The organism is Paenibacillus rigui, from assembly GCF_002234615.1.
Lineage (GTDB): Bacteria > Bacillota > Bacilli > Paenibacillales > NBRC-103111 > Paenibacillus_S > Paenibacillus_S rigui.
Genome location: NZ_NMQW01000037.1, coordinates 57,672 through 115,342, shown reverse-complemented (window position 1 = coordinate 115,342; position 57,671 = coordinate 57,672). Strand labels below are relative to the sequence as shown.

Here is a 57,671-nt window from a genome sequence, read left to right as displayed (position 1 = left end):
CCCGTAAACTTCAGATATACATTATGCGATCCTGTGACACTGCTTCCGTTGACTGCACAAGATTGCGTAGCCCAATTCTGAAAGCCGCCGGTTGCCGTTACCGCACAAGTTCCTATCAGAGTCCCAGTGAGGCTATCCAGTCTAATCTCGATGCTTCCTCCCGCTCCTGACGCAATTCTAGCATCCAATTTTGTAGGTCCCGTTGCTCCAAAGTTCACATTGTTAAATGCAAGATAGTCACCATTTTCAATAAATCCGACGTTTTGGCCGCCCTCAGAGCTTGCTTCTTTTTGTATACCCGACATGCTGGAATAGCTTTCGGCTTCGATCGTCGCATAGGCATTGAAATATCCATAAGTTGTTTTTAACCAATCTGCGGCACTCAAAGTAATTTTGGACACGCCTGCGTATTGGTTTACTGTAGATACGACACTGGATAAAGGAAAGGTTTGATATGCATAAGGCAATTGCTCGTTGTACCCATATGTGAATGTAAAGGGGGGCGAAGTTGGCGGGTTCGATTTACTCATATTTTCTACCCCAACGATATGCGAGGACCACGCCCAATTCCCAATCGTTGATTTATCATACCAAGTATAACCCTGGGTAAACAAATTATTGCCGTTATTATCCCAGCTGCTGCCTGTATAGGTTCCGTTTTTATTTGTTACCGTTGAATTTACAATCAAGCTGTGGTTCATCGCATTTTGAAACAAAACATTGAACGGTGCATTCATATTCGATATATCATCACCTTGTCGCTCTGTACCGATGATCGGCTCATTAACAGCATTATATACGTTAGTATCTGCCGCGATAGATGCTCCATTTCTAGCATCCATCCCCCGTTGCAATTTATCTCCGCCATATTTGTTGATCGAGGTAACACTGCTAGTCGCATTCTGGTGAGTAGAACCATCAAAATAATTGTTAAATAAATGCCCTACGCCTTGACGAATCATTGGCAAACGCGATCCTGTATTTGTATAATGATTATACGCCATAGTTAATTTTATACGTTGATTTCCATCTTTAACCTCGATTCCATTCGAACCAACATAGTTCGTATAATCCTTATCACCGGAGCCCACCAAATGAGTTTTAGCGTGGTATGCTGCATAGGCCATAATTTGATTTTTGGTAGCGCCTTCATTTCTCATTTTGTAATAAATGCTGGTTGACGGGTCCAATGTGCCTGCTGCATATTTTTGCTCCATAAAATCGATTGAATTGTAAATAGAGCTCGTCGCAGCAGGATTTAGATTAGCGGCTAATCCGAATTCATTCCAAGAAAGTGTAACATTGGAGGCGCCATTTTCCAGATCAATCATTCCATCTGCGCCCATTGAAAACTTACAGTGGTCAATCCATACGTTGTTTGCTCCGTTTACCTTAATAAAGGTCCAGCCTACCTCTTTATGCTGTCCCGAGTCATCCCATTGCCACATTTCATCAAAATTGAGATTTCTTATAACGATATCATTTGCCGAAGCCTGCAATTTTAATTCAGCATGTTTAATGGTCTTGCCTGAAGTCGAAAAAATGGTCAAGCCATCAATATTGGACATGCTTAATTTAGAGACTCCGGAAGCGATTAACAGAGGATTCGTAAATCCATTCGATGGATCCGGATACTTGGTAATAAAGCTATAAGTTGAAGCTTCTGTTGAATTTAGAGCTAGCTCCGTCCAACCTAAATTTATATCATTTGTAACTTCAATAACTTTTACTGTTCCATTACTCGCATCCTTGATGGCCTGTAAAAACTCTCTTCCATTGCCGACTGTACGATAATAAGAGGTTCCAACATAACTGCTTCGATCTTTCACTCCTATAGATGCATACCCAGGAACCGACAAAAAGCTGTTATCATAGCTTTTCTCTACCTTGGTTGTGTTAGGTATCGCATTAACCACCGCTGCCTCTGCTTTGCCGCCTGCATCAATGAAAGTTGAAGTCACCAGCAGACTTCCTATTGCTAAACTGCTTAACACTTTTTTGATCAAAATCTAATCCCTCCTCAAGTATGAATCAGTATAAAAGCGCTTTCAATTATTACCAACTGGTAATAATTAATAGAATTATAACATAGGGCATGGGATGATTTTGGACAAAACACATTGAGTAGTAGCCAAAAATTGCACTGGGTGGGATATTCATGTTACCTTTCTACGAGATACAAACGAAAGAATTGAGGTTATTTCGTCTATCGAAACAACTGATGTTTCCTGCGCATATGCACAGAAATATCGAAATACTTTATGTTTTTTCAGGAGTCCAATATGTCGAGATTGATGAAATTACGTATGAAATCCATGAAGGCGAAGCGGCAATCATCTTCCCGGATATTGTACATTGTTATATTAAAAAAGAAGAAGATCCTGCAGAGTCTATCGTAATTCTATGTAACCCGCGCTTGTTTGGAGGGATTTTTCCGGATTTTGAAAACTTCCAGCCCTTGTCTCCTACTATATCTAAAGCAAACATCCATGAAGAGGCTGTATATGCATTAAGGCATATCAAGAAGAAGGATGAATTTGCCGTAAAGCTTGGCTGGACCTATGTTATTATGTCTCATCTACTGCGCCAATTGGAGCTGAAGCAGCGGCAGCGAATTCCTGTTCAGGATATGAGTAAAAAAATGATGGAGTATTTAGCCAACAATTTTACAGAGCCCATTACACTCGATTCTCTTGCTGCTGAATTTTGTATGAGCAAATACTACATATCTCATATATTTTCGGACAAAATAAAAATAAATCTCAGGAACTATCTCGGAATGCTCCGTGCCGAACACGCTGCCAAGCTGATTCGTACAACCGATGCCTCATTATCCACAATAAGCAGCCATGCCGGCTTTGACAGCCAACGTACTTTCAATCGTGTTTTTCATGCCAAATATGGGATGTCCCCGAGAGAATTCAGAAATAATATGCGCAAATACTTCAAATAATAAAAAAGGATCCGCAATTCTGCGAACCCTGACGTGTGCCATATCTATGGCGATATAAAATTTTAGGATACCGATACCGTTTGACGTACCTGCTCTGACTGTGAGCTTTCATTTAGTCCTAGCGTCCGCGCTGTTAAAGCATCAATTTCCCGAATAAGCTCTGGCTTCTTCAATAATGACACTCCATAAGAAGGAATCATTTCTTTTATTTTCGGTTCCCAAGCTTTGACATGTTGCGGGAAACATTTACTGATGACCTCAAGCATGACGGAAACGGCGGTAGAAGCACCCGGAGAAGCGCCGAGTAATGCAGCTATCGAACCATCCGCGGCACTAATCACTTCCGTACCAAATTGGAGCGTTCCTTTACCGGCAGCAGTATCTTTAATAACCTGCACCCTTTGGCCCGCTACCACTAAGTCCCAGTCCTCGCTTTTAGCGTTCGGAACAAATTCACGTAATGCTTCCATACGCTGTTCTTTCGATAACATAACTTCCTTGATCAAGTATTTGGTCAATGGCACGTTTTTTACGCCTGCCGCTAGCATGGTTACAAGATTATCCGTTTTTACTGAAGTAATTAAATCAAACATGGATCCGGTTTTTAAAAACTTTGGCGAGAAGCCAGCAAACGGTCCAAAGAACAATGATTTTTTCTTGTCGATAAATCTAGTATCAAGATGTGGCACAGACATTGGAGGTGCGCCAACCGGTGCTTTACCGTATACTTTTGCATGGTGCTGCGATACAATTTCCGGTTTTTGACACACCATAAATATGCCGCTTACCGGAAACCCTCCAATTCCTCTTCCTTCAGGAATACCGGATTTTTGCAGCAAATGCAAGCTTCCTCCCCCACCGCCGATAAAGACGAATTTTGCAGTGTGGTGTTCCACCGTACCACTATCGACATTCCGTACTTTCAATTCCCATAAGCCATCGCTAGTACGTTTAATGTCATCTACATTATGTTTATATTTAATATCTACGTTTTTGCTCTTTAAGTGGGTAAACAATGTACGCGTTAAAGCGCCAAAGTTAACATCCGTTCCAGATTCGATTCTTGTTGCGGCGATAGGTTCATTCAATTCGCGGTCTTTCATAATAAGTGGAATCCATTCCATCAATTTTTGCGGGTCATCGGAAAATTCCATCCCTTGAAACAACGGATTGTTGGACATTGCATCAAAGCGTCTTTTCAAAAACGATACATTTTGTTCCCCTTGAACTAAACTCATGTGAGGCAATGGCACGATAAAGTCCCGCGGATTACGTATCAGATTGCTGTTGACTAAATAAGACCAAAACTGTTTTGAAACTTGATACTCTTCGTTAATCTTTATCGCTTTGCTAATATCTATAGATCCGTCCTGTTTTTCGACGGTGTAGTTAAGCTCGCACAGCGAGGAATGCCCTGTTCCCGCATTATTCCATTCATTAGAACTTTCTTCTCCTGCGGTTGCAAGTCTCTCAAACACTGTAATTTCCCAGTCTGGTACTAATTCTTTCAGCAGTGACCCCAAAGTCGCACTCATGATTCCGGCACCAATTAAGATAACGTCTGTTCTAGTTTGTCTGTTGCTCATTTTAACCGTCCTTATATCCTAAGATTTACAGAAAGGATGTAAGCGCTCCGGCTTAGGTATATTACAGCAAGCCAGGGCGGACCTAGTCACACATCTTTTCTGGTTCAATTTTAACCTTAGTATAGTGTATCATTATTTAATATAGATTAAAATATTTATTTACTATTATATGGGAGTATATGCGATTAAAACGGTGGTAAAAAGTGAGAAGTCAGTGAACGTCATCCTTGAAGTTCCTTAGTTGTACTGTACTGGCTTATTTTGGTTATGGAAATGTCGTCTTTCGTTTAAAAATAAAGAACGACCCTTCCGCATTTACAATGCGATCAGGGCCGTTAATGTCTTGATTTCAATTCCCGCGGCGGCTAATGCGAAGAGGAATTGATCTTTATTATTTCATCCTCTATATCATTCATTAATCCTATTAATTTGATTTGTTCATCCATTTGCACCAAGGTATCGGAAGCCTCTTGCAGCTGCATTACAAGCTCGTTGTAAACATCGAATTGAAGCTTATACTCCGTTAATTCAATATTATCTAATTGTTTTTCCAATGATAAGGGAATCGATGCTGTTAAAGCTGTAACAGGGATACGATGATCTTCAATATAGGAGGATGATGCGGGTACTACTGAACCTCTTGCTTTGTCTTGTACGTTAGGCGCTACATTTGGTCCTGAAGGTTGAGCTTTATCAGTTACTTTTTGCGTTACCGGCGAAACAGAAGTTTTCGTCTTCTCCTCTGCCTTGTGTGCAGCAGCCTGAACCGCGACCTTAGTCTTCTCTTCTTCCTTATGCGTTACGGTCTGTATCGGGGCTTTGGATTTCTCCTCTGCCTTATGCGTTACAGCCTGTACAGGCGCTTTGGATTTCTCTTCTACGTCTGCTACAGTGTGTACCGGGGCTTTGACCTTCTCTTCTGCCTTCCGCGTTACGGTCTGTATTGGGGCTTTGACTTTCTCCTCTACCTTGTGTGCTGCGGTCTGTATCGGGGTTTTCGTCTTCTCTTCTGCCTTATGTGTTACAGTCTGTACTGGGGGTTTGGCCTTCTCCTTTGTCTTTACAGCCTGTAACGGGGTTTTAGCATTCTCTTTTACCTTAGGTTGTGTTATGGGATGTACTGTTTGTTTTGCTTTTTCTTCTGCCTTATGTTTAACGTAGTGTACCGAATTTTTGGCGTTATCCTCTACTTTATGAATTCCAGTAAGCTGCGGTTTTTCGACCTTATGGTCAACGATATGAAGATGATTTTTTATTGAGGTCGGTTCCGTTTTTTTGACAACATTATTTTTGTAGGTTTCTTCAAATGGATGAAGCTCTTGAGCAGCTTCAATGTTAATAGCTTCCTTTAATTTATGGGGATGATCCCAATTTGGACGATCCTTCTTTTCAAAAGACATTTCGTTGCTTTTAGGGAAGTTTTTCCAGGCAGCAATACCTATGCCAATGATAATCAGTATTAAGACCAGAGCTGTAATCAGCATACCCATCGTTCCCTTTCATCTTCTGACATTTTCCAGAACCATTTACTGGTAAATAAGGGTTACGTTTAAAACGTAACCCGCAAAATAGAATGAAAGAAATATTTAATGAGTTTGATTTATACCCATATTGCTTTGGTTAGAGCTTTGTTGGTTGATTTGATTTGCGGATTGCTGGGATTGTTGAATTAGCTGCTGCATTTGGCTAAGCATTTGAAAGGATTGAACAGTTTGATTCGCTTGGTTCAGGGTTTGGCTGGCTTGTTGAATCGATTGTTGAAGCTGCTGAATAGCTTGTTTTTGCTGATTTTGAACTTGTTGGTTAAATTGGTTCATTTGATTCACAAGCTGGCCCAGCTGTTGCTGGTTTTGAGTAGAACCAGTGGAAGCGGTGCTTTGCGTTGGATTTTGAACTTGAGTTAAAATTTTTTGGATTTGGTTCAGCTGATTTTCCAACGGTGTTAACTCACTCGCTACTTCGGCTTTTACCTTATCTGCGATTTGTTCTTGAGTTACAGCCTCTTTTTTAGTATTCATTATAAGTCACGCCTCCTTGGAATATGTGTTGTTCGATGAACACAAAGCCTATTGTGGCTTTCCCACCAACGATCTATCCCCTTTTTCGTTATGTTTATAAATGGCAAATCAAGAAACGAACATCGGCCTATCAAAACTAGGATTCCACCCACCCGATCATACATATGCATCGACAAGACGAAGAGCTGCAGCCCCTATAAAAGGACACCTGCCGAAACGATCCAGCAGTCCACCTGTGAAAGGCCAAAAAATAATAACTGCACATAGCATGCGATATACTCAATCAATAATTCAATCGAAAGACCATAAACGAAGAACAGCTTCCTAGGATAGCTGTTCTTCGTTTTTTCACTTAATGAATTTAGTAGATTTATGCTTATTTTACTAGAAAGCACTGTCAAATTTTTAATATATTCATAGTTTATAGTATCACGAACCTGGAGGTGAAAAATAATGCCAACACAATTTCTGGATCAGCGAATTTCAGTGATCTCCCAAGGTGCAACCGTACCGATTCTTGCAACACCTGTATTAATTGGAGATATTGGCTTACAAACAGTTGGAGTCTTAGCTCAAAATGTAGGCAATGTTCGAGTCGAGCTCAATGCAATGATAATTCTTACAGGTTTAACTGCAGGAACCTACCGAGTTCAAATTGCTAGAGAAGGCACTCCACTTTTCACTGCAGATTATGCAGGAACGAATCTGGCAAATGTTAATCCGCCTTCTTATACGGTTACAGATTTCCCACCAGCTGCAAATGTTTTAACCGGTCAGATTCGTTATACTCTAACAATTCAACTGACTGGAGGAACAGGCGGCACCGTTCAAGGTTCATTCTTCGGCGGATCTGTTGTTGCCGGATAATAGGATTCAAGAAAGCAGACAATATGTACAACATCCGTTACAGTAAATTGAAGACAGAATCAAGGAAGGAGACCGTTTAGGCGGTCTCCTTCGATTTTATTCCTTTGATGAAAAGCTAATCAACTCTACACTGCTGCTGAATATTTGCCGCGGATAATTTGGGTTGCCTCTACCATGTTGCGCAAGGAGGTAATCGTCTCATCAAGCCCGCGGGTCTTAAGTCCGCAATCCGGATTAATCCAGAACAGCTTCGCATCCAATACACGCAGCGCACGCTCAATCATACGGGTCATTTCATCGACTCCAGGAATACGAGGACTGTGAATGTCGTATACGCCTAGTCCAATACCCAGTTCATAGGTGTTTAATTCAAAGCTGTGAATGAGCTCGCCATGGCTTCGGGAAGTCTCAATGGAAATAACATCGGCATCCATCGCTTTGATCGAATCAATCATATCATGGAATTCACAATAGCACATATGCGTATGAATTTGCGTGGTTGCCTGTACGGTGCAAGTGGCGATACGAAAAGCTTTGACCGCACATGCAAGATATTCGGCCTGCCCGATTTCTTTGAGCGGCAACCCTTCGCGGACCGCAGGCTCGTCGACCTGAATCATGCCGATCCCTGCCTGCTCCAGCGCCTCCACTTCTTGTCTGAGCGCATAAGCTAATTGATAGGCAATATGCTTCCGCGGGATATCTTCACGGACGAAGGACCAGTTCATAATGGTGATCGGTCCGGTCAGCATTCCTTTCACCGGCCGATTCGTTTGCGACTGGGCATATTTCGTTTCTTCGACCGTCATTTCACCCATGAACGCTACATCTCCGAAAATGACCGGAGGTTTGACGCAGCGGGAACCGTACGATTGCACCCATCCGTTTTGGGTAAATGCAAAGCCTGCAAGCTTCTCGCCAAAAAATTCAACCATATCGGTACGTTCAAACTCTCCATGCACAAGCACATCCAAGCCGATATCTTCCTGGATCTTGATCCAGATATCCATTTGCTTCCGGATAAATTCCGTATACTGCTCGTGAGTCCATTCTCCTTTTCTCCACAGTTGACGTGCTTTGCGAACCTCTGCAGATTGCGGGAAGCTGCCGATCGTTGTTGTCGGGAACAATGGCAGCTGCCATTTGGCTTGCTGAGCTGAATAACGCTCGGCAAAAGGCTGCGATCGTTCCGGTTCTTTTTCACGGAGCTCTTCAACGGCCTTCTGGATGCTTATCCGGTTGCGCTCCCCAGATTGCTGCAGGTCATGAATTACCCGCTCGCTTTGGGCCAGCTCGTCTTGAATCACAGCTTGGTTTAAAGACAATCCTTTGGTTAAAATGATAATCTCATCGAGCTTCTGATCTGCGAATGCGAGTGCATGCTTCAATTCAGCTGTAAGCTTCGTCTCGTGTTCTGTCGTTACGGGTACGTGAAGCAGGCTGCAAGAAGATTGAACCATAATTCTTTCCGAAGTAACGAGCTCAGCCAGTTCTTCCAATACATCTAGTTTGCTCTGAAGCGATGCTCGCCAAATGCCACGGCCATCAATAACGCCTGCCCCCAAAATTTTGTCCGAAGGAAAACCAAGCGTCCGGATGGCTTGAAGATTGCCGGAATATCCGTGCACGAAATCCAGGCCAATCCCTTTAACCGGCAGCGCAATAACATCATTATAATACTCAACTGATTCAAAATAGGTTTGCAGCATGATGTTCAAGGTCGGTGCCGCCGCGGCCAATGTTTCGTAGATTCTCTTCAGATTGTGGATGTCCGCTTCACTTAATTGAGTTACCAGAATCGGCTCATCAATCTGAACCCATTGAACGCCTTCTTGTTCAAGCTCTTGTACAATTTGTGCATACAGCGGAAGCAGACGGTTCAGCCAGGCCTCCGCCTCCGACTTATTGAACCCTTTGGACAGCTTCAGGAAGGTTAGAGGACCTACCAACACAGGCTTTCCTTCGATCCCGAGTTTTTCCTTCGCTTCACGATATGCCTTAAGAGGTTTGTTTTCGGTGAGCACCGGGACTGCACCGTTCAATTCAGGAACGATATAATGATAATTGGTGTTAAACCACTTGGTCATCTCGCTGGCCGCTGCATCCTTCGTTCCTCGCGCAACTCCGTAATATACGGACAATGGCACAATACCGCCCTTATAAGCAAATCTCTGCGGGATGATGCCGAACATGGCGGATGTATCGAGAATATGGTCATAATAACTGAAATCATTGACAGGAATATAGTCAATTCCTTTCTGCTGCTGTTTGCGTAAATGATTCAGGCGGATTTCTTGCAATTGACTTTCAAGCTGAGCTTCATCAAGCTTTCCTGCCCAGTACGCTTCCAATACCTTTTTCCATTCTCTATCCACACCAATACGCGGATATCCCAATACACTGCTTTTTGCCATCATGTTAACTCCTCTACTTTTTGTTACACAAAAGTTAACATAGAATCACTTATTACATGTACTTCGATATAATTATATCCAGTCATAGTTTGTAGCTATAACTGCTTGGGCATCGTGTAATTAAAGCGGAGAATAGGCCTCAAGCGCTGGCTGCAAAAAAAGGTGACGATTCCCATAATATTTCCGAGAGATCGTCACCATTTGGTTTAAAATGATATAACTTTAAAAATTGCTTATGTTTCAATTGCTTTTTTCAGGGCTTCAACATAAGCTGCCCCCAGCTTGGTTAACACCGTATTTTTCAGAGAAATCCACCCGACATGAATCGATTCCTCACACTCCAAAGGCACAGGAATGATTTCGTTGCCATTCAAATCTGCGCTTAATACACCTGTTGAAATCGTATACCCGTTCAACCCGATTAACAGATTAAACAATGTAGCCCGGTCATTCACACGAATACTTTTATGATGAGACAATGTACTTAATATTTCTTCCGAAAAATGAAATGAATTATATTCCCCCTGATCAAACGATAAGTAAGGATACTGCTGCAGCTGCTCGATGGTCACACTGGAATGATTAGCCAAAGGGTTGTTGATACTAATAAAAATATGCGGCTTCGCTGTAAATAAACTGGTAAATTGTAGATTTGCCGCCTTGAGCATTTTGTTGATCACTTTTTCATTAAACTCATTCAAATATAAAATGCCTATTTCGCTTCGCATGTTTTTGACGTCTTCAATAATTTCGTATGTCTTCGTCTCACGTAAAGCCATCTCATATTCATCCTGTCCATACTCTTGTACCAGACTGACAAAGGCATTCACCGCAAAGGCATAATGCTGCGTGGATACTGAAAAATGCTGCGGTGAAGGCTTGGCGTTAAGGTACCGGCTTTCCAGCAGTTCCGCCTGCTCAACAACTTGTCGTGCATAGCTAAGAAACTCTACACCCGCTTTGGAAAGTGTTATGCCTTTATTTGACCTATCGAATATCGAAAGCTGCATTTTTTCTTCCAAATCTCTGATTGCATTGGAAAGACTAGGTTGAGTAATAAACAGCTTTTTGGCCGCTTCATTGATAGAACCACAATTAGCGACCTCGATGACATACTTTAATTGCTGTAAAGTCATGTCAACCCCTCCTTTGTCCTAACACTTCCCTATCTTCCTGAACCTGTAATTTGAACATAGATCATGCCTAATGATACACAAAATGGATTGATTTGCAATTGTCGCAAAACAATAAACGGATCAAGCTTGTGTCACCTGATGGCAACCAAGCTTGATCCGTTAAGTAAAGTTGATGTGTGCTCCCCAACGTCAATGATCAATGCAGGAGCTCAGCCTTATTCTTTCGTTCCCATCCATTGATAATGAAAGCTTCCCTTCTGATCCAGACGCTCGAAAGTATGGGCTCCAAAATAATCCCTTTGGGCTTGCAGCAAATTGGCCGGAAGACGTGCTGAGCGATAGCTGTCATAATATGCCAATGCCGAAGAAAAAGCAGGAACCGGAATTCCTCTGGTCACAGCAATGGATATGACTTGTCTCCAGGCTGTCTGGTAGTCTTCAACGATCTTCTTGAAATATTCGTCCAAGAACAAATTTTTCAAATCCGGGTCACGATCGTAGGCATCTTTAATATTTTGTAAAAAACGCGCACGGATAATGCAGCCCCCGCGGAAAATCATGGAAATACCGCCGTAATTCAAATTCCACTTGTACTCGTCTGAAGCGGCTCTCATTTGGGCAAAGCCTTGCGCGTAGGAGGCTATTTTACTTGCAAACAAAGCTTGACGAACCGCTTCGATAAAGTGCTGCGGATCCCCGTCATAGCTGGAAACTGCAGGACCGTTAAGACGCTTGCTTGCCGCAATGCGTTCTTCTTTCATGGCGGATATAAACCGCGCAAACACGGATTCCGTAATGATGGACAACGGAACGCCTAGATCCAAAGCACTCTGACTCGTCCATTTTCCCGTTCCTTTTTGTCCAGCCGAATCCAGAATGACATCGACCATCGGTTTCCCCGTATCCGGGTCTATTTTCGAGAAGATGTCCGCTGTAATTTCAATCAAATAGCTGTCCAGCTCACCATGATTCCATTCCGTGAAAATCTCATGTAATTGACCCGTGCTTAAATTCAGTACCTCCTTCAACAAGTGGTACGCTTCTCCGATGAGCTGCATATCGCCGTATTCGATTCCATTATGAACCATTTTGACGTAATGACCTGCACCGTCTTCTCCAATGTAGGTCGAGCAAGGATCGCCATTCACCTTAGCGGAGATCGCTGTCAAGATAGGCTCCACGAGCTCATATGCATCCCTTTGTCCGCCCGGCATAATCGCAGGCCCGTGTAACGCGCCCTCTTCCCCGCCCGACACGCCGGCGCCGATAAAACGGAAGCCTTTGGCTTGCAGTTCTTTATTTCTTCTTTGCGTATCAGGGAAATAAGCATTTCCACCGTCTATGAGAATATCCCCTTGGCTCAGGTAAGGCACAAGCTGATTAATGGTATCGTCGGTCGGCTGCCCGGCTTTAACCATAATTAATATTTTGCGAGGTGTTTCCAAGGACTGAACAAATTCCTCGACAGTGAACGTACCTACGAAATTTTTACCTTGTGCTTCAGCCAAAAGCTCATTCGTTTTTTCAGATGAACGATTGTAGATTGACACGGAGAAGCCTTTACTCTCCATATTCAATGCAAGGTTTTTACCCATCACGGCTAATCCCACTACGCCTATTTGCTGCTTCTGCATGCTAATACCTCCAAACAATACATGATGCTATTTCAAAAACGATCAAAGTAAAAAAATGGACTTATTGTTGTACCGACTTCTTCCAATCCGCGGCGAATTTCTCCATCCCTTGATCGGTCAATGGATGCTTCGCCAATTGTTCAATTACCTGAAACGGCACAGTAGCAATATGTGCTCCTGCCATCGCTACACGTGTCACGTGATCCGGATGACGTACGGATGCGGCGATAATTTGTGCATCCAGGTTATGAATACGGAACAATTCGGCAATTTTCGTCACAAGCAGAACGCCGTCTTCGGAAATATCGTCCAGGCGTCCAAGGAATGGTGATACATAAGTTGCCCCTGCACGTGCCGCAAGCAAGGCCTGGTTCACGGTAAAGATCAACGTCACGTTCGTTTTAACGCCTTTTTTCGTCAAATAACGGCATGCTTCAAGACCATCCAAAGTCATTGGGAGCTTAATCGTAATATTCTTATCCCAACCGTTAATCTTGATCAGCTCATCGGCCTGCGCAATCATCTCTTCTGCAGTTAAGGCATCAGGAGTTACCTCAGCCGATACGGATTCAACTTCAGGGACAGCCTGCAAAATTTCAGCAATCCGGTCTTCGAACTTGACGCCTTCTTTGGCAACAAGGGAAGGATTGGTCGTAACCCCAGACAAAATGCCGACTTTGTACGCTTTCTTAATATCCACAAGGTTCGCAGTATCGATAAAAAATTTCATTGTTCATTCCTCCAATTTTTATTTGCTCATTAGTTTTTTCGTTAATTGAACTACATTGTTGACGGAAAATCCGAAATATTCCATAACCTCATTGCCCGGACCTGAAGCACCGAACGTATCGATGGACAACACTATGCCGTCTGGACCGGTGTACCGATCCCAGCCTAACGAAATACCGGCTTCAATGGCTAAACGCTTCGTGACTGATCTCGGTAAAATGGTTTCTTTGTACGCCTCGGATTGGCCGTCGAACAGCTCGCGGCTCGGCATAGCAACGACACGTACGGAGATGCTGTCCTTCTCCAGTTCCTCTTTGGCCCCAACGGCAAGAGATACCTCAGAGCCGGTCGCGATCAGAATAACATCCGGTTGCTGATTTGTTTCTGTCAGGATATAAGCCCCCTTGCTAACCCCTTCAACCTGTCCCTTGGTTTCCTCGAATACAGGCAGGTTTTGGCGGCTAAGCACAAGTGCCACAGGCCCCTGCTTTTGCTGCAAGGCATACGCCCAAGCGTTTGCCGTTTCGTTCGCGTCGGTTGGACGGATGACGGTCAGTCCCGGGATGGTGCGAAGCGCAGCAAGATGCTCTACCGGCTCATGAGTCGGTCCGTCTTCCCCGACGGCAATAGAGTCGTGTGTGAACACATAGATCACAGGCAGCTTTTGCAATGCGGCTAGACGAATGGCCGGACGCAAGTAGTCGCTGAATACGAAGAAGGTGCTGACGAACGGCTTCACGCCGCCATGCAGTGCCATACCGTTTCCGGCCGCACCCATCGCATGCTCACGGACACCAAAGTATACGTTGCGTCCCGAATAGGAACCAACTGCGAACACGTCATCGCCGCCGATGTTCGTCATCGTCGAATGGGACAAGTCTGCGCTGCCTCCGAAGATGGAAGGTACTGTTTGAATGAAATGATTAATCGCCTGACCGCTGGCTACACGGGTAGACACCGACTTGGATGGATCAAAGGTAAGGATATCGGCGGCCTCAATCGTCACGGAGCCGTCAACCACTTGAGCCAGCTCCTTGCCAAGCTCAGGATGTTGGGCAGCATAAGCAGCCATTAATTGGTTCCATTCCTCTTCCTTGGCCTTGCCCTTCTGTTTAAGCTGTTCAAAGTGTGCTTTCACTGCTTCCGGCACGGTAAACTCGTCCTCGTAATTCCAGCCGTAAGCTTCTTTCGTCGCCTTCGCTTCTTCCTTCCCGAGCGGATTACCATGTGCCTTGTTCGTTCCCGCCACCTTGCTTCCATAGCCGATAATCGTCCGTATTTCGATCAGGGTCGGCTGCTCGGTATTATGCTTTGCCGCTTCGATCGCTTTCACGATTTGCGAAATGTCGTTACCGTCCTCCACCCGCAAATATTCCCAATGGGCCGATTCCGCCCTCTTTTGTATGTTTTCCCCAAACGAAAGATTCAAGCTGCCATCCAAAGAAATATCGTTGGAATCATACAAAACGATAAGCTTACCCAGCTTCATATGGCCGGCCATCGACATGGCCTCATAAGAGATGCCTTCCATTAAGCAGCCGTCACCCACAAGCGCATACGTGTAATGGTCGACAACCGGGAAATCGTTCCGATTAAATTTGGAAGCCAGATGCGCTTCCGCCATCGCCATGCCGACAGCCATCGCAATTCCTTGACCTAATGGCCCTGTCGTTGCCTCTACCCCATCCGTGTGGCCAAATTCAGGGTGTCCCGGGGTTAAGCTGTTCAGCTTGCGGAACTGTTTCAAATCCTCAATCGACACTCGATATCCGGACAAATGCAGCAGGCTGTACAGCAGTGCGGACCCGTGGCCTGCAGAAAGGACAAAACGGTCGCGATTGAACCATTTGGCGTTGCCTGGATTATGGTTTAACAGCTTGCCCCACAAGGCATAGGCCATCGGTGCGGCCCCCATAGGCAGGCCGGGATGGCCTGAATTCGCGCTGTTGATTGCGTCAATGGACAACGTCCGAATGGTGTCAATCGCTAATTGATCAATGGTTTGAGTGATAGGCATATTGTTCTCCTTTTAATTGTATTTCCGAACTGCATTCCGAATCGAACCACCAATGATAACCGTCCTTTGCCAATAGCGCGTCGGACTCGGCGGGGCCGTAGGTGCCGGCCGGATAAGGATGCAGCGGAACAAGCTGATCGCCAAATGCTTGCAGAATGGGTTCAACCCATTGCCACGATAACTCAACCTCGTCCCAATGAGCAAAGAACGTAGGTTTACCCAGCAAAGCGTCATACAGCAAATTTTCATAAGCCTCAGGCAAATCCTGATGATTTGAATGAAAATCGATATGAATCGGTTTAAACGCTCCCTGATGCTGCGGATCTCTAGTATTTAGCTGCAATGTTATGCCCTCATGAGGGCTCATTTCAAATACGAGAAGATTCGGCATCGGCTTCTCCTCTTGAGCGGAGGCTTGCTGCTTTAACGGTTCTTTGAACTCAACCACGATACGAGTCGATTTTTCCTTTAATCTTTTTCCTGTTCGGATATAGAAAGGAACCCCTCTCCAAAAAGGCGCATCGATCTGCAGTTTTGCAGCAATAAATGTATCATTCAACGACGCTTCAGAGATATTCGGTTCGGAAGTATAACCCGGCACCGACTTTCCCTGGATGGTCCCTGCTGCGTACTGGCCGCGAATCACATGGCTTGCTATATCCTGTTTATGCAATGGCACAAGATCTTCCATGACCTTCTTCTTCTTGAGCCGCACCTCTTCAGGAGTACTGTTCTTTGGAAGGTGAATGGCTACCATCATCAGCAATTGCAGCATATGGTTTTGGAACATGTCCCTTACGGCGCCTGCCCGATCATAATAACCGGCTCTCTCTTCAACACCGACGGTTTCGTTGGCCGTGATCTGCACGTTGGCAATATAGCGGTTCGTCCATAAAGCATCCAATACCGGATTATTTTGCTGCAATGCCCCTAGCTTTTGCACCATAGGCTTCCCGAGATAGTGATCGATTCGAAAAATCTCTTGCTCCGAAAAAGCTTCGCTCAGCTGCCGATTCAATTCCCTGGCAGATTGCAAATCGTGGCCAAATGGCTTCTCGATCAAAAGCCGCTTCCAGCCAGCCGCCGAACCAAGACCGCTTTCTTTGATATTCGTAGCAATGGCTGCAAAAAATTCGGGACCAACGGATAAATAAAACATCCGGTTCGGTGTGAGGTTCAGTTCTCTCTCTCTCTGCTCAATCCGCTGCAGAAGCTTTGTATAATCCTCTTTGCGACCAATATCCAGCGCTTGATAACGGAATGCATGGACGAAGCTTTTCAGTGATACGGGGTCATTCGCTTTCCTTCTGGAGAACTGGGTCACGGATTGCTCAACACCGGCTTGAAATACTTCATCAGACAGTTCTCTTCTTCCAAGACCAATCACATGAAAACATTTGGGCAGCTTTTGCTCAAGGAACAAATTGTACAGGGCCGGGTAAATCTTCCTTTTGGCCAAGTCCCCTGTCGCACCAAACAAAACAAAAGTTACAGTCTCCATCTCTCTCTCCATCTCTCTCTCCTTCCGGTCTGGCTTCTTTTTCTTGGTTCAACTATAATACAAATCAAAGCTATACAAGTAATTAATATATTTTAGAGGAGATATAGACCGTGTCTATAGTCAATCATGAATTATACAAAGTGTTTTATTGGGCAGCCAAAACTGGAAGCCTATCCCAGGCGGCTAAAGCCTTGTATCTGACCCAGCCAAGCGTCAGTCACGCCATTAAGCAGCTGGAAGAAAGCTTGGGCATTACTTTGTTTTACCGGAATTCCAAAGGCGTTGCCTTGACACAAGAAGGCGCCGTTCTGTACTCCTATATTGAAAAGTCCCACATCTTAATTTCAATTGCCGAGAAGAAAATGACAGAACTTAAGAATTTGGATAGCGGTGAGCTGAAAATCGGTGGAAGCGAATCGCTGTTTAAGCATTATTTACTCCCCTTCCTGGAAGAATTTCATCAGCAGTATCCCGGTATAGGACTTTCCTTGATTCATGGAACGACGCCAGAGATTATTTCTTACTTAAAAGAAGGCCGTGTGGATCTGGGTGTAGTTCGGATGCCAATTACAGATCCGCAGCTTGAAGTGAGAGAGGGAATACAATTGCAGGATTGCTTTGTAGCGGGGGCGCATTACGCAGATCTTAAAAATAAGGTGATTACGCTCGAAATGCTGCTTGAGTATCCTATTATTTTGTTCTCACGCAACAGCCGGGCACGCATGGGCATCACTGAATTGTTTCACGGCTACGGTTACGAGTTGAAGCCTGAGATTGAGGTTGGAAGCGTCGGTCTTCTGATAGAATGCGCGCAAAAAGGACTCGGTATTTCTTACGTGACCAGGGAATTCGTCTCCAAAGAGCTGGAAGACGGGTCTCTTTTCGAAATCCAATTGGATGTGCAGCTTCCGCCTTCCCAAGTCGGAATCATGATCATGCGCAACATGCCTCTTTCCCGTGCAGCGAATCAGTTTATTGAGCGGATCAAATAGAATGAACCTTTCAATATGCATAAATACATTAGAAACTTATATAAATTAGTGATATAATTTGGCTATGAAGCCTATAAATCATTCTACTGACCTCAATGTCGCTGATTTCGCCCTAGCTCTCGAGCACCTGACAAGGATACTCATCCGGCTGCCGTCCATTGAAAAATTAAGCTTTACTACGCTGTCTGTCCTGCACACATTGACACGTAAAAGCCCCATGAGGCTGACTGAGCTGACAGCCCATGAGCAAATTACCCAGTCGGCCATCACTCAGCTGGTTACCCGACTTGAACGGGACGGACTTGTCGAGCGCCGGCCAGACCCGAATGATGGCCGAGTGGTTCTAGTGCATATTACCGCCCTTGGCACCCATGTTATCGACTCGCGCCGACTGGATCGCATAGCGAAGCTCTCGAATTTCATTGACGGACTTACCCTGGAGGAAAAGGAGGCAATCGCAGCCGCATTGCCTGCATTAAAGCATCTGGCCGAACTGGGAAATGATTCTTAGTCTCAAGTTCATGCCTGGCATGATCAGGTTGTTTGTTCAATCCATTTTGAGGGAGGTACACTAATGACAACAGCCCCTTTCGCTCTTGAACCATGCCCCATTCACGTAACGGATGAGGCACTTGCCGATCTTCAATCTCGTCTGAAATCTACACGATGGCCTGTCGATGCAGGGAATGATGATTGGTTTTACGGTGTTAGCCGGAAGTACCTTGAAGAACTTGTCGGTTACTGGATTCATGAGTTTGACTGGCGCAAAGCCGAGAAAGCAATCAACGCTTACGAACATTATAAAGTCAATGTGGACGGAGTTTCAGTGCACTTTATGCGTAAACCGGGTACGGGGCCCAATCCTATCCCCTTGATCTTGTCCCATGGTTGGCCTTGGACATTCTGGCATTGGTCCAAGGTCATTGATCCACTCGCAGATCCTGGCGCATTCGGGGGCGATCCCGCTGAAGCCTTTGACGTCATCGTTCCTTCACTTCCCGGCTTCGGGTTCTCGGCTCCGCTACCTAACAACCCGGACATGAACTTTTGGAAAATTGCCGATCTCTGGCATACACTTATGACGGATATTCTCGGTTATACTAAATATGCAGCAGGGGGATGCGATGTAGGCGCTCTCGTGACAGGTCAATTGGGACACAAATATCATGACGAGCTCTATGCTATACATATCGGGTCTGCTCAAAAACTGAGCTTTTTTAACGGGGATCGCGCTTGGGATTTCGCAGGAGGCCGCCCCATTCCCGACAACATCCCCGAGCCTATCCGAGCGGAGATTGTTAAATTTGATCGTCGCTTTGCATCGCATCTTGCTGTTCACGTTCTTGATCCCGGCACACTGGCCTACGGATTGAGCGACTCGCCGGCAGGCATGCTCGCATGGATTTTGGAACGATGGGTCAAGTGGAGCGACAATCACGGGAACGTCGAGAATGTTTTTTCGAAGGACGACATCCTTACGCATGCAACAATCTTCTGGGTAAACAATGCCATCGAAACCTCGATGCGCGGCTACGCAAACGCCAACCGTTACCCATGGACACCCTCACACCATCGTTCGCCAGTCATTGAGGCACCGACCGGTATTACCTTCGTAGGTTATGAAAATCCACCGGGGATCCCGACGGAAAATCGCGTACACCATTTTCTCGATAGCGATCGTGCCCCATGGTATAACCATGTAAACATCTCGGTCCATGAACATGGCGGACACTTCATCCCCTGGGAAATTCCGGACAAGTGGGTTGAGGATTTACGACGAACTTTCCGTGGACGCCGATGAATAGCAAGCAGTAGTTCTTTACAATTGAACCTTATTCTCGACATTAATTGAAACTTATGTACAAAATCATTAGCTTGAATAGGCGCTAATGATTTTTTTGTTCGATTTTGTTTTGTTCAGGGATTAACGACTCTTGACCAGCAAATCAATCGCTTCCTGGACCATTTTGCCCGTATCTCTGCCAGCTTCTTTTTCTTCTAAAATACAATGTTCTAAATTTACAGCGACAATATAGGCAATAGCCTTATCCGCCGCACTTCTTACGGCAGATAATTGGCTTACCACATCCTTGCAATCCTGCCCTTCTTCCATCATTCTTAGAACGCCTCGAATTTGACCTTCTACCCGCTTTAATCTTTTCTTCACATCATCATCGTACTGCATTGTAGGATCTTCCTTTCTGTATGATTATCCGGGGATTCCGCCCCCTGAAATTTTTTGTGGTTAGCTGATTCGTGAAGCTTCTGATATGCTTGCATACCATTCTCCAGATAGGATAGTTGTTTAAAACCATTTTTCTTCATCACTCTAGCCGCTTTCTTGCTCTTATGCTTCGAATCCGCTACGATAATGATTTCATCTTCCAAATGAAATTCGCGTTTTTTCACATAAGGTAATCTTCCTAGAGAGATATGAAAGGCTCCTTCGATGTGTCCCGCATAAAAGTCAACCTGATCTCGGACATCGAGTATTTTAAAGTCAGCTGATTTATCCTTTAAATGATTAGCCAACGATGTAACATCTATAGTCTTCAGCCCTTTGACGGGTCTGATCCATTGAATGAAATATACGATGATGAACAAGATGATAGAGTATTTAAACAAGTCATCTCCCCCTAGGTAATGAATGAAAAGCTACCACAGAATGACGTGGTAGCCTCTTTCAAGCGTAATTATCCTTTTTTTACAATAAAGGTGAATATCCCGTTGTCTTCCTTCGACTCAATAAGTTCATGATTGGTTTGGTTAACCCATGCCTGAAAATCTTTCATCGAGCCTTTATCTGTAGTTTGCAGCTCCATAATTTGTCCCGGTTCCAGAGAATCTATCCCTTTCTTCGCTTTAACAATCGGCATTGGACAAGCAAGTCCTTTTGCATCCACAACTAAATTCGCCATTTCATAATCTCTCCCTTATTTATTCGTGATGATGAACAGCACACCGATTCGGTCCGATTTCCAGTTCTATGGCCCGATCAGGTTCGACATGCAATTCACCGCGGTTAATAGCAATAATTTCTTCGAAATTTGGCGGTTTCTCTGTCGAGGCCGCTCCTGCAACTTGTTCCGTAAAAGCTTCCCGGTTTGAATTACGCATAATTTCATTATTATTTCGAATATCGCCGAGGGTTGCCCCTACAATCCCGTTATCGTTTATTTCTTTAATATCTGCATAGTGCGCCGGTAGAACCAGTACTTCATCTGACAATTGATTTACTTTGTTAAAAACCGTATCATACAAATCCTGTGCCCATTCTTTTGCTTTACCGCCCAGATCAGGCCGTCCCAAGCCACCGACGAAGATCGTATCACCGGACATCAAGAACTGGTTATTCAACAGGAACGAAGTGGAGCCTGGAGTATGACCTGGTGTCGGCAGCGCAAGCACCTCTACCTCAACTTGACCAAACCGTATCGATTTATGTTCCTCAAGCGGCTCATACGCCAGATCTGTTCCCTTTACTTCGCCGGAAGAAATATAGTATGTTGCCCCCGTTTGTTTTGCCAGTGCAGGTCCGCCGGAAATGTGGTCAGCATGCAAATGGGAATCTACAATATGTTCAATGGTAAAATTGTATTGCTGAGCCAGCTCAGTATAAAATTCAATGTTTTGGTTTGCATCTACTATCATGCCTTTGCCTTCTGAAATAACGGCATAGGATAGACACCCTTTGGACAATCGATTGATTTGAATCAGTTTCATTTTTTCATCAAATGCAACGACGGTAGGATGATAAAATTGACTCCAAGCGAGCATTCCGCCTTCAAGCACAGAGGTTTTGTAGCCTTTGTCAGCTAACGTTTCCGCAACGAACTGAGCGGAGCCGCCTTTGGAACAAATCACGACCATCTCTTCGTCCTTTGGCAAGGCTGTTAATAGCGTCTCGTCCTCCTCCAAAAAATTGAAGTAAGGAATATTCATGGATTTAACCTTCTTACCTTCAATCTTCCAATTGTCGAATTCCTCCTGATTGCGGACATCAAGAATTCGTACACTATTACCGGAATTCATATGGTCGTGCAATTGTTCTGCAGAAATCAAGGGAACATCAGCCATGGTTTGTCCTCCACTTTGTATGATTAGAAATTCAAGCTCACTTGAGCATCAAAAGCAAAGTCCAGGAATGTCGCGGCGCCTCCGAGCTCGATTCCTTCGATAAAATGTTCTTTTTCAAGCCCCATAACATCAATCGTCATTTGACAACCGATGAGACGTACTCCCGATTCTTTGGCAATTTCAATCAGTTCTTTAATCGAGGGAACATTGGCTTTTTGAAAGCCTTCCGCCAGTCCTTCATTGCCTGGCTTGAGCTTCAATAGGTGTTCGGATTCCTTATGAATGATGGATAAGCCTTCGAAAGTAAAGAAGATGGCTACCTCTGCATCCAATGCCGCTGCCGCTGTAGCAATGTTCAAAACCTTATACGCCGTCTCCAAGCCACCGCTTGATGCAATAAGTGCTACTTTTTTATTTGCCATGTTACTCGTCTCCTTTGTATGTTTAATCTTGCTCTTGAGTGTGTGTCCACTCCGACATGCCAGGGATTATATTTTTAACGTTTTGAAATCCTTTGTCTGTTAAGAGTTGGCAAGCGAGATCACTTCGGTTGCCTGAGCGGCAAACTACATAATATGGTTTACTCGGATCAAGTTGGCTCCATTTTTCTTCCAGCTCACCTAGCGGTATCGAGATGGATCCCGGGATTCGTCCGAAAGCATATTCCGCAGGTTCGCGAACATCAATGATGTGAAGTGCTTCTCCAGAAGAAATTTTGGCGTGTACTTCATCATTCGAAACCGTATGCGGGTGTACTTTTTCCGATTTTGTATCGGCTGCTTCGGCTTTACGAATAAAGTGGTGGAACACGCCGTTTTCCTCTTTTAATCCTAAATACTGATGCCCTGTTCGGCTGGACCAGCCCTTAAGATCAGCAACAGAACCTTTATCCGTTGCCCGGACTTCCAGTACTTCACCGGCGTTCATCTCGTCAATCGCCTTTTTTGTTCGAACTACGGGCAGCGGACAAGCAAGCCCTTCACATTCCAATGTACGATTTACTTGTAGTGTTGTCATGGACATAGCCTCCATTTATATATAGGATGCTTACTTGCGGTAAGCGATATCCTCAAAAGAGCGGATCCTAGCATAATATTGAGATCCAGATTTTTTAGACGATCACTATGATCAGCGCAGCATGAACCGGGGAAGCCAATCGCAAATATGGTTAATTCCATGCCATATCCATAAGGCTCCAGCATTTCTAAAATATTATCTGTTATGATGCTCAAAAGCCTAATGTTTATATACCCACCAGGGTATATAAAAGGCCAAAAAAAATTGCCAATTGCTTGTTTAAACTCATCTCTCATCTCTCATTTATCAAATGAAAGCAGGCCATTTGGTTTTTCCGAAATGTATCAACCCCTTCATTTACGTATACCTGTATGGGTATGTATATACTATAATCAAGTTTTGAATTTTCGTCAACCCCTCCTCTTCCAAACATAAGAGCCTAAGTATGAATTTACAAGCTTGGGTTACACTATGGACGATTAAAACCAAGGGTTGGGTGGTTGGGCTGGGCTAGTCCGCGCCATGTCCAATCCCGAATGATTCAGCATGTATTAACTTTCGACTCTCGGCTTGGTTGGATCACAGTTCGGGTTGGGTACCATACCTAACCCGGCCAGTTTGGTAAGATAGTAACACTCCTCCCGCATCATATGGTCCGGGATCAACGGACTGATCCGGTCGAGCACTTCGACTGACAATTCCAAATCCTCAATCTCTTGCAAGAAGGCTACAAAAAGCTTCATTTCGATATCAATGTCCTTATGGAACTTTCGAAAAGCCGGAAAATCACTCAGCTGCGTTCTCATATATCCGGCCATTTCGATACTTTTTATATAAAACTGCTGGAAGTGAACCTCGAACATTTGGCTTTTCTCCATCAAACGTTTCTCCACCATATCTAAATCGCTTGCAATAGAAGCCGCGTGACCGGATGCATCGGAAAGCCATAGCAAGTCATGGTGAATAGCATCAAAATGAGGAACAGGCCTCCCTGCTGCCAGTTCATTCACTATGCGTAAATATTCTTCAAGCTCATTTACCATATGATTAATAAAGGTAGGCGTCAGCCCGATAGATACATTTCTCGTCAGCATTTGCTTTAGCAGATCTAACTTGAAGCTGCGCAGTTGAATCGTTAGGGACAGCGCCTGCTGATTTAGAGACATAAGCTCTTCGTCCGTTAAGCTTTTACGAGCCAGCTCTAATAAGCTATCGAACGATTGAATAAATTGATGGGCTATCTGAATAGCTCTATCTTCCTTGGGTGAAAGCGTACTCCAGATGAACCGACTGTGATCTCCCAATATTTGCAGCCAGAAGCGGTGCTCGAATTGTGCGCCCTGATTCAAACAAATACCTCCTTATGTAAATCGTCAATTGAAGAAAAGATATGTGAGTGCAAATGGATTTATAACTATTCCCTTCTCCCTTGAGGAATAGGGACTCCCGGTTATAACATTCTTGTATAAAATATTATATTTTTTACCCAGTTTTAAACATACTGCGATATTCTCCTTTCATAGAATAAAAATCATTTTATGGGAGTGTGTATCATCCAATGTACAGTTTGTTCGTTTTCATCCACATTGTGGCAGCCATCATGGGGCTGGGGGCTACTTTCGGTTTTCCCATCATCGCCAAAAGCGCGAAAACCGTTTCACAAGCGAAGCATACACTGGAGCTGCTGAAGAAGCTGGAAATCCTCCCCAAGATCGGGAGTGTTACGCTTCTCGTCACAGGAATTGTTTTGGGCATCATGAACCCTTCCTTGTTCGGTACAGGGTGGTACTTGATTTCGATCGTGCTGTATCTTGCGGCTCAAGTCATTGTGATCGGCTTATTGCCGAGAAAAATGGCAGAGCAGGCGGATATTCTGAGGAAATATAACGGGGATGAGCTTCTTCCCGCGCCATATATAGCCATTGGAAAGCAGGCCGGGAAGCTGGAAGGAATAACGCATGCGCTTGCCTTTTTACTGATTTTATTTATGTATTTCAAGCCTTTTTGAACAGAAAGCGGAGCAAGTATTATTTTCGCAATGAAAAAGAAGGGTACCTAATATCGGTGCCCCTCCCTTTTTGTATCATAAGCCCCTGCCCATACTTAATTTTCTCAGCATCTGCCTCAGATTACTTCCCCTCCGCACTTCGAATACCGGCTTACGTTAGAACCCATTCAATCAAAGCCTGTTTGTTCAGCTTACCGTTCAAATTCAGTGGAAAATCAGTGATCTCAATAAATTGGCTTGGCATAATAGCCGGGAGGATGTAAAGCAATAAATGTTCTCTAAGCAAGACGGCTGAGACAGGCTCATTAACAGTATAGTAAGCAACTAATTTATTAATGCCATTAACCTTTATTTCGAGAACCTGCGCCTCTTTAATCGAGCTATGGGTCTTTAAGTGCTTGCGAATGGTCTCCGGATGTACTAAAATACTGTTGATTTTGAGCTGGCTATCGGTTCTTCCCGCATACTCGACTCGCCCGTCCTGAAGCCATCTGCCGATATCTCCCGTACGATACAAGAGCTGACCGGGCTCGTACGGATGTGCCACGAACTTCTCTTGGGTCAAGTCATCACGGTTCAAGTATCCCCTTGATACTCCATCGCCTGCAATGCAGATTTCTCCCCATACGCCTATAGGACATAGCTCCAACCGACGATTTAGCACATAAATCCTCGTATTGGCTATCGGCTTCCCCAAGGTAACCTGGTCCTGCTCCACATCCGTGGCCATTACCACGACAGTCGTCTCGGTAGGTCCATAGTGATTATACAATTTGTAGCCCTTGGCAATAACCCGATCCTTGAGCTCCCTTTCCAAAACATCCCCGCCAGTAATAACGACCCGAACACTCTCAAGCTTATCCTCATCGGTCAGCAGCGAAAGCAAGGTAGGAACCAGCGGCACGATATGCACCTGATGTTTACGAATAAAATCGTGAAAAGCCCGCTTATGGAGCAGCAGCTCGCTTCTAATAAGGATTGAAGTACCGCCATTCAATAACGCTCCAAAAATAGATTCCACCGAAGCGTCAAAGGTCAGATTAGCGGATTGAAGGATACGCGGATGATCAGCAATCTGGTATTTCGCATCCAGCCAGCAGCAGAAGTTAATGACCTCCTGATGACGCACCATTACTCCTTTGGGTGTTCCTGTCGACCCAGAGGTATAGATGACGTACGCAAGATCGGTGGAATGGCCTTCCCATTCCGTATGTAAGTCCGGTTGATCATAGGACATCGGATCGTAGGGGTCTATGAGTTCAACGCCTGCAGATCTGGACAAGCTTTTGGAAATGGCAATCTGCGCTCCACTATCCTCCAGAATCAGCTGATTATGTGCCTGTGGAGCACGAAGGTCGATAGGCAAGTAAGCCCCGCCCGATTTCAAAATCGCCAATAAGCCGATAATCATCTCGATCGTCCGGTCGGCTGTTATCGCAACGATGCAGCCCGGTCGAACCCCCCGACTTCTCAGCTTGACGGCCAATCGTGATGATCTCCGATCCAGCTCTGCATAGCTGATGCTCTCTTTATTGCAGACAACCGCCAATGAATTTGGGTTTGCAGCTGCTTGCCGCATAAAGAGACCATGGATTGTCAGTCCCTTTGGGTAGTCCGCTTGAGTTTGATTGAATTCAATAAGCAGCTGCGACCGTTCTTCGGGCGATAAAATATCCACATCTTTAATCCGCACGCGTTCATCGCGAAGCATAGCTTCATAAGCTTTTAATAAATGACCTTTCAAACGACCCAGTGAAATTTCGCCATGTAAATGCGAATTCAGCTGCCTATCGGCAAATACGATCGCTTCAAGCTCTTTTGCCCACACCGAGTCATGGGATGTAACCGATACAGGTAAAGTTAAGGAGGCGGATACTCTTCCGCTAACGTCGGTATATTCTGCAAGCAATCTGTAAAGCTTTGCCTTCAGATCCTTGATTGTATCTTCTATGGACACCTTTATTTCCAGAACCATATCTGCATCCGCATGAAGAGCAGCATGATTGCAGGTCCAGACAGGCAGCGGATACCTAGACTGAAAGGACAGCTGAAGCTGATCCGGTTCATGATATTTCATTAGCACAATGGCCCATGCCAATTGGATGCCGCTTAGGATCATGACCGCGTTCTCCCTCCATCGGAAGCTAATTCAAGGTTCCCCACAATTTGAGCTGCCGCCTCTGTTAAGACACGATCTCCTTCAGCATGCTTATGAAGCCGCTGCTCAAGACGATCCCATACCGTTTCCACTGGAACCAGCATCCCCTTTAATGCTAAATTTACGGTAGCTCGCCAGCCGTCTATATAATTCGTCACCGACTGGCGTGTCATGGTCATGTCTTCCATACCGCTTACCGGAAGTGGAGCATGATCCATTATCCGAAGGAGTCCATTCAGCCGATGCTGCATATGTCGGGTTCCCTTCAGAATTTCACACTTACGGTTGGGAGATAAATCCGTGTTTAACAACTGATTTGCGAAGCGGCCGAGGTGAAATGAATCAGACTGCAGCATCCGAGCTATGTATTGGACTGCCTGCTCATCGGATATTCGTTCACACTCCGGCTCCAAGGCTTGATAGGGCAGCTTCATGGCCTCATGCGCCTGACGCAAAGCGTCCCCAGCCATTACCCCATTGAAAGCAGGATGATCATCGAAAATCTGGTAGCTGCCGTCCGGCATGAGCTTCTGCACCCAAATATAATGCCCTGCGTGCTCAACACCGTAGAACACCTTCGCATGCGGCATATAATACAAATCACAAGGCAGCAGCACCCGCAGGCCGCTTTGCAGGGCCTCATCGATCCAGCCGCTGTTGAACTGGCGCCGGATCCCATACAGCTCGAACAGTCTCTGTTCCGTCTCCAGCACCCGCTTCAAGTTAAAATCCACTTCTGTTGCAGTCCATTCAGGGATAAAAGCCCACCTGTCAATCATAGCGGTATAAGACTGAATCTGCGGATAAATAGCCAATAGCTTATCAATGTAGCAATCCACCCATTGCTGTTTCAAGGATCTCCATTGCCTCCTTCCTGCCCATAGCCACATACCTGCTTACGAATAGGTTAAATCCGCTCCTAATTTGGAACAAATCCGATCTGACATATGGCGCAGAGTAGCGAAATTTTCGAATAAAAGCTCTTCATCATCAAAAATAATCCCAAATTCCTTTTCGAACTCGATGACTAAATTCATAGAATTAAAAGAATCCATGCCTAGACTCGCCAATTCCTGATCTAAGGTCAAGGCCTCCTCTGTTTGTAATATTTCCTTCACTTTGCTTCTAACGAAATTAGTAATGGAGTCCTTCGTTAAATGGGTTTGGCTCATACATCGTCCCTCACTTTATCGTTCTGTTTACAAGCTTACAGGAAGCTAACAAAGCTAAAGTCAATCCCTCCAAATAGCTTCCCCTCCAGCAGATCCGTACGATACCGGTTTAGAGTCCACCTTTGCATTGTGGTCCTGTCCGCTGCCTCCCAGCTGCGGAGGTACGCCGTATACAGGAGTAAATGGCGAAGCAGCATCCAATCCGGCACAGGGTGCAGCATACCCTTGGGGGTGGGCTGACTGACAGCGTAGCCCTCCATAAAATGATGCATAAACAACTGTGCAAACGACGCTTTATCTTTGGATGAACGGTCTCCGCTGACTGCATAATACAAAGCAACTGCAATGTCATTGACGAAATGATGGTACAACATTCCGGCGAAATCAAATACAATCAGTCTGCCGTTATGGACATGAAAGTTCCGAAAATGCAAATCATTATGGATTAATCCAAACTGATGGGGCTGCTCAGGCAATTGCTTGAGCCTTTGTAAACACCCGCTCAATGCTTCACTAAGCTTCGGTTCCTCCGCAAGCACAGATAACGCCGTACGGAATAATTCCTCCTCATCCCAACGGTGTCGCTTCCACTGCGGTTTGGACGGTTCATACTGGGATGCGATGCGATGAAGCTTGCCTGTCAGCCGCCCCCATTGTTCAAACAGCTCCGGCCCCCAAGCCTGGGGGTTGCTCATCTCGCCTTCCGCCCATTCAAATGCGTAGACCCAATACCCGGCGCCCGAAGGATCGTCAACGGACTCTACATAGCAGCCATGATGGGAAGCGACCGCTCTCGCCACAGGCACTCCATGAGCCGCTGCAAAATGAACGAAATCAATTTCCCCCAAAAGCTCGGCCTCCGTTTTAACCTGACGGGAAACGATTTTTAATACATACCTCCTGCCATTACGAGCCCAGGCATACACGCTGCTCTCGAAGCTTTCCAACGGAGTAAATAACGTGTGGGCTTCTGCAAACCTGCTGCCGGCTTCACGCACCCATTTATCGTCGATCTGCGGCATATCAATTCACTCTCCGCAGCTCATCGAGCAGCCCTTCCAGAAATTGCTTTTCATACGTTTTAAGCTCTTCAATACAGTGGATGGCTCTTGCAATATTGCTTGCGTCCTGAGCAATGCGCTGCTTGACGCATAGCTGATGGACAATCATTGTTTTTCTTAATAGGGTCTCTGCCATAGAGATGTATCTGGTATCCGTCAAGCAGTTGGTTTTGAACAAATAGACTACTCTTTCGATCATCATTTTTTTATGGTTCATTAGCGTTTGTAATGCCTTCATATGAATAATCGGTTTGCCTTGCTCGCGCTCCAGCTCCAGAAATAAAATGAGCAAGTCATAGGCTCTGAGTCCGAACCAGTAATCGATTCGCTTGGGATTCACCTCGGTTAACGGCTTGGAGAGCAGGTGTTCTTCCAGTGATCTCGTAATCAAGCTTATATCAAACTCAACAGCCGGTACGTTCAAAGCGTGATATGGAAATTGTATAATTTCCAATGTTTGACTGACGCGCTGAGGTACAGGACCTGCATGATTCAGCGCCTCCTGAAAGAGGTCGAAGCTGAGAGATTGGTCAACGTTAAATACCGGTGGCTTTGCAAAAAATCCGGCAATCTTGAATACACGCTGATCCCGGTCATACCCGTGCACCAGAATATGATGCGTAAGGTGGAATTTTTCATAGGAGTTCATTCCCGGTATGTAGTATTCGTCCAGCGCTATTGCTAAATATTGTCCTTTATTCAAGCAATCGATGAAAAACTCGATACAGTCAGGAAACCAGGAGTGAAGCTGATCTGTGTGCAATTTGGAAACAAAGGAATAAGGCAGGCTGTTGAATAGAGAAGATGTTGTCAGGTGAATGAAATTCCCTTTATCAAACTGTGGCACTCCAAAAATATGAATGTAGTTAGATACAATCCACGGCAGCGATTTCTCCCGTTGGGTTAACAGGATCGCTTGGGAAAATGCGTGAAAGGAATGAACATCAATAATGGGTACCTCCAGCGGGAGGCTCACAACGCGGCTGTCCGTTAACATCGCAATCCCCTTTCAATGATTCGAGCTATCGACGAATGCCTCCAGCCATTCCCCTTGCGCACGCAGCATAGAGAAGTATCGGTCCTGGAGCGCTTCCAATTTATGCGGTTGAACGCATAATCCGATCTTGTACAGCTGGTATAAGCTCTTCTTCCAGTTATTGCGGTTCTCGGTAAGCCTCCTCGCCAGTTCGTCCCAATTCCTGATCCGGTCTTGGTGTCTCCCAATAAACATCTCAAAGTAATCCAATTGATGCATCATGCCTCCGACACGTAGGCAGTAGTACATATTTTTACAAGTTTCCGTAAACTCGGAAGGACTCACGTCCATTAATCTCCGCCAATCCTCCACATAAGCTCGGTAAGCCTCCAGTCCTTGAAATCGGCCTGAGGGCAGATTGTGATGCCCAAGAAACCTTCTGATGTTGTCTACGGCCCTTTCAAACCGCTGGGCTTCCGTTGGGGGCGGGCTTAGTGACGGATCCGCTTCAACCCATGCATAGCCCCATACGCCTGCCAGTACGTGCTCTAATGATAGCGGGCCGCTGTAGGATAAGGTTTGCCCGGATACATCCAGAAATGAGGTATCTGCAACGAAGGCCGTTTTACCAGCTTCATCGATTCCATATAAAAGCAAAATATGATTTCGTTCGGCTCCATCACGGAACACGGCATGATAATCCAGATAAGGACTCCGCATGAACACTAATACAGCGCGGTTTTCCAGCAAAATCTCACGAAATACATCCAACACGTTAGGACTGATCTCAAACGTATATTGGGCGCGAAGCCCATAGGAAGCTGCAAACTGCTCAATAATCGTCTCCTGTGACGCCAGCCACATCGTACTCAAATCTCCGTTATATTCCAAATTCAAGCCGTCACTTTCAAAATAAATATCCGCTTCCGCAGCCCTGGCATCCAGTTCTGGACGCTCGCTTACGAGCAAATGGCGCAATCCTGAAAATAAACAATGATGCCCGGTCTGTATGTTCAAGCTGTTAACGACTTTCAACATCATGGATGCACCTCGCTTACAATGTCATCACGCCAAGGAATCGATTGGATCGGCATGACGATGCGGCTACCAATCCTCTCCAATTCGTGGGAGCTTATTAGCCCCGACACAATAAAATAGTCTACCCCGAGCCTCTGAAATGTGTAGAGGGACTGGCGAACCTCCTCATAGGAGCCGACAATAGAGAATCCGTTGGAAGTATTGAGCTGGGATAGTCCTGCCCATAGTGTTGAGTCCTGCCGTTCCTCCTGTTTAGAGTAATAGCTCTGATACTTGGAAATGCCTTCCGAGTCACAATTATTGCGAAAAAGCCGGTTCATTCGTTTCTGAAACGGACTCGCGCTTTCGAGAAAATGATGCGCGGCTTGCCATGCTTCCTCACTTGTTTCCCGCGCAATAATATCGATCATGATGCCGCATTTCGGTTTGGGACGATTGTCGGGCAGCAAGTGGTGGAAGGTTGCAAAATGCTGCTCAATAACCTCAAACTCATGCCCGAATACGAAATAGCCATCTGCGAATTGTGCAGCGATCTGCATGGCTTCCTCCGAGCTTCCGGCCATAAACAGCTTTCCTTGCGATGGCTCCAGCCTTGGGATCAGCTCTGCATTTTGCACATCAAAGCAATCCCCGTGATAATGAGTAATGCCTCCCTGCTGCAAGTGCCGGAACAACTCAATGAATTCCTTTGTGCGCCTATAACGGGAAGCGTGATCTCCGACCCGGGTCATTTTGCCAAGCTCCACTTGTGAGCTCCCGGTCACTATGTTCAGATCAATACGTCCATTGGACAGCAGATTAAGTGTATTAAATGCTTTAGCTGTTGTTGTCGGCAGACAATAGCTGGTGTTCTGCGCCACGAGAATGCGAATGGCTTCCGTCTGGTGCGTTAACGAAGTAGCCATAATCCAGGGATCCATATAAGCATTGGCATTTATGAGCAGCACAGCATGAAATCCGCTTGCTTCCGCAAGCTTCGTCTGCTCTACAATAAAAGCTGAATCCCCTTCAGGCAGCATCCAGCAAAATTCCATGCTTCTCACCCGCCGATTCGGTTGATTTGTTGATATTTCCGGACTAAATCTGCAATACGTCGAAGCGTGGATACATTTTCCGTCAATAGATCGTCATCATCAATCTCGATCCCAAAGCCACTTTCAAGCTCAACCACCAATTCCACAACAAGGATGGAATTCAGATTGTACTCAATCAAATCCTCATCGGGACCAAGCGATGCCAACACTTCATGCTCTTGCTTAAGCACACGCTGCAATATATCGAGCAGCTCATTTTCCATGGTTTTCAAATGTCAGCACCTCATTTATAGAAACCAGCACATACGCACAAGACCGGTGAATGCGTACCTGCAGCACGCGGCGTTCCGAACTCACCGGATTGGATCTGTAGGCTGATTTATACCGGATTTGTCAACTCAAAACATGACGCCCGTCGATAATCGTTTTGCCTGCATATAGGCTTTGCTTCTCTTTGAATTCCTTCCATGAGGTAACTATTGTACTGACCTGGCTTCGTTCGATAACCTCCTCAACAGAGCCCGCATACTCAATGGGTAATCCGTAGGTGCCGCGGAAATTGTCCATCGCCAATGGATCATAGGCCAGAATCCGATGAAATCCGCGGTCCAGCAGCAGCCCAATAATGTCCTTCGACACGGCCCCCCTGACATCATCGCTATCCGGCTTAAATGATAGTCCCAGGATGCCAACCATTTCATCGGGCTGGGCACTCGCTGTAATCCGCTCTACGATATGATTTTTAATATCCTCATTCACCTGCAGCACCGCTTTGAGCAGCATGGACTCATGTCCATAGTTCCCCGCATGGGAATATAACGATTGGGTATCCTTTGGCAGACAGTAACCTCCAAAGCCGCAGCCCGGAAATACATAGTCCGTCATTTTGGCGGGATGTCCCTGCCATCTCCTGTCTTCGTGAAGCAAGCGGAACACCTGCGGGATGTCGATTTGCCCAATCCGGTCGGCAATCATTGACAGTTCATTGGCGAAGCTGATCAAGGTGGCCAGCAGTGCATTCGATGCATATTTGACAAACTCGGCTGTATGAGCCGCAACGCGGTGGACCGGCACATCAAATGCAGCATACAGCTCGCTTAAACGCTGTGCTCCAATCGGATCGATCTCACCGATAATCACACGGTCCGGCTGAACAAAATCAGACCAAGCCGAGCCCTCCCGCAGAAACTCCGGGTTATTCGCTAAACCAATATTTTTACCGGTAATATAGCCTCTGGCTTGAAGCAGCGGCTGAATTCGATCTGTTGTGGTTGCAGCAGGAACCGTCGATTTGATCACCAATACAGGATAAGATTTTCGCTCGGGCAGCTGCTCCATCGCATCCAGGCATGTCTGAACCGCATTCTGCAGATCGCTTAAATCGGTTTCGCCGCTTGATGAGCACGGGGTACCCACGCAGAAAAAGATCGTTTCGGCTTGAGCAATAGCCTCCGCCATCGTATGACATACGATAAACCGGCTTCCTTCGTACCGTTCCAGATGCTCCTGAAGATGAGGCTCGTGAAAAGGAATTTGCTTGTGCGTATACATTTCCCGCTTGCGTTCATCCGCATCATAGGCGTAGATGGTGCAGCCGAGCCGATGCGCAAGCCCCAGTCCCGTTGTCAGTCCGACAAACCCTAGGCCAATCACCGCAATCATGAAGGGACTCCTTCTCTTTCCTGTGCCAGAAAGGACAAATATCGTCTCACTCCGTGCTCAACATCTATTTCCGGCTGAAAATGGAGCAGCTTCCTTGCTTTGGTGATGTCAGGACATCTCCGGGACGGATTACCGGTTAAATAATCCTTTTCCGTTGAGGGCTCATAACGGATTGTGCCTGAATACCCCCACAATGCTGCCGCCTGATCACGGTAAATCGCTGCGAGCTGCCGCACCGTAATTTCCGGACGATCCATCCCAATATTGAAGCAGTCGAATTCATCATGGAGCAATACTTTTATATACCCGGCGATCGCATCGGCAATATAACAGAACGTACGGGTGGGTGTCCCGTCGGAATGGATAATCAAATCCTCTTGCTGCATTATGGCTTGTGCAAAATCTGCTGGCAGCCGCTTATCCCCCATCGCCATACCCGGACCAAAGTTATTGAATGGTCTGACAATCCGAATCGGCATTTGACACGTCTGGTGATACACGTAACACAAGGTTTCACCCATTCGTTTGGATTCGTCATAACAGGCGCGTGGTCCCAGTGTACTTACGTTGCCCAAATAAGTTTCCGCAGTCGGAATGCATTCCGGTACGGGATCGCCGTACACCTCGCTGCTGGAGAAAAATAACAGCCCATCCATCGGCCGGTGACGGTAAAATTCGAGCAAATTTTTCAAGCCGAGGACATTCGCATCCATCGTTTCAATAGGAAACTTCCGATAATAGGAAGGTGAAGCAATAGACGCCATATGAATCACATAATCCGCTTGCAGTGCCTCAGGTATCGTTTCCAGCCGATCCTTGGCTATATCAAACGTATGAATTTGGATGTCTGTTTCGTTAAGGGATAACTTTTCGAGCCAGGAAGGTTTGCCGGTACGAAATGTATCAAGCAGCACAAGCGACTTATAGCAAATTCCATGCTGCTTCAAGTAGACGAAGTAATGGGTCAAGTAAAATCCGATAAAGCCTCCGCAACCGGTTATCACAATGGTTTTATTGGCGAATCGGCCGGCTTGCTCCGTTTTGCCGAATATGTACGCCAAATCCTCCAGAAAAATATCATTTCGGTTCATCAAAGGCATCGCTCCTCTTTATGCATAGTTAAGTGCAAACCTTCCGGGCCGCCCAAGGCGCGCTGCCGGAGGACCATAAGCTTTCCAAATGCTGTTTATCCCGCATCGTGTCCATGCACTCCCAGAAGCCGGTATGGCGGTAAGCCATCAACTGCCCATCCTCGGCCAAGCGAGTCAGTACATCGTTCTCCAGCACTTCCTCATCCTTGCTTAAATATGCAAGCACACCGGGCTCGAAAACGAAAAATCCGCCGTTAATCCAGCTTTCCGTGTCCAGCTTTTCCTTGAACCGTACAACCTGATCCCCCACTAAATCGACGGTTCCAAACCGGGCCCGCGGCCTAACCAAGGTTAAGGTGGCCAGCTTCCCATGGGCATGATGAAAATCCAAGAGGCGCCGCAGGTTTACGTCACTTACCCCATCGCCATACGTCACCATGAAGGTTTCCTTGTTCAGCTGATCCCTTAAACGGTGCAGCCGCCCGCCCGTCATACTGTTCAGACCCGTATCCACAAGATGTACGATCCAATCCCTGTCAGGTCGCTGCTTTACTTCAATAGCCGAATTGGATAGATGAATCGAAAAGTCATTTTGCAAATAAACATAGTTTAAAAAATACTGCTTAATCACCTCCGCCTTGTAACCAAGCGCGATAATAAATTCATTGAAGCCGTGATCGGCATACCCGTTCATAATGTGGCACAGAATGGGCATCCCGCCGACCTCCACCATCGGCTTGGGCTTAAGAGCCGTTTCCTCGCCCAATCGGGTACCGAGGCCTCCTGCTAATAATACAATCTTGGTCACATTGGGCTCCCCCTGTCCCTTCGGATTCGTGAACGTTCAACTGCTGGCGCTGGTGTAGCTGCGAATGGCCACATTCCAGAGCTTGCGGGATATAAACAAAAAGAGTATCGGGGCTACGATAAACCAAATGACATAGGAAGCGTCCAGCTTATCCATCGCATACAAGGGTGAGAAGTTCGTTATGATAAACACCGGAAACAAGAACATCCCCGCTTGCTGTACGGAACGGCCGTAAATGTTCATCGGCACATGGTTCATATCCCAAATAGCCGTCGATACCTGATTGACCGCGGTTGTGTTGACAGTCCAGAACGAAATCAAGGATGGAATCAGGAAAATGGCGTATTTCAACACAATCCCGACGAATATAAAGGCGATAAATCCGAATACCTTAACCGGTGTAACTGGAATCCCCATTCTTGTCCACCCGATCACAATCATCGCGACGCCGGCCACGACATTGGTAAAGGAGTAGCCGAAGTCGATTCTGCGCAAAGTGGCAATGAATTGCAGCGAGACCGGCTTGGTGATCAGCATATCCAATGTACCGTCACGAATATGATTGCTAAGCATCATGAAATTGGAATAAAAGAACAGGCAGTAGAACCCTGTCATCATCGTAAAGGAGCCGACATACATAAGCAGTGCGTCCGGTGTATACCCGTTAATGACGACACCTACCCGAAACGCCACTAATACATAGATTAATTTAATACATAAGTAAGCCAGCTCAATGGTATTGGCGAATAGAAAGTTAATCCGATATTCCATCTGGGAAATGAAGCAATTTTTGACGAAGATCAGGTAGATATAGGCGTATTTTTTCAACGTTTTCATAAGAAATCTACCCTCCTACCGCCACATACTTTTTCATTCCTGTGTTCCACATCATTCCGGATAGTATGGCGAACACGCCGATCCATATGATCTGCATAACCAGTCCTTGGCCTATTTGTTCCACTGAAAGCTTGCCGCTTAGCAATTGGATCGGGAAATAGACAACATAATTAAACGGAAGCAGCAGCAATATTTTTTGCATGCCGGAGCTATACACATCCAGCGGGAATAAGCCTCCGCTTGCAATCGTGGCTAACAAACCAAACGTGCGAAACGCTCCATTGGATTCGATAAACCAGAATGCGATTGCACTTAGACTGTAGTAAATAAAGAAATTGAGCAGCAGTGCCAAAGGCACAACACAAAGGAATAGCAGCACCTGCCCGCCTGCCACCGTAAACCCCAGCCACAGGTGCAATACCCAGACGACAACCATCGAAAGCGTTAAAATAGCCAGCATTTCGATTGATTTTTCCCCAAGAAAACAGCAGATCCGATACGCAAAATAACCAATCGGCTTAATCAAATATTTGTTCAAGCCGCCATCCTTAATATCACGGGCAATTTCAAATTGAAAGCTGGTACCAATCAGCTTGTTCATCAGAATCGCAAGAATGGAATAGGCGATCAATTGATTGTAAGAATAACCGAACACTTCCGAACGATTCGAGCTTGCAAATACGGCCTTCCAGAAAAAAAACTGAATCAGGATCGGAAATATACAATTGAACAGGCTCAGGAAGAAATTCGTCCGATACTCCAGCACCTTTTGAACACCGAGAGAGAAGCTCTTAACATATTTGCTCGGCATGGGAATGCGGCTCACCCCCTTTTTGATACAGCATGGCAATGCCCTCTTCAATCGGAATATCTTCAATTGTAAAGTCAACAACGGGCAGATGATCGAGCACCCAGCGGGATAATCGCTTCACATCATGCTTTTCGAATTCGATGGTGACAAGCAGATCCTTGACTTCCTTCACATTTCCAACCTGCTGAAGCGTAGAAGCATCAACGGGATGCGAGAGGGTCAGCTTCATCATTTTTTTGTCCCCGAGGATGTCATTTACTTCGTTCAGGCTGCCGTCAAAAATGACCTTGCCATGGTTAATAATGATGGTCCGTTTGCACAAATCCTCGATATCGTTCATGTAATGACTGGTCAGCAATATCGTTGTTTTTCGGTCCTGATTGTAATGCTTGAAAAATTCCCTGATCTTGCGCTGGGACAAAATATCGAGTCCAATCGTGGGCTCATCGAGAAACAATACCTTAGGCTTGTGGATTAGTGCTGCGATCAGCTCCATCTTCATCCGTTCCCCCAAGGAAAGCCTCCGCACCTGCACCTTTAACAAATGCTTCACATCCAGCAGCTCCGAAAGCTCGCCTAAAGTATTGTTGTATTGCTTGTCGTCGACTTCATATATACATTTGTTTAGATAAAGCGATTCGTTCGCGGGCAAATCCCACCACAGCTGGTTTTTCTGACCCATTACAATGGAAAACTGCCGCTTAAATTCATTTTTCCGCTCCCAAGGCGTATAGCCAAGCACGGTAGCACTGCCGCCCCCTGGATACAAAATACCCGAAAGCATCTTTAAGGTGGTCGTCTTGCCGGCTCCATTTGGTCCGAGAAAACCAACGACCTCGCCTTCCTCAATACCAAACGAGATATTGGAAACCGCATCCTTGGTCAATGTTTCCCTGCGAAACAAGTTTTTGAACGAGCTTTTTAATCCCAACTCCTTATTGTAATAGCTGAATGATTTGGACAGCCCGTTCACTTCGATAATCATGATCCTATCTCCTTTGACTTAAATAAATATGCCCATGGGGTTGACTCATTGCTCAAGCAGCGTAGAAAGCTTCGCAGCATTCACAGCAGACGTTCGAATGGATTCCAGCCATCCGGCTCTTTGGAGCGCTTCTACAAGAAGACGGCTCGATCTGACGCGCACTTCCTCTCGATGGCAGCCATGTACAGAGCTGTCTTGCAGGCAAATCACGGTATCCCGAAATGCCCTCAATTGGTTTTCATAATAATGCTGGGGCTCGAAGCTCAGTATCTGAAGAAGCCGGCCCTGCTTATCCTCTACCTTTATCGAAATTTTGTAACGGCCCAGATTCGCGCGAAAAAAGTCGTTGATCGTCAATATAGCCTGCTCTGTTTCCAGGACATGCCTTGACCGATAAGGCTTCTCGAATGAGGTGCAGAAGCTGGCAGTCACTCTACGGATGTTCTCTGGCCCACGATTCTTACTATCGCGAAGGCTATGGGACGCTGGAAAGCTGTATGTCACGGAAGCGTCAAATGTCCAATCACAGCCATAAGGTCCCTGAAAGTAAGAATTTCCCTGGGCGCACTCGATATTTTCAGTCTCCAAGCCCAACAGATTTTGAATAAATTGGAGCCAATAGCAGCCCAGATCATAAAATGCGCCTCCGCCCTTCTCGGGGAAGCATCGGTAATTCGTTGAAACCGCGTCCTGGCCGGCTCCCTTGAAGGGGACATAAATTTCCGTGCTCAGCCCGCTCAGCCGCCCATACGTTTCTTCTCCGATGAGCGTACGCAGCGCCTGCTGCCAAGGATGATGCTGTACCATCAGCCCTTCGAGAACGTGAATCTCTCTTCCCTGTATGGCTTGCCGAATCCGGAGCGCTTCAGCTCTATTCAGGCAGATGGGCTTTTCTACGAGCACATGCTTCCCGGCTTCGATGGCCCGAATAACCCACTCGGCGTGCAGCTCGTTGCTTAAAGCGATGTAGACAGCATCAATATCCGGACTGCTTACGACATCCTGCAGATTGTCAAATATTTGTGCGATCCCATACCGCTTGGCTGCCTGTTCCGCCCTCGCCCGTGTCCTGTTCGCTATGGCAGCAACTTCGATGCCGTCCACAGCGGCAAGCGGCTGAAAGATGGCTCTATGAACAATTTCCGCGCAGCCCAAAATACCTAACCGAATTGCAGCCATTCTGCCCCTCTCCCTTTATTTAATGTCATTAATAAATAATATTGTTAAATATGCTTTAACGAGGAAACTCCGTGCAAATACAACACATTGCATTTAGAGCAGGCCGGTGTCAGTCCGCCACTGTTAATCGTTTCGCGGATCTGATCATACGCTTCCGAGTTCCATATGTCCGTTAAGCTTTGCTCATGCAAATTGCCAACGGAAAATTCGGAGAAAAACTTGCATGCCGAGATATTGCCATTCGGCGTTACATCAATTCTCGTAGCCAACGCCAGACAGTCCGTCGCGCAGCGGCTTGTCATAGCCTCTCCTGTCACAAATGGTTCAATCTCGTCGAACTCCAGCCCAGGCTGATAACGAAGCCGGGTTGACCAGACGCGCCCGTTCATTTTGTTCAGCTGCTCCATTAATGGGGCCAGATGCTGAGGGTCGATTTTATACTTGAAGGCATGCCAGCTGTTGCGCTGATGCTCCTCCAGGGGACGAAGCCAATGAAAGTTTTCTTTGAAGTATTCATCCATCTTCACCGAGGTTTCATTTGAGATATACCAAGGAAAGGTCAATAGCACAAGGTCAATCCCTTTGGCTTCAAAGCTTTCCATCAGGTCATATAAATAATAAATATTGGCATTATTAATGACGCTGTGCACCGATATTCGACCCTTGAATACCCCTTTGCCCCTCATCTCCAGCAGCAAATCTATCGTTTCCATCGTTTTCCTGAAGGAGCCCTTACCCCGGATCAAATCATGATCCGCCTCGAAGCCCTCCAACGCAATCAACAGCTCCAGATTCTCTGAAATCTCATTGAGCGAATCGATAAATTTTTCGGTGAGCAGCCCATTGGTACAGATCGTTGTCTCCCGAGGATCTGCTTTAAGTAAGTCTAGAATGTCGGCAAACCGGTGATGAAACATCGGCTCTCCGCCCCACAGATACAATCTTGATTTCAAAGCTCTGGTATCATCGAGCAGCTGCTTAATGATGTTAATATCAATGTCCAGATTTTGTTCCGCTGAATCCATATGGTGGTGATAGCCGGATTCGTTCCATTGATAGCAATGCTTGCAGCGTAAATTGCAGCGGTTCGTCAGCTTAATGGCCACAAACTCAGGCAGCACCGTTTTATATTTCGCATTATGAGCACGCTCTCGCAGGGGAACCGCAATATTACGGATCGTGCGCTTGAGTATTTCAAAAGACTTTTGATCCATTTGAATCTTTGTTTTTGGCTGCATCGTCCATCGCCCTCCAATGAGTGTATTACTGGCTCGGCTTTTCGTTATAGTACAGGCAGCAGCCCGGACAAATGGAAAACAGCTGCTTTTTCAAATAATCGCGGTATTCCTTGTACTTCGGACCATTCCAAATGTCCAAAAGTCCCTGCTCGTTGACATTGCCAAGTGTCAAATCATAGAAGTTGTGACAGGAGGTTACGCCGCCTCTGGCGTTAATTTCCATGCTGATCCAAGGGAATACGCAGCGTTTTTTCATATTCGTAACCTGCTCCCACTTGGCGTTAAAATAATAGCGGATGTTCTCCTCACTGATTACCTTGGGATAGGCATTGAAATATCGCCCGCTATCTTTGCAAAACTTCTCGATCAGCTTGAGCTGTCGGGCCAAATTACCCGCATCTATGCTGCTGAAATGCTCGGGACTGCTAATAAAGCCTCGTGCAATAGGAGCAGACTGAACATGGAACTCCTCCTTCAGCACCGCAGCATAATGCTCGTAGCGTTCTTGAGTTACATATTGCTGAAGCTCCACACTGATGCAGTCAATCATTGACATATCGAGACTTTCGAAATAAAATCGCTCCAAATGTTGATGGTTAATCGGGGTGATAGCTGTACTGATTCCGATCTTCGGATACATGGAGCCTTTGCTTTCGCGTACCTCGTACAGCTTGCGAATGCCCTTCATCGCTTTCTGAAACACACCCTCTCCCCGTTGTGCATCGTTGATTTCCTCCGGGCCGTCGAGTGATATCCAGATGCGCTCCGGCGCATGCTCAACCAGCATCTCCGCATGACGCTCCAAAAGTGTGCCGTTGGTTGGAAAATGGACTCGGCTTTTATGGTATTTTATGGACTCCAGCACCTCATCAATCCAGGGGTAAATCAGCGGTTCGCCACCGTACAATTCATAGTAGGGTCTTGCAGGACTGCAATCCTCAATTATTTTTTTGACGACCGCCAGATCCAGCTTTTTCAATTCCGGCTTTTCCTTGTAAGCGCCGTTGTCACCCCATTCAAAGCACATTTTGCACCTTAGATTGCAGGATTCGAGCAGCTGGAGAAATATCCATTTGGGAATGCCGCTGTCCAGACCGATCGTCTGCCGCGCTGATTCAGTGTTTGTCAGCATGCACGGACCTCCCTTGCTTGAGTAATGGGTGGTTTTCGATAAATACCTCCGTATAGCTGGGGGTGATAGATCTTTGCCGCAATAAATTAAGATGTAGCTCATGCAAAACCTGCTCGGAGAAGCCCGTTTCCTTCCAATCTTCGTAGTAGATACCGAAGCCTTTTAAAACCCACAGCTCTCCATTTCGTTTCTCATGCGTACCGAACGGCTCCAGTATAATGACCGGAGTCCCCGACGACAGGGAATCCATTAATGTCCCGGCCCCGGGCTTGCTAACTATCGCTTTCGCTTGACGAATGACATCGTAAAGGCCGTGGTGTGACTCCTTGTTTGTGTACTCCGGCGCCTCTGATGGTTGGATCTCGGCAAATAACGGCAGATCATGCTCTCCGCTCGGACCTTTGCGCCATGCCGTCCACGCCGGATCATTCATAAAATAACGGGCTCCTGGCTTGGGCTGCAAAGTTTCCTCCCATTCGTAGGCCACAATATCGAGCTGGAAGCCCTGCTCATAAAGCTCAGGAATTTTACCCTGATACGTGCCCATGCCCCACCCGCCTCCATGAATCACATAGCGGTGATGCCGGTCCTTTAGAGGAATTACAGCCTCCTCTCCAACAGGGATGAAGCAGGAGATCTCGCTGCTCAATGAATGATAGAGCCAGACATCGTTGTAGGGCATATTGTAGTTCGGATTAAATTTTTTCAAGCCTTTCCATGAAGGGGATAAATCCGAATCTACATAGAGTAAATCCACCTTCACCTCGGGATGGCCCTCGTTATTTTCTGGATGATGGCCTTCCTTCAGCTTTGCACGGTACAGGTCCAGGATATATACCCAATGTCCGGAAAGCGCAATAAAATGATGCCTCCCCTCCTGGGCCCACGCTTCCAAGAGAAGATCCACTTGATCAAAATCAATACTGTCACGAATATCTTTCGGAATTTTTGTTGCAACCAAGGCCAATGAAAAGTTGTCATGGTACGCTTTTTTGCTGTCCAATATTTTATCCTGCTTCTCCTGCTGTACGAAGCTTTCGAATACGAATACTTCAGTCGGAATCTGCTTTTGCCTCAATTGATAGCTGATAATCAGGCCAGGATTGTAGAAGCCAAGACCAAATCCGGAGCATAGTATAGTTATTGGCGCTTCATTCAAAATCTCATCCCCTAACTGGATACCGTTATACCGAGCGATGACAGGAGCTGCCGAAGTCGACTGCAAAGCATCTCCCCTTCGACCAAGTCATGTGCGACAATCGATACGTACAACCTTGCTTTATACTTTCCGTTGGCTTGTTGGTTCACTGTAAACGTATTTGCACTCAAAGGAATAATGCCATGCGGAGCCCCATTGCTATACAAAAGCTCCTCCTGCTCCATCGCATACAGCACATCACCAAACATGACTGGACCTGGACAAACCATTGATATATAAGTCAAATATCCGTTAAGCGAGCGTGACGCAAGGAAAAGGTCGAGCTGATGCTTAATCAGACTCATCGATTTTCGTGCATTAATTTCGACAATCGGTACTGTCGTTCCATCCTTCAGCCTCATCGAATCGACGCAAACATGCCCGAAGTAACCGCTTTCAAATAAATGGCGGGCGACGTCTTGCATGAGATCAAAATACCGTTCCCGCTCCAGCTGAAGGATGAATGCGGGTGCTGCCGCAACTGACCCCTGATAAGCGAAATCGGAATTGATGACCTGTTGAACTGCAATAAAGCGATAGGAACCATCCGATTGAATCTCGAATTGACAGGAGAAGTCCATTTCCTTATTCAACAAGGGCTCTACAATAAACAAGGTTTGCTTATCCGTCTTTTGCTGCTTGGCTATATAGCTGCTAATTCTATTCAGCGTACTTTCCGTCGTAATCAACAGGTTCCCTTTGCCTGACACCCCGAAGGTATCCTTGATCAAAAATGCCCCTGCTCCTAACAGCTCCCTACCTGTGTGCTCCAGCTCTTCCCGACTCCTAATAACGTGGCTTGCATTGGGAATGCCAAGCTTGTCTTTTAGCTCGGTGGAATACAGCTTGGAATTAACATGCTGAACCACATGGAGGGCAGGTGCATGAGAAATCCAACGCTGTTGTGCAGCCAACGCACTCATGCCATCTAAAATGGCAAAAGGATCTAATACCGCTCCTTGCGGTACAAGCCGATTTACCTGAAGCGTTGGAAATACCGGCAGCATTCTTTGGAAAATATTTAGCTCCGCGGCATCGGAAGCAAGTAAAGCTGCAGTATCTATATCCTCTTCATTACATGTAAATTGAAAGCCGATTTCGTTCAAATATTCACGGTGTGCCCGATCCATCGCATACCGGGTCAGCAGCACATCCTGCTCTCTGCAAAATACAAACAGCAGTTCATCCATTGCGTCTACCACATTGCGTGTCTGCGGATCTGGAAGAGCCGGAAGCTTCGCCAGACTATCGTCCCGCCAGCCGGTTTCGGCATCAAAGGTTCCACAGTGAATGCGGGGCTTGTTCTCCTGTCTTGTCATGCGCTTTGGGATTCAATAAAGTGGCAAAATGTATCGATGGAGGTCAAGTGGACCATATCAAATTCATCAAAATCGATTTCAATGTTAAACTCGTCCTCCACGCGCAAGATGAAGTTAATCAGCTGCAGAGAATCTAAACCTCCATCGTTCAGCACATCGGAGCTGCCTTGCAGCTGCTGCAGCAAGTCTGGATCCTCTTTAATTTCACTTATAAATCCGATAATCTTTTCTTGAAGCATTCACTTCACTCCTTATTTGATTAGTTATTGACAACGGCCGAATCGATGTTTTTGACAATGACGGCCAGAATGTCCGTTTGGGCATACTTCAGGTTATAATTGGTCATATGCGGCTGTCTCGTGTCTGTAACCGAAATCAGCTTCAAGGAGGCGGGAAGTGATTTCATGATGTGCTTGATCATTGCCGATTTGGTAAACCTCCAGATCACTCCGTCAATCGAGGAATTCACCATGTATCCTTCTGTCATGGATTTGCCGGATTTCGCTTCCTCCAGAATAACAGGGTCCGCAATCCATATTTCTCCGTTATCCCGCAGCAACCGGGCACATTCAGCGAAAGCTTTCTTATGATAGCGGATATGATGAAAGCAGCGTGCAAATATAATCACATCGAAGCTCTTGTCCTCCATCGGAACCTCATAAATACCACTGAGCAGGTACGAATCGTATCTGCCTTTCTTCACTCCATAATCCAGATAGTACGGATTGATATCCAGGTTAACCATATTCTTGGACTGTTCCCTGCCCATATGCTTGTTCAATAATCCCGTACCGCAGCCTACTTGCAGGACTTTACCCCTAATCGGAGGAAGGAAGCCATACACGGAGGTTGGTTTAGGAAAATTCAGCACATACATCGACCATTCATATAAACGCGGATGCTTCTCAATCAGACGGACAAGCTTACTGATATAAAAAGGATTTTTAACTTTCTTTTTGTCAAAGTCCCGCTTGTTCCATACGTAATAAATCGGATATAACAGTAAGAAATACATCCAGTAAGCGGTTTCAATCCATTTAATCAAAACAGGATGATTTGGCTGATCAATTCGATGCTCAATTCCCCTTTCAAGCAAGATATGATTCATTTCGCCCTGCATTGTAGAACCTCCAATCTCCATGTAATTATTGGTAATAATGGAACCATTTTTTCTTAGCTTAACTTAACAACCGAATCGTCATCAATCAGACTTTTTATCACCGATTGGACTTTTTTGAATATTTTGAATTAGTTGACTAATACATTTTTGTAAAAATAAGACTTTCTTATTATCCTGCTTCCTGCTTGGCTAACTATCGCCCTTTGGATCATGAGATTTGCGAGATAAACCTGGAAAAAGCCAAAACACCGGATTTCCAAACACGGAAAATCGGTGTTTTTGTTCATTCGAGACGGTACTGGTTGTCCTCCCCCTGCAAGAGGTATAATGATATATACATTGTGTATGAAAAAGGAGGATTGGGATGAGTATCCAATCATTGACCCGTTATTGTTTAACAAAAAAAGGCAGCAAAGAGGATTACCCTTTTGGCGATGATATCTTAGTCATCAAAGTATCGTCCAAAATATTTGCTTTCATCACAGAACGAAACCATCAGCCCAGCATCAGCTTGAAATGTGATCCGTTTATTGCGGAAAATTTGAGACAGCAGCACCCTGCGGTTACTCCCGGCTACCATCTCAATAAAAGTCATTGGAATACCGTTATTCTAGACGGCTCCATTCCAGAGCAAGAAATATGCAGCATGATTGATCACTCCTACGAACTCGTATTTAAAAAGCTGGTAAAGGTTGAGAAAGAGGCCGTTCTCCAGGGGGAAGCCTAAGGGAGAGAGTGTTAGAGCTCGATGATCTTTGTTGCCACATTTTCGCAAAATTCCTTGTCATGCTCCACAAAAAGAATGGTGGGTGCGTATTCAAGCAATAACTCTTCAATTTGAATCCGTGAGATCACATCAATAAAATTAAGCGGTTCATCCCAAATATGCAAGTGAACCTTCTCACTAAGACTTTGTGCAATCAGCACTTTCTTCTTTTGCCCTCCGCTGAAAGTAGACATATCCTTTTCAAATTGAACTCTGGAGAAATCAAGCTTTCTTAGAATCGATTTAAAAAGGCTCTCATCGATCCCGTGATGTGCAGCATAATCGGATAGTTTACCTTGAAGATGGGACGTGTCCTGAGATACATAGGAGATTTGTAGCTGATGATCCTTTCTGAGGGTGCCCGTATAATTTAGCTCCTCACCGCAAATCAATTTGATAATGCTTGATTTCCCAGAGCCGTTCTGTCCCGACAGAGCAATCCGCTCCCCTTGTTCAATCATTAAATTGATATCTGTACATACTTTTTTCTCATCGTAAAAAATCGATACATGTTCAAGCTGTACAAGCTGCTTTTTATGATAAGCAAGCTGCGAAATCTCTAAGCTATCGGCGTTTTCGATATTTTTAAGAAGCTTGGATTTTTCGTCAATCGCAGATTGCTGCCTTTGCTCGATCGCTTTGGATCGCTTCATCATTTTAGCCGCCTTATGGCCAATATAACCTTTATCTACCTTAGAACCGGAATTTCTTGTTCCGTTTTTTGTCTTCTCCACCTCGTGGGACCAGTTGGAGGTCCGTTTAGCAGAATCCGATAGCCGTTTAATATCCTTTCTTAGCTTCTCGTTCTCAGCAAGCTCGAATTGATCCTGTCTCTTCTTATTTTCCCACCAGCTCGAAAAATTACCTTTTTGAATTTCTATGCTGGTCTTATTGATGGAAAGAATGTGATCCACACAGTTATCAAGAAAAGATCTGTCGTGTGAAACCAGAATAAACCCGCTTTTCGTTTTGAGATAATCACTGACAAGCTTTCTTGCATGCATGTCAAGATGATTAGTGGGTTCATCAATTAACAGAAAACGATTTTCCTTAATAAATAGGGTGGCAAGTAACACTTTCGTTTGCTCGCCATTGGACAAGGAATCAAAGGGCCGGTATAACACATCTTCCGAAACCTTCAGCAATGACAGCTCACGAATTAATTTCCATTGCACATAGTCCGGAAACAGGTCTTCGATGACGTCTATGGTGTTATTTTCCTTATGTTCGACCTGGAAAGGGAAATATTCAAAACCCACATGAGCCGCAATATGGCCGCTGTATTCATATTTACCCAGCAGCAAATTGAGAAAGGTGGTCTTGCCTCTGCCGTTCCTTCCTGTAAACCCCAATTTCCAATCGGTATCTATCTGAAAATTCACGTTTTCAAATATGTTATCGTAACTGCCTTCGTAGGCAAACGTCAGGTTTGTGACACTTATTAATGACATAAAATAATCCTCCTGTTTGATAAATATAAAAGCTACAAGAAAGTTACCTTCTTGTAGCTCAAATAAATACAACAAATCCGACCCGCTATGCAGGCAGATGAGGATATATTTAGATTGAGTGAAAAGAATAAGTAACTTTCTTGCCTATAAAAAAATAAAACATGCGAAAAACAATCGCTTTTTGTTGTTTTATTCATATATACGTTGGCAAGAAAAAAATTACATTATACTTTTCAACTCCAATCATTCAATTTACACATATCTTAGCATAACGATTTTTACAATTCAAAGGACCATTTGATTATAATCAAATAGTCCGAAGTGCCGCTCGCTGCTTCTTGATGGTTAGGTATGACGAGGGGAGTCATCGCTTTCGCGGGGACTGTTCTGTGCAGGCTGCGTCTCATGATTTTTTATAACCTGATCTGCATAGTTCGGGTTGGTGTTATATTTGTTTCCTTCATTTTTTTTCATCCCTTTCGGCATCTTTTTTCACCTCCATATCTATTCGGTTGGCTTCGCAAGACACCATTAGCATGATACATCACTGCACGAATGATGCATGTTATTTAAACATACATTTGCTCCGCCGCGATTGGAGTCAACGCTTTTGTTTGATCAATGAAAATAAAGGCGTCATATCGCTTTGGAATGACAGTAGGAACGTAATTGCCCTTTTCCCACTTGGGATGATAAACCACACCTATCGCCCGGTGGCCTATAGTCACATCGTTCAGAGAGGATTCCTCGTTGTCAAAAATAAGCAGCTTGTCTTCTGCGCCTTCCCGGTGAAGCAGCTCCTCCCAGCTGTTCGGCAAAGCCGGAGGAACCGTCATGACTTCCTGCGGCTCGCCCCATTCGGTACCGGCGACAACGGTACCCTGGTATGTACCGAAGCCGATAGCGTAGACATTTCCACTGTGCTTTTCCCGAAGCAGCTGACCGATATTGACCATACCCTCCTCAATCATATCCGTTGCACGAGCATCTCCGATGTGAGTATTGTGTGCCCACACGATGGATCGTGCTCCAGCACCGTAGAACTCCATTAGTTTTTCCAGTACGTCGATCATATGACGGTCTCTAACGTTCCAGGACTCCGCATCGTGTCGGATCATCGTGCGATAGTACCCTTCAGCACCTTTCACAGCTAAGGCGTTGAGCTCAGCGCTTAGCGCTTTCTCTCGAGCTTCGTCCTGGGTTTGCAAATGCTTCCAGCGATCTTGGAGGGAACGGAGAAGTGCGATGACCTCTTCTTCACAGCCTTCGCCATACAATGAGGCGGAAATCCCGTAGGACTGCTCATTTTTACCGTAAGGCTCGAAGCACTGCAATGCCCTTCTTACTGCCGTCAGGTCGCTGCCATCCTTGTTTTGAAGATACTTTACAATTTCATCCATGGACTCCCAGAGGCTATAAATATCAATACCGTAAAAGCCCACCTTCTCATGGTGCGGTTTGTCTTTATTATAGTGGCGCAGCCATTCTGCAAACTCCATAATTTCGCGGTTTGCCCACATCCAGGTTGGCCAACGATTGAAATCCCCCAATGCTTCCCTTACATTGCTTCCACTATCCGGATACCCCTTGATGTATCGGTTAAGCATATAGCATGAGGGCCAATCTCCTTCTACGGCAATAAACCGAAACCCCTTTTCAACAATTAACTGTTTTGACAGTTCTGCCCGATGGGTATAAAACTCGGAGGTTCCATGAGAGGCTTCACCCAGGAGTACATAATTTACGTCACCTATTTGGGCTAATAACCGCTTCCTGTCCTTTTCTCCTTTGAAAGGCGTAGCAAGCCCGTGTATGGCTTCCCTTATATCCTTCATTCAAATCCCACCTCAAAGAAAAATCCGCAGAGCTGCTATGCAAGCAACCCTGCGGTTTATATCTGCTGCTAGTCCAGCTTCCCCTGATCGGACGGGATAATTTCATCCAGCTCCGTTTCTTGCTGATGGGCTGCAGCAAGTATCTCTTGATCCTGTTCGTTAGCGCCTTGAATCTCGGCTGCTGCTTGGGCTTGATTGTTGAGCTGCTTCTCCGTTTGGCCAATACCATGTGCACCCTGATGTCCTCTGCTTGTCGGCATATGTTCTTATCTCCCTGTCATCGTATTGAAATAACAAATCTAAGTATGTCCTAAAGAATGAAGTAAAATGCTGCGGAAAGTTACCTTGAAAAGGTGTGTGGGAAGTTAGAATAAATAAAGGAGATGTCGGAAATTTTATAACCAGCAACTTCAATTCATTCAATGAAACGAGGAGGTTAATCTTCATGGCAAGGTTTATCATAATCGCTGTTTTCTTATTGCTGTCATCAGGTTGTACGGGCAACAACAATGTAACGAAAAAACAAGCGGCTCCTGAGCAATCAAAAATTTCTACGCACACAGCCGCACCCTCTCCTGTCGTAACACAGGCATCCTCCACGTCTACATCGAATGCAGGACGGGAGTCCGTTACGATTAAAGCAGCACCGGGTGGAATCCCTCCGTATTTGCTGGACCTGATTCAATCTCCCGGGACTCCGACCACCCAAGCACCGACGGGCAATCCGGGAGCAACGATGCCATCCGGTTCACCTAACCAAGGACAGCAAGGCAACCAGGATTCAACACAGTTTGCACAGCAAGTTCTTGATCTTGTCAATCAAGAAAGGTCCAAAGCTGGGTTAAGTGCCTTAGGTATGAGTGCGGAATTGTCTAATATGGCCATGGTCAAGGCACAGGATATGTACAAGAATAATTATTTTGATCATAACTCTCCAACGCACGGATCCCCCTTTGATATGATGAAGGAGTTCGGTATCACCTACAGCACAGCTGGAGAGAACATAGCCAAAGGGCAAACCACTCCTACGCAAGTCATGAATGACTGGATGAATAGTCCTGGGCACAGAGCCAATATACTGAATAGCGGCTACACGAAAATCGGTATTGCTTATTACAACAGTGAATGGGTACAGGAATTTACGGGGTAATGTAAAAAAAGACATAAGTTCCTGTCCTAAGCTTCAGGACGAGAACTTATGTCTATCATTTTTTTGATCTTATTTTACTTGGATGCGATCATTGCCGATAAATTGACTTCCATCCTCCAATCGACCGATCAGCTTCACTTCCACATCACCCGATTGTCCCGAAAGCGCCTGAAGAAGCTGAACACGGTCAAATTTAATGGTGAATCCGTTTCTGCTGTCTCCTCTTGTCATTCCCGCCTGAATGGTTCCACCGTTATAGACATTCATGGAAACGGAAGAGATACCGACAGGTGTTGAACCGGCATATTCCGGAAGATCTACCTTCACTGTTATGGAGTGATCCCCACCGTTACTTTTAGTATTTAACGTGTTCGGAGAGATCTGAACCTTTGCAGGATAAGTTACATAAATGTTAGGTGCTGGAGGCTCGGTCATGCCCTCGCCCAAATAATAGCTCGTATGAGGCGGTTGATTATAGGCAACATTTTGCCATGCAACATCCAGACGGTACACCGGATCATGCATGAGCGTTGGAAACCGGTGTTCGGTAACGTCCGTCGTTGTGTAAATACGCAGGGCGCTGCTGTCAGCCGTTCTCCAAATCGCTTCCTCCCGCCAATCACCCAAAATATCAGCCTGCAAGCTTGGGTTGCCCTTCGTCGTATTGTTGGACAACGTTCCCGATGCAGTTAACAGATTAACGGTGGTCCCGTTGATGTAATCCCATTTATCAATCTTGCCTGGTCCTGCTGTAATGGCTGCATCGTAGTTATGGTCGAGAAGCTCGCGAAGCAAATCGCCATCCCACCAAATGCCGAAATTCACCGACGAAGGTGTGGTGCTTCCTAGCTTTTCACCTTTGACTGTATATAAGCCTACACCGCCTGAAGCCCACTGCTCTTCGCCTTTGTATCGGGGATCGATGTCGGCAGACATGCCGCGGCCGGTGTCTTTCCCTGTAAAGACACCCCAAATCACTTTACCCGTTGCAGCATCCCACTCCGCTGCACCATAAGGTGAATCTTTATGCTCCATGACTTTGAATACTTCAAGCCCTGGTCTGTCAGGATCCAGGTCTCCTACATGGAGAGCATCGCCATGCCCCAGACCTGTGCTGTACAGTACTTGCCCATTATCATCAAAAGTCATTGCACCGTAAACGATTTCATCCTTTCCGTCTCCATCGACATCAATCGCCGTCAAGCTGTGGTTCCCTTGTGCTTCATATAACGGATTGCCATTACTGGTGAAGCTCCACTGTTTGGTAAACTGGCCGTCTCTCCAGTTATAGGCCACCAAAGAAGTTTTGGCATAGTAACCGCGCGCCATGACAAGACTCGGTCTTTTGCCATCGAGATAGGCAATAGTAGCAAGGAAGCGGTCAACCCGGTTGCCGTACGCATCGCCCCAATCCGTTACCTTGCCTCTTGCAGGTTCAAATGGCACCGAAACCAGTTCTTTACCCGTTGCGCCCTCGAATAACGTAAGATATTCCGGGCCGGACAGCACATATCCTGACGCATTCCGATAATCCGCGTTCTTATCTCCAATGACCTTGCCCGCGCCGTCGACAGCCCCGTCTGCTGTTCTCATCGCTACCTCGGCTTTACCGTCTCCATCCAAATCATAGACCATAAACTGGGTGTAATGCGCTCCAGCACGAATATTCCGGCCAAGCGAAATCCTCCACAGGAACGTACCGTCCAGCTTGTACGCATCCACGAACACGTCGCCGGTAACGCCGCTCTGGGAATTGTCCTTCGAGTTGGAAGGATCCCACTTCAGAATGATTTCATACTGACCATCGCCATCCACGTCTCCTACACTCGCATCATTTGCGTTATAGGTAAAAGTAGAGCCGTCAGGATTCACTCCGTCTGCCGGTTTATGGAGGGGAACATCGAGGTAGGATCCTCCCCATACATTCACTTTATCGGAGCTTGGCTGTTCCTTGCCATTCACCACTGCTCTTACGGTATAAGTACTAGCTGACGTTCCAGATGTATCTAAATAATTCGTACTGATTGTGATGGGTGTCATATTAACCTTCTTCCCATCACGGTAAAGGTTAAATGAAATGCCGGACGGTTCGGTACCAAGCAGCCTCCAGCTTACAAAGACACCGTCATTCGTTTTTACAGCCACGAGTCCCCGATCCAGAAATTCCATCTGGCGCTTCTCATGTGAGGCACCGGCAGTTATTTGTGCAGGTTCATCTGCAAACGCTTGCAAAGGTACGCACAAAGCTGCGATCTGTAAAGAGCCGAGTAAGCAAATACCGGTTTTCTTCATTTTCCTTTTCCATTTCCATTCCTTCTGCATTCATTCGTGCCTCCTTGGACTGGTTTTTTTGTCACGTTGATGACATGGTGACTTCACGAATGTTAAATCATGCATCCTGTCCCAGCAAGAGGAAATTTTATTTTCTTTTGGACTCTTTTGCCGGCAAAAAAGTATTATTTCGTAGAAATAGTCCAATCTTACAAATTCCCCCTCTCCCTTAAAAGGATTATTCCAAAGACTACTAGAATTTATATGAAATGATAAGATTTAACTATGATTGGAGACTGCAATGACCTTCCCCATTTGGATTAACCTTGGCTTTACGAAGCTGCACCCTCATATCCTGTTTGAAGCGCTAGCCTATTTTATCGGTTTTCGCGTTTATTTAATGACACGAAGCAAAGATAAGCTGCCTGTTGAACAAGGGATGTGGGTCATTGTAGGTGCGATTCTCGGAGCTGCTGTCGGCTCCAAGGTGTTGTACTGGCTCGAGGATCCTCTGAAAACAATAGAGAATTGGAGCAGCTATACCTATTTAATGGAAGGCAAAACGATCATTGGCGGGCTGCTAGGCGGATTGATTGGTGTAGAGTGGATCAAAAAGCGCATTGGTATTACACGCTCCACCGGGGACGATATGGCGCTTCCTATTATATTGGGTATGGCGATCGGACGCATCGGCTGCTTTATGACCGGACTGGACGACCATACGTACGGTACTCCTACATCTTGGGGTACAGGCGTTGATTTTGGTGATGGTATCCCCCGTCATCCTACTCAGCTTTATGAGATCACTTTCTTGCTGCTGCTCGGCGCCTCACTGCTTTATTGGAAACGTCGGATGAATATGCGTACCATTCCGTCGCTCTCAGCAACCAGGACGATTCCCGAAGGAGCTCTGTTTCAGCTGTTTATGACGGGTTATCTCTTATTTCGCTTCGGGATCGACTTTATCAAGCCAACGCCTCATCCGTTTCTTGGCCTTAACAATATCCAGTTAGCCAGTCTGGTTGGTTTGATTTATTATGTATCCGTATTGTGCAAATGGGTTGGGAAAACACATGGCCATTATAAGGAGGCTTACCATCATGTCAACAAAAAATAGACCCTACATCTTCTACGAGCTTACAAACAGCATATGCTCCCAATGTCTGCGTAAGGTGGAAGCGAAGGTCATCATCGAGGATAACCAAGTCTTTCTTCTTAAATATTGCGGAAAGCATGGACGTGAAAAAGTATTAATCGCCAACGATGCTGCATATTACAAGAAGTGCCGAGAGTTTCTAAAGCCTGCAGAAATGCCTCTGCATTGGAACACGCCGATCCGGTATGGCTGTCCTTACGACTGCGGGCTTTGTCCCGACCATGAGCAGCACAGCTGCCTAACATTAATCGAGGTGACAGACCGGTGCAATCTCCAGTGTCCTATCTGTTATGCAGAGTCCTCGCCGCAGCGGGAAACATGGCGCTCGCTAGAGCAGATAGAGAAAATGCTTGATGCTATCGTACGTAACGAAGGGGAACCTGATATTGTACAAATTAGCGGGGGAGAATCGACAATTCATCCGCATTTTTTTGACATACTTGACCTCGCCAAAAGCAAACCGATCAAACACATCATGGTCAACACCAATGGCATCAAAATAGCCCAGGATCGTGAATTTGCCCGTAAATTGGCGAATTATATGCCTGGATTTGAAATTTACTTGCAGTTCGACAGCTTTGAAGAAGAAACACTGCGCGAGTTAAGAGGAGCTGATTTGAGGGACATTCGCCGCCGCGCCTTAGAGCATCTGAACGAATTCAATATTTCAACAACATTAGTGGTTACCCTTAAAAAAGGGTTGAATGATCATGAGATTGGCGACATCATCCAGTTCGGACTGAAGCAGCCCGCTGTGCGCGGCGTTACCTTCCAGCCTATTCAAGCTGCCGGTCGCCTGGAAGCTTATGATCCTGCTAAGGATCGCCTGACGCTAAGTGAGGTTCGGCAGCGTATTATCGAGCAATCCGGCCTGTTCCGTGATGAGGATATGATCCCTGTTCCCTGCCATCCCGACTGCCTGGCGATGGGTTACGCGCTGAAGCTTGGTGACGAGGTACTGCCGCTAACGGGGTTAATGGATCCGCAAATCTTATTGGAAGGCGGTCGCAACACCATCGTATTCGAGCAGGACCAGACCCTCAAATCCAAAATATTCGAGCTTTTCTCGACAGCGCATTCCCCGACCTCTTCAGCCCTGTCGCTTAAAAATCTGTTGTGCTGCTTGCCTATGGTCGCTGTTCCAGAAAATATCAGCTACGATAACGTATTTCGTGTCATTATTATGCAATTTCTGGACCCCTACAATTTCGATGTGCGTTCCGTCAAAAAATCTTGTGTACATATCGTCCATCCGGATGGACGAATCATCCCATTCGACACGTACAATATGTTCTATCGTGGCGATCAGGAAAAGAAGCTGGCCGAGCTGCGGCAAGAATTTGATTTACAATCGGGAGGTGACCCCCATGAGTGATGATGACAACAAAGTACCGCAAGACAACTTGCACCAAGAAGAACCTGCTCTTAACACCTTTGATAATTCTGATGGATTTAATTCTCCTTCACAGAACAAGCCTCCAAGCCATGCCAAACAGGTATGGCTCGGCATTGGGTTATTGACACTGCTTCATCTTTTACTTTTTGCGGTTCCTGTTGCATTTTTTTTCATCAGTGTCGCGCAGCTCGTCTACCTGATTCCGGCTTTAATTTTGTTCCGGAAAAATAAGGGCCTCGTTCAAGGCTTGCTGATTGGAGCAGGTATTACTTTTCTGTTGAATGCCGCTTGCTTCGGACTCTTGCTGGGCGGGAATTTAAGATTGTAATATGTTGGGCCTTCTGTGTCGTAAATTTATGCAAACTTGGTGCGGCTTATCTGATATTGGATGCCTGCCGTCGTATTGCTTAACTCCTCCGTGACGATCCAATCGTCGTGCCCTTGGTAGGTTTGTCCTAATTCCCGTCCAAGCTCAAGCTCAACCGGAGAGAAAAATTGGGACGTTTCCATAAATTCGTCCATAAACTGCGGTGTCTGGGGTTCCTTCTCCGTATCGGAATATTCGAACTCCTCATCACTTTCGAAAAACGCTTGCTGAGGTACCTCGTCCATCTCGATCTCATATTCCTCAAAGAGTTCATTCCAGCCGCCGGCGTCTTCTTTTTCGTCATACACATCGGAATACTGGTCAAATTTCCCGGCTTTTTGCGTCTTACGGTCCTTGGAAGCCTTCGCGTAGAACTTCTCGCCGGGAATATCCATCCCTCCAACCGTCGTACCCGAATCGGAAGTGAGGCTATTCGCTTCAAAATATACACCTTGCTCCTTGCGGGTCGGCGTTTCGATTTGGGTACGGCGACCGTGCTGCCCGGTGTCGTATTGCTCCGGACTCATCATGGAAGGAATGGTTCCGCTAGGAAGGGGCTCCTGCTCCTGATCCGTTGTACGTATCTTCGATGTTCCGCCAGACGAAAAAACTTGTTTCTTCTTCGAGCCCAGAATAACCCGCTCTTTCTTGGACAGCTTTGTAATCGTATCTTCATAGGCTTGCTGATGCCCGCGAGTCAATTGAGGATCTTTTTTTCTTTTTTTCTTCTTGTAATGATCCTCTCGATCCGTTACATGCTTACCGGAGCTGCCAACAGTGTCTTCTGCATAATCGCTCAAGTCCTCGCCGCCATATTCTGACTTGCGTTTACCTGTTGGCCGGCTTGTGATATCCGTGTCCGTAAAGCTGGAAGCCGGATTTTTTCCGACATGGGCATTCCAGTGGACCTTACCGCTTCCTTTTTCCTCGACGACGGTCAGTGACATTTCATCGAGTTCTTTTTTTTGCTTTGCATTGAGCTTCTTGCTCTTATGCAATTCAAATTTCTTCGATTTCGAATTTCTTGTCCAACGCAGTGATTTTTCGTCTAATCCCGTGTGCGACATAGGATACCATACAGGCAGCATCCCCTGATTTTCCTCTTTATGAAATTCCGTATTGTCCGTGGGAGCCCCTATTTTTTCATTTGCGCGGTAAAAGCCTTGCCGATTCTTAATTTTTTTGGCTTTGGTCAAGCTTTGTTGATCTACAGGCTTGATTGTCGGGACGATTGTTGTATCTCCCCCGATGTGCGCATAAAAGGCGGACTGGTCCGGATAATCATAAATTTGAGTGCGATCCTCATGCCTATTTCTTACCTCAGTCTGCTCCTGAGACGTTAGATTCTTAAAATCATCATCCTCTTCATTCAGCTGCGCCAGATTTCCGTTGTAGGTAACCAGCCTTTGTACCGTATTGGATTGTGCAACGCTTAGAGCGGATATCTGCGGCTTATCCATATACACTGGATCGCTTTCCGCGGATGGGGGAGCTTCGTTTTGCCGAAAAAT

54 protein-coding genes (2 of these 54 cut by a window edge) are annotated in these 57,671 nt (G+C 45.8%); 11 read left to right on the top strand and 43 right to left on the bottom strand.

Annotated features, from left to right (window positions below; all coding sequences use genetic code 11):
* On the bottom strand, window positions 1-2,006 hold the 5' portion of the coding sequence (locus CF651_RS23620) for a carbohydrate-binding protein (protein ID WP_218827870.1). 436 nt of this gene lie to the left of the window's left edge; only the first 2,006 of its 2,442 coding nucleotides appear in the window; the start codon lies at window positions 2,004-2,006; its stop codon lies off the left edge, out of view.
* 152 nt (window positions 2,007-2,158) lie between these two features.
* Between CF651_RS23620 and CF651_RS23615 the strand changes: the two genes are divergently transcribed.
* Window positions 2,159-2,953, top strand: coding sequence for a helix-turn-helix transcriptional regulator (locus CF651_RS23615; protein ID WP_094017343.1), 795 nt, complete (start codon window positions 2,159-2,161; stop codon window positions 2,951-2,953).
* Between the two features lie 62 nt (window positions 2,954-3,015).
* Here the strand turns inward: CF651_RS23615 and CF651_RS23610 are convergent, their stop codons facing one another.
* The 3 genes from CF651_RS23610 to CF651_RS23600 form a co-directional block, all read right to left on the bottom strand.
* Complete coding sequence (locus tag CF651_RS23610) at window positions 3,016-4,539, bottom strand: malate:quinone oxidoreductase (RefSeq protein WP_094017342.1); 1,524 nt, start codon at window positions 4,537-4,539, stop codon at window positions 3,016-3,018.
* Window positions 4,540-4,904: 365 nt separating this feature from the next.
* The gene (locus tag CF651_RS23605) at window positions 4,905-6,029 is read right to left on the bottom strand and encodes a hypothetical protein (protein ID WP_094017341.1); all 1,125 of its coding nucleotides are present in this window, start codon (window positions 6,027-6,029) and stop codon (window positions 4,905-4,907) included.
* Between the two features lie 96 nt (window positions 6,030-6,125).
* Window positions 6,126-6,557, bottom strand: a complete 432-nt coding sequence (locus tag CF651_RS23600; RefSeq protein ID WP_094017340.1) for a hypothetical protein — start codon at window positions 6,555-6,557, stop codon at window positions 6,126-6,128.
* Window positions 6,558-7,010: 453 nt separating this feature from the next.
* On the opposite strand from CF651_RS23600, the gene CF651_RS23595 reads away from it, so the two are divergent.
* Entirely contained in the window at window positions 7,011-7,424 is a 414-nt protein-coding gene (locus tag CF651_RS23595; protein WP_094017339.1) for a hypothetical protein, read from the top strand.
* 125 nt (window positions 7,425-7,549) lie between these two features.
* On the opposite strand, the gene metE is transcribed toward CF651_RS23595, so the two are convergent.
* The 6 genes from metE to zwf form a co-directional block, all read right to left on the bottom strand.
* Window positions 7,550-9,838: a 5-methyltetrahydropteroyltriglutamate--homocysteine S-methyltransferase gene (gene metE, locus CF651_RS23590; RefSeq protein WP_094017338.1), complete on the bottom strand. Its 2,289-nt coding sequence runs from the start codon at window positions 9,836-9,838 to the stop codon at window positions 7,550-7,552.
* A 233-nt stretch (window positions 9,839-10,071) separates the two neighbouring features.
* Entirely contained in the window at window positions 10,072-10,974 is a 903-nt protein-coding gene (locus CF651_RS23585) for a LysR family transcriptional regulator (RefSeq protein ID WP_094017337.1), read from the bottom strand.
* 215 nt (window positions 10,975-11,189) lie between these two features.
* A complete protein-coding gene (gene gndA / locus CF651_RS23580) occupies window positions 11,190-12,608 on the bottom strand; it encodes an NADP-dependent phosphogluconate dehydrogenase (protein WP_094017336.1) in 1,419 nt (472 codons plus the stop codon).
* A gap of 61 nt (window positions 12,609-12,669) precedes the next feature.
* Complete coding sequence (gene fsa, locus CF651_RS23575) at window positions 12,670-13,338, bottom strand: fructose-6-phosphate aldolase (protein ID WP_094017335.1); 669 nt, start codon at window positions 13,336-13,338, stop codon at window positions 12,670-12,672.
* Between the two features lie 18 nt (window positions 13,339-13,356).
* On the bottom strand, window positions 13,357-15,354 hold the full coding sequence (gene tkt / locus CF651_RS23570; protein WP_425436310.1) for a transketolase: 1,998 nt from the start codon (window positions 15,352-15,354) through the stop codon (window positions 13,357-13,359).
* A complete protein-coding gene (gene zwf / locus CF651_RS23565) occupies window positions 15,332-16,855 on the bottom strand; it encodes a glucose-6-phosphate dehydrogenase (protein WP_094017370.1) in 1,524 nt (507 codons plus the stop codon). The genes tkt and zwf overlap by 23 nt, the downstream gene beginning before the upstream one ends.
* 110 nt (window positions 16,856-16,965) lie before the next feature.
* Here zwf and CF651_RS23560 point away from each other — a divergent pair, with 110 nt between their 5' ends.
* The 3 genes from CF651_RS23560 (at window position 16,966) to CF651_RS23550 (ending at window position 19,648) form a co-directional block, all read left to right on the top strand.
* The gene (locus CF651_RS23560) at window positions 16,966-17,847 is read left to right on the top strand and encodes a LysR family transcriptional regulator (protein WP_094017334.1); all 882 of its coding nucleotides are present in this window, start codon (window positions 16,966-16,968) and stop codon (window positions 17,845-17,847) included.
* Window positions 17,848-17,911: 64 nt separating this feature from the next.
* The gene (locus CF651_RS23555; protein WP_094017333.1) at window positions 17,912-18,358 is read left to right on the top strand and encodes a MarR family winged helix-turn-helix transcriptional regulator; all 447 of its coding nucleotides are present in this window, start codon (window positions 17,912-17,914) and stop codon (window positions 18,356-18,358) included.
* 63 nt (window positions 18,359-18,421) lie between these two features.
* Window positions 18,422-19,648 carry an epoxide hydrolase family protein gene (locus tag CF651_RS23550; RefSeq protein WP_094017332.1) on the top strand — a complete coding sequence of 409 codons (1,227 nt, stop codon included), beginning with the start codon at window positions 18,422-18,424 and terminating at the stop codon, window positions 19,646-19,648.
* A 123-nt stretch (window positions 19,649-19,771) separates the two neighbouring features.
* Here CF651_RS23550 and CF651_RS23545 read toward each other — a convergent pair whose 3' ends face one another.
* The 7 genes from CF651_RS23545 to CF651_RS23510 form a co-directional block, all read right to left on the bottom strand.
* Window positions 19,772-20,032, bottom strand: a complete 261-nt coding sequence (locus CF651_RS23545) for a metal-sensitive transcriptional regulator (protein WP_094017368.1) — start codon at window positions 20,030-20,032, stop codon at window positions 19,772-19,774.
* Complete coding sequence (locus CF651_RS23540; RefSeq protein WP_179232956.1) at window positions 20,011-20,472, bottom strand: rhodanese-like domain-containing protein; 462 nt, start codon at window positions 20,470-20,472, stop codon at window positions 20,011-20,013. The genes CF651_RS23545 and CF651_RS23540 overlap by 22 nt, the downstream gene beginning before the upstream one ends.
* A gap of 68 nt (window positions 20,473-20,540) precedes the next feature.
* The gene (locus tag CF651_RS23535; protein WP_094017330.1) at window positions 20,541-20,765 is read right to left on the bottom strand and encodes a sulfurtransferase TusA family protein; all 225 of its coding nucleotides are present in this window, start codon (window positions 20,763-20,765) and stop codon (window positions 20,541-20,543) included.
* 19 nt (window positions 20,766-20,784) lie between these two features.
* Window positions 20,785-21,924, bottom strand: coding sequence for an MBL fold metallo-hydrolase (locus CF651_RS23530; protein ID WP_094017329.1), 1,140 nt, complete (start codon window positions 21,922-21,924; stop codon window positions 20,785-20,787).
* Window positions 21,925-21,947: 23 nt separating this feature from the next.
* Window positions 21,948-22,346, bottom strand: coding sequence for a DsrE/DsrF/DrsH-like family protein (locus CF651_RS23525; protein WP_094017328.1), 399 nt, complete (start codon window positions 22,344-22,346; stop codon window positions 21,948-21,950).
* A 22-nt stretch (window positions 22,347-22,368) separates the two neighbouring features.
* On the bottom strand, window positions 22,369-22,941 hold the full coding sequence (locus tag CF651_RS23520) for a sulfurtransferase TusA family protein (RefSeq protein WP_094017327.1): 573 nt from the start codon (window positions 22,939-22,941) through the stop codon (window positions 22,369-22,371).
* A gap of 551 nt (window positions 22,942-23,492) precedes the next feature.
* Complete coding sequence (locus CF651_RS23510; RefSeq protein WP_094017325.1) at window positions 23,493-24,290, bottom strand: DUF2935 domain-containing protein; 798 nt, start codon at window positions 24,288-24,290, stop codon at window positions 23,493-23,495.
* Between the two features lie 209 nt (window positions 24,291-24,499).
* Here CF651_RS23510 and CF651_RS23505 point away from each other — a divergent pair, with 209 nt between their 5' ends.
* Complete coding sequence (locus CF651_RS23505; protein ID WP_094017324.1) at window positions 24,500-24,949, top strand: DUF2269 family protein; 450 nt, start codon at window positions 24,500-24,502, stop codon at window positions 24,947-24,949.
* A 151-nt stretch (window positions 24,950-25,100) separates the two neighbouring features.
* On the opposite strand, the gene CF651_RS23500 is transcribed toward CF651_RS23505, so the two are convergent.
* From CF651_RS23500 to CF651_RS23400, 21 genes are all read right to left on the bottom strand, one after another.
* On the bottom strand, window positions 25,101-27,068 hold the full coding sequence (locus CF651_RS23500) for a non-ribosomal peptide synthetase (protein ID WP_094017323.1): 1,968 nt from the start codon (window positions 27,066-27,068) through the stop codon (window positions 25,101-25,103).
* Complete coding sequence (locus tag CF651_RS23495; RefSeq protein ID WP_094017322.1) at window positions 27,065-27,961, bottom strand: cysteine peptidase family C39 domain-containing protein; 897 nt, start codon at window positions 27,959-27,961, stop codon at window positions 27,065-27,067. The genes CF651_RS23500 and CF651_RS23495 overlap by 4 nt, the downstream gene beginning before the upstream one ends.
* Before the next feature lie 42 nt (window positions 27,962-28,003).
* Window positions 28,004-28,279 carry an acyl carrier protein gene (locus tag CF651_RS23490; protein WP_094017321.1) on the bottom strand — a complete coding sequence of 92 codons (276 nt, stop codon included), beginning with the start codon at window positions 28,277-28,279 and terminating at the stop codon, window positions 28,004-28,006.
* A gap of 35 nt (window positions 28,280-28,314) precedes the next feature.
* Window positions 28,315-29,301, bottom strand: coding sequence for a phosphotransferase enzyme family protein (locus CF651_RS23485; protein ID WP_094017320.1), 987 nt, complete (start codon window positions 29,299-29,301; stop codon window positions 28,315-28,317).
* A 1-nt stretch (window position 29,302) separates the two neighbouring features.
* Window positions 29,303-30,337 (bottom strand): cysteine peptidase family C39 domain-containing protein, encoded by a 1,035-nt coding sequence (locus CF651_RS23480; protein ID WP_094017319.1) that lies wholly within the window; start codon window positions 30,335-30,337, stop codon window positions 29,303-29,305.
* A gap of 12 nt (window positions 30,338-30,349) precedes the next feature.
* Window positions 30,350-31,357, bottom strand: coding sequence for a hypothetical protein (locus CF651_RS23475; RefSeq protein ID WP_144029098.1), 1,008 nt, complete (start codon window positions 31,355-31,357; stop codon window positions 30,350-30,352).
* Window positions 31,354-32,388: an LLM class flavin-dependent oxidoreductase gene (locus CF651_RS23470; protein ID WP_094017317.1), complete on the bottom strand. Its 1,035-nt coding sequence runs from the start codon at window positions 32,386-32,388 to the stop codon at window positions 31,354-31,356. The genes CF651_RS23475 and CF651_RS23470 overlap by 4 nt, the downstream gene beginning before the upstream one ends.
* A gap of 5 nt (window positions 32,389-32,393) precedes the next feature.
* Window positions 32,394-32,651: a phosphopantetheine-binding protein gene (locus tag CF651_RS23465; RefSeq protein WP_245856122.1), complete on the bottom strand. Its 258-nt coding sequence runs from the start codon at window positions 32,649-32,651 to the stop codon at window positions 32,394-32,396.
* 130 nt (window positions 32,652-32,781) lie between these two features.
* Window positions 32,782-34,050 carry a UDP-glucose dehydrogenase family protein gene (locus CF651_RS23460; RefSeq protein WP_094017315.1) on the bottom strand — a complete coding sequence of 423 codons (1,269 nt, stop codon included), beginning with the start codon at window positions 34,048-34,050 and terminating at the stop codon, window positions 32,782-32,784.
* Entirely contained in the window at window positions 34,047-35,141 is a 1,095-nt protein-coding gene (locus CF651_RS23455; protein ID WP_094017314.1) for an NAD-dependent epimerase/dehydratase family protein, read from the bottom strand. The genes CF651_RS23460 and CF651_RS23455 overlap by 4 nt, the downstream gene beginning before the upstream one ends.
* A 28-nt stretch (window positions 35,142-35,169) precedes the next feature.
* Window positions 35,170-35,949, bottom strand: coding sequence for a glucose-1-phosphate cytidylyltransferase (gene rfbF, locus CF651_RS23450; RefSeq protein WP_094017313.1), 780 nt, complete (start codon window positions 35,947-35,949; stop codon window positions 35,170-35,172).
* A gap of 36 nt (window positions 35,950-35,985) precedes the next feature.
* Entirely contained in the window at window positions 35,986-36,786 is an 801-nt protein-coding gene (locus CF651_RS23445) for an ABC transporter permease (RefSeq protein ID WP_094017312.1), read from the bottom strand.
* A 7-nt stretch (window positions 36,787-36,793) separates the two neighbouring features.
* Window positions 36,794-37,597: an ABC transporter permease gene (locus CF651_RS23440; protein WP_094017311.1), complete on the bottom strand. Its 804-nt coding sequence runs from the start codon at window positions 37,595-37,597 to the stop codon at window positions 36,794-36,796.
* Window positions 37,578-38,585 (bottom strand): ABC transporter ATP-binding protein, encoded by a 1,008-nt coding sequence (locus tag CF651_RS23435; RefSeq protein ID WP_094017310.1) that lies wholly within the window; start codon window positions 38,583-38,585, stop codon window positions 37,578-37,580. Before CF651_RS23435 ends, CF651_RS23440 begins: the two co-directional genes overlap by 20 nt.
* A 42-nt stretch (window positions 38,586-38,627) precedes the next feature.
* A complete protein-coding gene (locus CF651_RS23430) occupies window positions 38,628-39,761 on the bottom strand; it encodes a Gfo/Idh/MocA family protein (RefSeq protein ID WP_094017309.1) in 1,134 nt (377 codons plus the stop codon).
* A gap of 44 nt (window positions 39,762-39,805) precedes the next feature.
* Window positions 39,806-40,999 carry a radical SAM/SPASM domain-containing protein gene (locus CF651_RS23425; protein ID WP_094017308.1) on the bottom strand — a complete coding sequence of 398 codons (1,194 nt, stop codon included), beginning with the start codon at window positions 40,997-40,999 and terminating at the stop codon, window positions 39,806-39,808.
* 25 nt (window positions 41,000-41,024) lie between these two features.
* On the bottom strand, window positions 41,025-42,131 hold the full coding sequence (locus CF651_RS23420; RefSeq protein ID WP_094017307.1) for a radical SAM protein: 1,107 nt from the start codon (window positions 42,129-42,131) through the stop codon (window positions 41,025-41,027).
* The gene (locus CF651_RS23415) at window positions 42,115-43,356 is read right to left on the bottom strand and encodes a glycosyltransferase family protein (protein ID WP_218827868.1); all 1,242 of its coding nucleotides are present in this window, start codon (window positions 43,354-43,356) and stop codon (window positions 42,115-42,117) included. Before CF651_RS23415 ends, CF651_RS23420 begins: the two co-directional genes overlap by 17 nt.
* Window positions 43,302-44,648 (bottom strand): ATP-grasp domain-containing protein, encoded by a 1,347-nt coding sequence (locus CF651_RS23410; protein WP_094017305.1) that lies wholly within the window; start codon window positions 44,646-44,648, stop codon window positions 43,302-43,304. Before CF651_RS23410 ends, CF651_RS23415 begins: the two co-directional genes overlap by 55 nt.
* Window positions 44,645-44,887, bottom strand: coding sequence for an acyl carrier protein (locus CF651_RS23405; protein ID WP_094017304.1), 243 nt, complete (start codon window positions 44,885-44,887; stop codon window positions 44,645-44,647). Before CF651_RS23405 ends, CF651_RS23410 begins: the two co-directional genes overlap by 4 nt.
* A 20-nt stretch (window positions 44,888-44,907) precedes the next feature.
* A complete protein-coding gene (locus CF651_RS23400) occupies window positions 44,908-45,768 on the bottom strand; it encodes a class I SAM-dependent methyltransferase (protein WP_179232955.1) in 861 nt (286 codons plus the stop codon).
* A 364-nt stretch (window positions 45,769-46,132) separates the two neighbouring features.
* On the opposite strand from CF651_RS23400, the gene CF651_RS23395 reads away from it, so the two are divergent.
* On the top strand, window positions 46,133-46,495 hold the full coding sequence (locus CF651_RS23395; protein WP_094017302.1) for an MmcQ/YjbR family DNA-binding protein: 363 nt from the start codon (window positions 46,133-46,135) through the stop codon (window positions 46,493-46,495).
* 11 nt (window positions 46,496-46,506) lie between these two features.
* Here the strand turns inward: CF651_RS23395 and CF651_RS23390 are convergent, their stop codons facing one another.
* The 3 genes from CF651_RS23390 to CF651_RS23380 form a co-directional block, all read right to left on the bottom strand.
* Window positions 46,507-47,985 carry an Lsa family ABC-F type ribosomal protection protein gene (locus CF651_RS23390; RefSeq protein WP_094017301.1) on the bottom strand — a complete coding sequence of 493 codons (1,479 nt, stop codon included), beginning with the start codon at window positions 47,983-47,985 and terminating at the stop codon, window positions 46,507-46,509.
* 569 nt (window positions 47,986-48,554) lie between these two features.
* Window positions 48,555-49,820: an erythromycin esterase family protein gene (locus CF651_RS23385; protein ID WP_094017300.1), complete on the bottom strand. Its 1,266-nt coding sequence runs from the start codon at window positions 49,818-49,820 to the stop codon at window positions 48,555-48,557.
* Window positions 49,821-49,888: 68 nt separating this feature from the next.
* The gene (locus CF651_RS23380; protein WP_094017299.1) at window positions 49,889-50,080 is read right to left on the bottom strand and encodes a hypothetical protein; all 192 of its coding nucleotides are present in this window, start codon (window positions 50,078-50,080) and stop codon (window positions 49,889-49,891) included.
* A gap of 185 nt (window positions 50,081-50,265) precedes the next feature.
* Here CF651_RS23380 and CF651_RS23375 point away from each other — a divergent pair, with 185 nt between their 5' ends.
* Window positions 50,266-50,970, top strand: a complete 705-nt coding sequence (locus CF651_RS23375; RefSeq protein WP_094017298.1) for a CAP domain-containing protein — start codon at window positions 50,266-50,268, stop codon at window positions 50,968-50,970.
* 69 nt (window positions 50,971-51,039) lie between these two features.
* Here CF651_RS23375 and CF651_RS23370 read toward each other — a convergent pair whose 3' ends face one another.
* Window positions 51,040-53,292: a rhamnogalacturonan lyase gene (locus tag CF651_RS23370; RefSeq protein ID WP_281254500.1), complete on the bottom strand. Its 2,253-nt coding sequence runs from the start codon at window positions 53,290-53,292 to the stop codon at window positions 51,040-51,042.
* 250 nt (window positions 53,293-53,542) lie between these two features.
* Here CF651_RS23370 and CF651_RS23365 point away from each other — a divergent pair, with 250 nt between their 5' ends.
* From CF651_RS23365 to CF651_RS23355, 3 genes are read left to right on the top strand one after another with little or no spacing between them, the layout of a single operon-like run.
* The gene (locus CF651_RS23365) at window positions 53,543-54,358 is read left to right on the top strand and encodes a prolipoprotein diacylglyceryl transferase (protein ID WP_094017297.1); all 816 of its coding nucleotides are present in this window, start codon (window positions 53,543-53,545) and stop codon (window positions 54,356-54,358) included.
* Complete coding sequence (locus tag CF651_RS23360; protein ID WP_094017296.1) at window positions 54,342-55,772, top strand: radical SAM protein; 1,431 nt, start codon at window positions 54,342-54,344, stop codon at window positions 55,770-55,772. The genes CF651_RS23365 and CF651_RS23360 overlap by 17 nt, the downstream gene beginning before the upstream one ends.
* Window positions 55,765-56,121: a hypothetical protein gene (locus CF651_RS23355; protein WP_094017295.1), complete on the top strand. Its 357-nt coding sequence runs from the start codon at window positions 55,765-55,767 to the stop codon at window positions 56,119-56,121. Before CF651_RS23360 ends, CF651_RS23355 begins: the two co-directional genes overlap by 8 nt.
* 26 nt (window positions 56,122-56,147) lie before the next feature.
* Here CF651_RS23355 and CF651_RS23350 read toward each other — a convergent pair whose 3' ends face one another.
* Window positions 56,148-57,671: the 3' portion of a hypothetical protein gene (locus CF651_RS23350; RefSeq protein ID WP_094017294.1), read on the bottom strand. The gene runs 219 nt beyond the window's last position; only the last 1,524 of its 1,743 coding nucleotides appear in the window; its start codon lies off the right edge, out of view; it ends in the stop codon at window positions 56,148-56,150.

What these genes read in the sequence shown, in the direction of transcription:
- CF651_RS23610 (WP_094017342.1), bottom strand. Translation starts at nt 4,539, where the DNA reads ATGAGCAACAGACAAACTAGAACAGACGTTATCTTAATTGGTGCCGGA.
- CF651_RS23425 (WP_094017308.1), bottom strand. Translation starts at nt 40,999, where the DNA reads ATGCAGCCAAAAACAAAGATTCAAATGGATCAAAAGTCTTTTGAAATA.
- CF651_RS23500 (WP_094017323.1), bottom strand. Translation starts at nt 27,068, where the DNA reads ATGATCCTAAGCGGCATCCAATTGGCATGGGCCATTGTGCTAATGAAA.
- CF651_RS23595 (WP_094017339.1), top strand. Translation starts at nt 7,011, where the DNA reads ATGCCAACACAATTTCTGGATCAGCGAATTTCAGTGATCTCCCAAGGT.
- CF651_RS23485 (WP_094017320.1), bottom strand. Translation starts at nt 29,301, where the DNA reads ATGCCGCAGATCGACGATAAATGGGTGCGTGAAGCCGGCAGCAGGTTT.
- metE (WP_094017338.1), bottom strand. Translation starts at nt 9,838, where the DNA reads ATGGCAAAAAGCAGTGTATTGGGATATCCGCGTATTGGTGTGGATAGA.
- CF651_RS23490 (WP_094017321.1), bottom strand. Translation starts at nt 28,279, where the DNA reads ATGAGCCAAACCCATTTAACGAAGGACTCCATTACTAATTTCGTTAGA.
- zwf (WP_094017370.1), bottom strand. Translation starts at nt 16,855, where the DNA reads ATGGAGACTGTAACTTTTGTTTTGTTTGGTGCGACAGGGGACTTGGCC.
- fsa (WP_094017335.1), bottom strand. Translation starts at nt 13,338, where the DNA reads ATGAAATTTTTTATCGATACTGCGAACCTTGTGGATATTAAGAAAGCG.
- CF651_RS23555 (WP_094017333.1), top strand. Translation starts at nt 17,912, where the DNA reads ATGAAGCCTATAAATCATTCTACTGACCTCAATGTCGCTGATTTCGCC.
- tkt (WP_425436310.1), bottom strand. Translation starts at nt 15,354, where the DNA reads ATGCCTATCACTCAAACCATTGATCAATTAGCGATTGACACCATTCGG.
- CF651_RS23405 (WP_094017304.1), bottom strand. Translation starts at nt 44,887, where the DNA reads ATGCTTCAAGAAAAGATTATCGGATTTATAAGTGAAATTAAAGAGGAT.
- CF651_RS23550 (WP_094017332.1), top strand. Translation starts at nt 18,422, where the DNA reads ATGACAACAGCCCCTTTCGCTCTTGAACCATGCCCCATTCACGTAACG.
- CF651_RS23470 (WP_094017317.1), bottom strand. Translation starts at nt 32,388, where the DNA reads ATGGAATTTTGCTGGATGCTGCCTGAAGGGGATTCAGCTTTTATTGTA.
- CF651_RS23395 (WP_094017302.1), top strand. Translation starts at nt 46,133, where the DNA reads ATGAGTATCCAATCATTGACCCGTTATTGTTTAACAAAAAAAGGCAGC.
- CF651_RS23480 (WP_094017319.1), bottom strand. Translation starts at nt 30,337, where the DNA reads ATGTTAACGGACAGCCGCGTTGTGAGCCTCCCGCTGGAGGTACCCATT.
- CF651_RS23545 (WP_094017368.1), bottom strand. Translation starts at nt 20,032, where the DNA reads ATGCAGTACGATGATGATGTGAAGAAAAGATTAAAGCGGGTAGAAGGT.
- CF651_RS23400 (WP_179232955.1), bottom strand. Translation starts at nt 45,768, where the DNA reads ATGCAGGGCGAAATGAATCATATCTTGCTTGAAAGGGGAATTGAGCAT.
- CF651_RS23530 (WP_094017329.1), bottom strand. Translation starts at nt 21,924, where the DNA reads ATGGCTGATGTTCCCTTGATTTCTGCAGAACAATTGCACGACCATATG.
- CF651_RS23600 (WP_094017340.1), bottom strand. Translation starts at nt 6,557, where the DNA reads ATGAATACTAAAAAAGAGGCTGTAACTCAAGAACAAATCGCAGATAAG.
- CF651_RS23465 (WP_245856122.1), bottom strand. Translation starts at nt 32,651, where the DNA reads ATGGAAAATGAGCTGCTCGATATATTGCAGCGTGTGCTTAAGCAAGAG.
- CF651_RS23615 (WP_094017343.1), top strand. Translation starts at nt 2,159, where the DNA reads ATGTTACCTTTCTACGAGATACAAACGAAAGAATTGAGGTTATTTCGT.
- CF651_RS23375 (WP_094017298.1), top strand. Translation starts at nt 50,266, where the DNA reads ATGGCAAGGTTTATCATAATCGCTGTTTTCTTATTGCTGTCATCAGGT.
- CF651_RS23605 (WP_094017341.1), bottom strand. Translation starts at nt 6,029, where the DNA reads ATGGGTATGCTGATTACAGCTCTGGTCTTAATACTGATTATCATTGGC.
- CF651_RS23380 (WP_094017299.1), bottom strand. Translation starts at nt 50,080, where the DNA reads ATGCCGACAAGCAGAGGACATCAGGGTGCACATGGTATTGGCCAAACG.
- CF651_RS23475 (WP_144029098.1), bottom strand. Translation starts at nt 31,357, where the DNA reads ATGATGTTGAAAGTCGTTAACAGCTTGAACATACAGACCGGGCATCAT.
- CF651_RS23355 (WP_094017295.1), top strand. Translation starts at nt 55,765, where the DNA reads ATGAGTGATGATGACAACAAAGTACCGCAAGACAACTTGCACCAAGAA.
- CF651_RS23535 (WP_094017330.1), bottom strand. Translation starts at nt 20,765, where the DNA reads ATGGCGAATTTAGTTGTGGATGCAAAAGGACTTGCTTGTCCAATGCCG.
- CF651_RS23410 (WP_094017305.1), bottom strand. Translation starts at nt 44,648, where the DNA reads ATGACAAGACAGGAGAACAAGCCCCGCATTCACTGTGGAACCTTTGAT.
- CF651_RS23585 (WP_094017337.1), bottom strand. Translation starts at nt 10,974, where the DNA reads ATGACTTTACAGCAATTAAAGTATGTCATCGAGGTCGCTAATTGTGGT.
- gndA (WP_094017336.1), bottom strand. Translation starts at nt 12,608, where the DNA reads ATGCAGAAGCAGCAAATAGGCGTAGTGGGATTAGCCGTGATGGGTAAA.
- CF651_RS23505 (WP_094017324.1), top strand. Translation starts at nt 24,500, where the DNA reads ATGTACAGTTTGTTCGTTTTCATCCACATTGTGGCAGCCATCATGGGG.
- CF651_RS23370 (WP_281254500.1), bottom strand. Translation starts at nt 53,292, where the DNA reads ATGCAGAAGGAATGGAAATGGAAAAGGAAAATGAAGAAAACCGGTATT.
- CF651_RS23430 (WP_094017309.1), bottom strand. Translation starts at nt 39,761, where the DNA reads ATGGCTGCAATTCGGTTAGGTATTTTGGGCTGCGCGGAAATTGTTCAT.
- CF651_RS23360 (WP_094017296.1), top strand. Translation starts at nt 54,342, where the DNA reads ATGTCAACAAAAAATAGACCCTACATCTTCTACGAGCTTACAAACAGC.
- CF651_RS23440 (WP_094017311.1), bottom strand. Translation starts at nt 37,597, where the DNA reads ATGCCGAGCAAATATGTTAAGAGCTTCTCTCTCGGTGTTCAAAAGGTG.
- CF651_RS23455 (WP_094017314.1), bottom strand. Translation starts at nt 35,141, where the DNA reads ATGAACCGAAATGATATTTTTCTGGAGGATTTGGCGTACATATTCGGC.
- CF651_RS23390 (WP_094017301.1), bottom strand. Translation starts at nt 47,985, where the DNA reads ATGTCATTAATAAGTGTCACAAACCTGACGTTTGCCTACGAAGGCAGT.
- CF651_RS23385 (WP_094017300.1), bottom strand. Translation starts at nt 49,820, where the DNA reads ATGAAGGATATAAGGGAAGCCATACACGGGCTTGCTACGCCTTTCAAA.
- CF651_RS23460 (WP_094017315.1), bottom strand. Translation starts at nt 34,050, where the DNA reads ATGATTGCGGTGATTGGCCTAGGGTTTGTCGGACTGACAACGGGACTG.
- CF651_RS23365 (WP_094017297.1), top strand. Translation starts at nt 53,543, where the DNA reads ATGACCTTCCCCATTTGGATTAACCTTGGCTTTACGAAGCTGCACCCT.
- CF651_RS23420 (WP_094017307.1), bottom strand. Translation starts at nt 42,131, where the DNA reads ATGCTGACAAACACTGAATCAGCGCGGCAGACGATCGGTCTGGACAGC.
- CF651_RS23525 (WP_094017328.1), bottom strand. Translation starts at nt 22,346, where the DNA reads ATGGCAAATAAAAAAGTAGCACTTATTGCATCAAGCGGTGGCTTGGAG.
- CF651_RS23445 (WP_094017312.1), bottom strand. Translation starts at nt 36,786, where the DNA reads ATGAAAACGTTGAAAAAATACGCCTATATCTACCTGATCTTCGTCAAA.
- CF651_RS23520 (WP_094017327.1), bottom strand. Translation starts at nt 22,941, where the DNA reads ATGACAACACTACAAGTAAATCGTACATTGGAATGTGAAGGGCTTGCT.